Source organism: Candidatus Brocadia sapporoensis (genome assembly GCF_001753675.2).
Classification (GTDB): domain Bacteria; phylum Planctomycetota; class Brocadiia; order Brocadiales; family Brocadiaceae; genus Brocadia; species Brocadia sapporoensis.
In genome coordinates, this window is record NZ_MJUW02000114.1 from 1 (window position 1) to 57,671 (window position 57,671).

The 57,671-nt window shown below is 41.6% G+C and carries 52 protein-coding genes and 2 riboswitches (1 of these 54 running past the window's edge); of the genes, 21 read left to right on the forward strand and 31 right to left on the reverse strand.

What is annotated here, in order from left to right:
* Positions 1-261: 261 nt before the first annotated feature.
* The 10 genes from BIY37_RS11255 to BIY37_RS11295 all read left to right on the forward strand — a co-directional run bounded on the left by BIY37_RS11255 (position 262) and on the right by BIY37_RS11295 (position 10,998).
* Entirely contained in the window at positions 262-1,710 is a 1,449-nt protein-coding gene (locus BIY37_RS11255) for a sigma-54 dependent transcriptional regulator (RefSeq protein ID WP_070067946.1), read from the forward strand.
* 653 nt (positions 1,711-2,363) lie between these two features.
* The gene (locus BIY37_RS11260; RefSeq protein WP_143299261.1) at positions 2,364-2,606 is read left to right on the forward strand and encodes a hypothetical protein; all 243 of its coding nucleotides are present in this window, start codon (positions 2,364-2,366) and stop codon (positions 2,604-2,606) included.
* A riboswitch (cyclic di-GMP riboswitch) is annotated at positions 2,604-2,719 on the forward strand. (Overlaps the previous gene by 3 nt.)
* Positions 2,720-2,810: 91 nt before the next feature.
* Positions 2,811-3,932, forward strand: a complete 1,122-nt coding sequence (locus tag BIY37_RS11265; RefSeq protein ID WP_080325045.1) for a radical SAM/SPASM domain-containing protein — start codon at positions 2,811-2,813, stop codon at positions 3,930-3,932.
* Between the two features lie 237 nt (positions 3,933-4,169).
* Positions 4,170-4,595: a hypothetical protein gene (locus BIY37_RS11270; RefSeq protein WP_230402524.1), complete on the forward strand. Its 426-nt coding sequence runs from the start codon at positions 4,170-4,172 to the stop codon at positions 4,593-4,595.
* Positions 4,596-5,219: 624 nt separating this feature from the next.
* Positions 5,220-5,321: riboswitch (cyclic di-GMP riboswitch) on the forward strand.
* 145 nt (positions 5,322-5,466) lie between these two features.
* Positions 5,467-7,053: a DUF6345 domain-containing protein gene (locus BIY37_RS11275; RefSeq protein WP_070067950.1), complete on the forward strand. Its 1,587-nt coding sequence runs from the start codon at positions 5,467-5,469 to the stop codon at positions 7,051-7,053.
* 16 nt (positions 7,054-7,069) lie between these two features.
* Entirely contained in the window at positions 7,070-7,213 is a 144-nt protein-coding gene (locus tag BIY37_RS13570; RefSeq protein ID WP_179129383.1) for a hypothetical protein, read from the forward strand.
* Between the two features lie 296 nt (positions 7,214-7,509).
* Positions 7,510-7,836 (forward strand): hypothetical protein, encoded by a 327-nt coding sequence (locus tag BIY37_RS11280; protein ID WP_143299262.1) that lies wholly within the window; start codon positions 7,510-7,512, stop codon positions 7,834-7,836.
* 99 nt (positions 7,837-7,935) lie between these two features.
* Positions 7,936-8,991 carry a radical SAM/SPASM domain-containing protein gene (locus BIY37_RS11285; protein ID WP_070067952.1) on the forward strand — a complete coding sequence of 352 codons (1,056 nt, stop codon included), beginning with the start codon at positions 7,936-7,938 and terminating at the stop codon, positions 8,989-8,991.
* Positions 8,992-9,141: 150 nt separating this feature from the next.
* Positions 9,142-10,275, forward strand: coding sequence for a hypothetical protein (locus BIY37_RS11290; protein ID WP_070067953.1), 1,134 nt, complete (start codon positions 9,142-9,144; stop codon positions 10,273-10,275).
* Positions 10,276-10,407: 132 nt separating this feature from the next.
* Positions 10,408-10,998 carry a hypothetical protein gene (locus BIY37_RS11295; RefSeq protein WP_070067954.1) on the forward strand — a complete coding sequence of 197 codons (591 nt, stop codon included), beginning with the start codon at positions 10,408-10,410 and terminating at the stop codon, positions 10,996-10,998.
* A 200-nt stretch (positions 10,999-11,198) separates the two neighbouring features.
* Here the strand turns inward: BIY37_RS11295 and mnmG are convergent, their stop codons facing one another.
* Both mnmG and rny read right to left on the reverse strand, forming a co-directional pair.
* On the reverse strand, positions 11,199-13,064 hold the full coding sequence (gene mnmG, locus BIY37_RS11300; RefSeq protein WP_070067955.1) for a tRNA uridine-5-carboxymethylaminomethyl(34) synthesis enzyme MnmG: 1,866 nt from the start codon (positions 13,062-13,064) through the stop codon (positions 11,199-11,201).
* A 3-nt stretch (positions 13,065-13,067) separates the two neighbouring features.
* Complete coding sequence (rny, locus tag BIY37_RS11305) at positions 13,068-14,624, reverse strand: ribonuclease Y (RefSeq protein WP_070067956.1); 1,557 nt, start codon at positions 14,622-14,624, stop codon at positions 13,068-13,070.
* An 871-nt stretch (positions 14,625-15,495) separates the two neighbouring features.
* On the opposite strand from rny, the gene BIY37_RS11310 reads away from it, so the two are divergent.
* Both BIY37_RS11310 and holB read left to right on the forward strand, forming a co-directional pair.
* Positions 15,496-15,873 carry a lipoyl domain-containing protein gene (locus BIY37_RS11310; protein WP_070067957.1) on the forward strand — a complete coding sequence of 126 codons (378 nt, stop codon included), beginning with the start codon at positions 15,496-15,498 and terminating at the stop codon, positions 15,871-15,873.
* Positions 15,874-16,038: 165 nt separating this feature from the next.
* Complete coding sequence (gene holB, locus BIY37_RS11315) at positions 16,039-17,067, forward strand: DNA polymerase III subunit delta' (protein WP_070067958.1); 1,029 nt, start codon at positions 16,039-16,041, stop codon at positions 17,065-17,067.
* Between the two features lie 117 nt (positions 17,068-17,184).
* Here holB and BIY37_RS13575 read toward each other — a convergent pair whose 3' ends face one another.
* From BIY37_RS13575 to hisI, 9 genes are all read right to left on the reverse strand, one after another.
* Entirely contained in the window at positions 17,185-17,349 is a 165-nt protein-coding gene (locus tag BIY37_RS13575; protein WP_179129384.1) for a hypothetical protein, read from the reverse strand.
* Positions 17,346-17,636, reverse strand: coding sequence for a hypothetical protein (locus BIY37_RS11320; protein WP_070067959.1), 291 nt, complete (start codon positions 17,634-17,636; stop codon positions 17,346-17,348). Before BIY37_RS11320 ends, BIY37_RS13575 begins: the two co-directional genes overlap by 4 nt.
* Before the next feature lie 404 nt (positions 17,637-18,040).
* Positions 18,041-20,866: an isoleucine--tRNA ligase gene (ileS, locus tag BIY37_RS11325; RefSeq protein WP_070067960.1), complete on the reverse strand. Its 2,826-nt coding sequence runs from the start codon at positions 20,864-20,866 to the stop codon at positions 18,041-18,043.
* Positions 20,867-20,960: 94 nt separating this feature from the next.
* A complete protein-coding gene (locus tag BIY37_RS11330; protein WP_080325046.1) occupies positions 20,961-21,260 on the reverse strand; it encodes a DUF167 domain-containing protein in 300 nt (99 codons plus the stop codon).
* 89 nt (positions 21,261-21,349) lie between these two features.
* Positions 21,350-21,622 carry an acylphosphatase gene (locus tag BIY37_RS11335; protein ID WP_201789436.1) on the reverse strand — a complete coding sequence of 91 codons (273 nt, stop codon included), beginning with the start codon at positions 21,620-21,622 and terminating at the stop codon, positions 21,350-21,352.
* A 20-nt stretch (positions 21,623-21,642) separates the two neighbouring features.
* The gene (gene ccsB, locus BIY37_RS11340) at positions 21,643-22,488 is read right to left on the reverse strand and encodes a c-type cytochrome biogenesis protein CcsB (protein ID WP_070067962.1); all 846 of its coding nucleotides are present in this window, start codon (positions 22,486-22,488) and stop codon (positions 21,643-21,645) included.
* A 19-nt stretch (positions 22,489-22,507) separates the two neighbouring features.
* The gene (locus BIY37_RS11345; RefSeq protein ID WP_070067963.1) at positions 22,508-24,358 is read right to left on the reverse strand and encodes a cytochrome c biogenesis ResB family protein; all 1,851 of its coding nucleotides are present in this window, start codon (positions 24,356-24,358) and stop codon (positions 22,508-22,510) included.
* 254 nt (positions 24,359-24,612) lie between these two features.
* Entirely contained in the window at positions 24,613-25,386 is a 774-nt protein-coding gene (locus BIY37_RS11350) for an OmpA/MotB family protein (RefSeq protein WP_070067964.1), read from the reverse strand.
* Between the two features lie 154 nt (positions 25,387-25,540).
* Positions 25,541-25,924, reverse strand: coding sequence for a phosphoribosyl-AMP cyclohydrolase (gene hisI, locus BIY37_RS11355; RefSeq protein ID WP_070068000.1), 384 nt, complete (start codon positions 25,922-25,924; stop codon positions 25,541-25,543).
* Between the two features lie 379 nt (positions 25,925-26,303).
* Between hisI and BIY37_RS11360 the strand changes: the two genes are divergently transcribed.
* Positions 26,304-26,519 (forward strand): hypothetical protein, encoded by a 216-nt coding sequence (locus BIY37_RS11360; protein ID WP_070067965.1) that lies wholly within the window; start codon positions 26,304-26,306, stop codon positions 26,517-26,519.
* Between the two features lie 442 nt (positions 26,520-26,961).
* Here BIY37_RS11360 and BIY37_RS11370 read toward each other — a convergent pair whose 3' ends face one another.
* Positions 26,962-27,450 (reverse strand): CBS domain-containing protein, encoded by a 489-nt coding sequence (locus tag BIY37_RS11370; protein WP_070067967.1) that lies wholly within the window; start codon positions 27,448-27,450, stop codon positions 26,962-26,964.
* Positions 27,451-28,186: 736 nt separating this feature from the next.
* Here BIY37_RS11370 and BIY37_RS11375 point away from each other — a divergent pair.
* A complete protein-coding gene (locus BIY37_RS11375; protein ID WP_070067968.1) occupies positions 28,187-30,283 on the forward strand; it encodes a vWA domain-containing protein in 2,097 nt (698 codons plus the stop codon).
* Positions 30,284-30,515: 232 nt separating this feature from the next.
* Here BIY37_RS11375 and thiE read toward each other — a convergent pair whose 3' ends face one another.
* The 5 genes from thiE to BIY37_RS11400 all read right to left on the reverse strand — a co-directional run bounded on the left by thiE (position 30,516) and on the right by BIY37_RS11400 (position 35,385).
* Positions 30,516-31,169 (reverse strand): thiamine phosphate synthase, encoded by a 654-nt coding sequence (thiE, locus tag BIY37_RS11380; RefSeq protein WP_070067969.1) that lies wholly within the window; start codon positions 31,167-31,169, stop codon positions 30,516-30,518.
* A 33-nt stretch (positions 31,170-31,202) separates the two neighbouring features.
* Positions 31,203-32,657 (reverse strand): adenylosuccinate lyase, encoded by a 1,455-nt coding sequence (gene purB, locus BIY37_RS11385; RefSeq protein ID WP_070067970.1) that lies wholly within the window; start codon positions 32,655-32,657, stop codon positions 31,203-31,205.
* 308 nt (positions 32,658-32,965) lie between these two features.
* Entirely contained in the window at positions 32,966-34,585 is a 1,620-nt protein-coding gene (gene groL, locus BIY37_RS11390) for a chaperonin GroEL (RefSeq protein ID WP_070067971.1), read from the reverse strand.
* 17 nt (positions 34,586-34,602) lie between these two features.
* Entirely contained in the window at positions 34,603-34,890 is a 288-nt protein-coding gene (groES, locus tag BIY37_RS11395; RefSeq protein WP_070067972.1) for a co-chaperone GroES, read from the reverse strand.
* 99 nt (positions 34,891-34,989) lie between these two features.
* Complete coding sequence (locus BIY37_RS11400; protein WP_070067973.1) at positions 34,990-35,385, reverse strand: response regulator; 396 nt, start codon at positions 35,383-35,385, stop codon at positions 34,990-34,992.
* A 396-nt stretch (positions 35,386-35,781) separates the two neighbouring features.
* On the opposite strand from BIY37_RS11400, the gene BIY37_RS11405 reads away from it, so the two are divergent.
* The 4 genes from BIY37_RS11405 to BIY37_RS14085 all read left to right on the forward strand — a co-directional run bounded on the left by BIY37_RS11405 (position 35,782) and on the right by BIY37_RS14085 (position 38,337).
* Entirely contained in the window at positions 35,782-36,651 is an 870-nt protein-coding gene (locus BIY37_RS11405) for a UbiA-like polyprenyltransferase (RefSeq protein ID WP_070067974.1), read from the forward strand.
* A gap of 183 nt (positions 36,652-36,834) precedes the next feature.
* Complete coding sequence (locus BIY37_RS11410) at positions 36,835-37,044, forward strand: hypothetical protein (RefSeq protein WP_070067975.1); 210 nt, start codon at positions 36,835-36,837, stop codon at positions 37,042-37,044.
* Positions 37,045-37,895: 851 nt separating this feature from the next.
* On the forward strand, positions 37,896-38,210 hold the full coding sequence (locus BIY37_RS11420) for a hypothetical protein (protein WP_070067977.1): 315 nt from the start codon (positions 37,896-37,898) through the stop codon (positions 38,208-38,210).
* Positions 38,203-38,337 (forward strand): hypothetical protein, encoded by a 135-nt coding sequence (locus BIY37_RS14085; RefSeq protein WP_261340857.1) that lies wholly within the window; start codon positions 38,203-38,205, stop codon positions 38,335-38,337. Before BIY37_RS11420 ends, BIY37_RS14085 begins: the two co-directional genes overlap by 8 nt.
* Positions 38,338-38,844: 507 nt before the next feature.
* On the opposite strand, the gene BIY37_RS11425 is transcribed toward BIY37_RS14085, so the two are convergent.
* On the reverse strand, positions 38,845-39,069 hold the full coding sequence (locus BIY37_RS11425; RefSeq protein WP_070067978.1) for a DUF2905 domain-containing protein: 225 nt from the start codon (positions 39,067-39,069) through the stop codon (positions 38,845-38,847).
* A 1,040-nt stretch (positions 39,070-40,109) separates the two neighbouring features.
* Between BIY37_RS11425 and BIY37_RS11430 the strand changes: the two genes are divergently transcribed.
* Positions 40,110-40,814 carry a tetratricopeptide repeat protein gene (locus tag BIY37_RS11430; RefSeq protein WP_070067979.1) on the forward strand — a complete coding sequence of 235 codons (705 nt, stop codon included), beginning with the start codon at positions 40,110-40,112 and terminating at the stop codon, positions 40,812-40,814.
* A gap of 361 nt (positions 40,815-41,175) precedes the next feature.
* On the opposite strand, the gene yidD is transcribed toward BIY37_RS11430, so the two are convergent.
* From yidD to BIY37_RS11460, 5 genes are all read right to left on the reverse strand, one after another.
* Positions 41,176-41,385, reverse strand: a complete 210-nt coding sequence (yidD, locus tag BIY37_RS11440; RefSeq protein ID WP_070067981.1) for a membrane protein insertion efficiency factor YidD — start codon at positions 41,383-41,385, stop codon at positions 41,176-41,178.
* On the reverse strand, positions 41,366-41,737 hold the full coding sequence (rnpA, locus tag BIY37_RS11445) for a ribonuclease P protein component (protein WP_070067982.1): 372 nt from the start codon (positions 41,735-41,737) through the stop codon (positions 41,366-41,368). Before rnpA ends, yidD begins: the two co-directional genes overlap by 20 nt.
* Positions 41,738-41,951: 214 nt before the next feature.
* Complete coding sequence (locus BIY37_RS11450; RefSeq protein ID WP_070067983.1) at positions 41,952-42,827, reverse strand: SDR family oxidoreductase; 876 nt, start codon at positions 42,825-42,827, stop codon at positions 41,952-41,954.
* A 58-nt stretch (positions 42,828-42,885) separates the two neighbouring features.
* Positions 42,886-44,829 carry a ribosomal protection-like ABC-F family protein gene (abc-f, locus tag BIY37_RS11455; RefSeq protein ID WP_070067984.1) on the reverse strand — a complete coding sequence of 648 codons (1,944 nt, stop codon included), beginning with the start codon at positions 44,827-44,829 and terminating at the stop codon, positions 42,886-42,888.
* Positions 44,826-45,551, reverse strand: a complete 726-nt coding sequence (locus BIY37_RS11460) for a class I SAM-dependent methyltransferase (RefSeq protein WP_179129385.1) — start codon at positions 45,549-45,551, stop codon at positions 44,826-44,828. The genes abc-f and BIY37_RS11460 overlap by 4 nt, the downstream gene beginning before the upstream one ends.
* Positions 45,552-45,626: 75 nt before the next feature.
* On the opposite strand from BIY37_RS11460, the gene BIY37_RS11465 reads away from it, so the two are divergent.
* Together BIY37_RS11465 and BIY37_RS11470 are read left to right on the forward strand one after the other, a co-directional pair.
* The gene (locus BIY37_RS11465; protein WP_070068001.1) at positions 45,627-46,529 is read left to right on the forward strand and encodes a winged helix-turn-helix transcriptional regulator; all 903 of its coding nucleotides are present in this window, start codon (positions 45,627-45,629) and stop codon (positions 46,527-46,529) included.
* Between the two features lie 325 nt (positions 46,530-46,854).
* Entirely contained in the window at positions 46,855-47,460 is a 606-nt protein-coding gene (locus tag BIY37_RS11470) for a peptidoglycan recognition protein family protein (protein ID WP_179129386.1), read from the forward strand.
* A 112-nt stretch (positions 47,461-47,572) separates the two neighbouring features.
* On the opposite strand, the gene BIY37_RS13580 is transcribed toward BIY37_RS11470, so the two are convergent.
* The 8 genes from BIY37_RS13580 to BIY37_RS11505 all read right to left on the reverse strand — a co-directional run.
* The gene (locus BIY37_RS13580) at positions 47,573-47,746 is read right to left on the reverse strand and encodes a hypothetical protein (protein WP_179129387.1); all 174 of its coding nucleotides are present in this window, start codon (positions 47,744-47,746) and stop codon (positions 47,573-47,575) included.
* A gap of 21 nt (positions 47,747-47,767) precedes the next feature.
* On the reverse strand, positions 47,768-48,544 hold the full coding sequence (locus BIY37_RS11475) for a DUF3786 domain-containing protein (RefSeq protein WP_070067986.1): 777 nt from the start codon (positions 48,542-48,544) through the stop codon (positions 47,768-47,770).
* A 400-nt stretch (positions 48,545-48,944) separates the two neighbouring features.
* Positions 48,945-49,436 (reverse strand): rubrerythrin family protein, encoded by a 492-nt coding sequence (locus BIY37_RS11480; protein ID WP_070067987.1) that lies wholly within the window; start codon positions 49,434-49,436, stop codon positions 48,945-48,947.
* Positions 49,437-49,576: 140 nt separating this feature from the next.
* Positions 49,577-51,547 carry an excinuclease ABC subunit UvrB gene (uvrB, locus tag BIY37_RS11485; protein ID WP_070067988.1) on the reverse strand — a complete coding sequence of 657 codons (1,971 nt, stop codon included), beginning with the start codon at positions 51,545-51,547 and terminating at the stop codon, positions 49,577-49,579.
* 16 nt (positions 51,548-51,563) lie between these two features.
* Complete coding sequence (locus tag BIY37_RS11490; RefSeq protein WP_179129388.1) at positions 51,564-52,118, reverse strand: DNA-processing protein DprA; 555 nt, start codon at positions 52,116-52,118, stop codon at positions 51,564-51,566.
* Positions 52,099-52,869 (reverse strand): transposase, encoded by a 771-nt coding sequence (locus BIY37_RS11495; protein ID WP_070067989.1) that lies wholly within the window; start codon positions 52,867-52,869, stop codon positions 52,099-52,101. The genes BIY37_RS11490 and BIY37_RS11495 overlap by 20 nt, the downstream gene beginning before the upstream one ends.
* 164 nt (positions 52,870-53,033) lie before the next feature.
* Positions 53,034-56,504 carry an Eco57I restriction-modification methylase domain-containing protein gene (locus tag BIY37_RS11500; RefSeq protein WP_070067990.1) on the reverse strand — a complete coding sequence of 1,157 codons (3,471 nt, stop codon included), beginning with the start codon at positions 56,502-56,504 and terminating at the stop codon, positions 53,034-53,036.
* Between the two features lie 99 nt (positions 56,505-56,603).
* Positions 56,604-57,671, reverse strand: partial view of a helicase-related protein gene (locus BIY37_RS11505; protein WP_070067991.1) — the 3' end only. Its footprint extends 2,283 nt past the window's final position; the window shows 1,068 of its 3,351 coding nt (coding positions 2,284-3,351); its start codon lies off the right edge, out of view — the gene reads right to left on this strand; it ends in the stop codon at positions 56,604-56,606.

Genomic DNA, 57,671 nt, shown 5'->3' on the forward strand with positions numbered 1-57,671 from the left:
ATAACGATATGCTATAATCATGACATCCCTTCGGGATTACAGAATCAATATTTTGTTCACTCATAGGGTTTGTGAGCGAATGTACGCTGAATAGTTACTTTTTATTTGTTTAAAAAGAGGTAACAATTTAGCTTTTTAAAAATCTTAGTAATATGATATCTTGCGGCCTAAAGTAGGGGCAGGTTTGAAACCCGCCCCTACAACAAATACCATTTGTAAAGGATTTTCAAAAAACTAAATCAATTCAAAAAAGGGGGCTTTATGAAAGAGAGCAATCTATTGCTTCTTGATATTAACCCTGCATCCGGCCTTGGTAAAATGTTACAAGAAACTTTCAAATCATCCAACGGACTAAATATCCCGCTGAACTACGAATCTATGGAGATGGAGACATCCCATCTCGCTACCAGGAATATTGCTAAAATTGTCCCGACTTTCCGCCCAGACATAATTTTTCTCATTTCGGCTCATGCCGTACGTCATCATGTCTATACACTCTTGCAGTCTTTAAGAACCGTATTTACGAAGATACCGGTCATCCTGGTGATGGATGAGTGTCCGGCTGAGGAGGTCTTTGATTTGCTTAAGATCGGGGCAACCGATTTCATCACACCACCGTTCAAGTCCGCCGATATCCTTCCCCGTATCTGGCGATTGCTGGAACAAAATGCGCCGGCAGAGAGAATACACCAAACTCTTATGGAAAAAATCGGATTACAACAAATTATTGGGGAAAGTCCAGCCTTTCTTGCAGAGATAGAAAAAATCCCTCTGGTAGCGAAAAGTGATGCGACTGTCCTGATCACCGGAGAAACTGGCACGGGAAAGGAGGTATGCGCCAGGACGATCCATTATCTCAGCCCGCGAACGGATAAACCGTTCATCCCGGTCAATTGTGGCGCTATTCCCACAGAACTGCTCGAAAATGAACTCTTCGGCCACAAAACAGGTGCATTTACCAGCGCCACCTCTTCCCAACCGGGGTTAATCCAGGAGGCAGACGGTGGTACCCTCTTCCTGGATGAAATCGACTCTCTCTCTGCCACGGCACAGATCAAACTGCTGCGCTTCCTCCAGGAGAAGGAATATCGCCCGCTCGGTTCTTCGAAGGTATGCAAAGCAGATGTTCGGATCATTACCGCATCGAACATCAAACTGGAAGATGCGGTCATGACGGGAAGATTCCGCCGGGACGTTTACTACCGGTTAAACATTGTCCATCTCATACTGCCGCCTTTGCGTGAACGACGCAGCGACATACCGCTTCTCGCCAGGCATTTTCTGGATACGTATGCAGACGAGTATAACAAACAAGCAGCCGAATTATCCCCCGATGCCCTGCAGATACTCCTGCTTCTTGACTGGCCTGGTAATGTCAGAGAGCTGGAGCACGTGATCGAGCGGGCAGTTGTCCTCTCAAATCAAAGAATCATAGGGAAGGAAGACCTTGTCCTGCCGTCGCCAGAAACCGATATGCAGATTGAGTCTTTCCAGGAAGCGAAGAAGAGGGTTGTCGTACAATTTGAAACGGCATATATTCAAGACCTCTTGCTTGCCCATCACGGCAATGTCACTAAAGCGGCACAGGCTGCAAAAAAGAATCGCCGGGCATTCTGGCAACTTATGCGCAAACACCACATCAATCCGGAAAGCTACAAAACTATACCTCATAGCACCACCCCGCCCCAACCAAAGGAAAAGAGTCAATAACTTCATTACGAACACTTCAGTTTTTTGAAATATTTCAGCAAAAACAAGGTATTACATGCCGCTTCGGGGCAGATTTGAAACCTGCCTTCACAATACAATATTATTCATACAGAGAACATTTCAAAAACTAAAGAGTTACCTTCTTTATCGTACCCGCATTCATTTGTATCCATTCATGATCGATTACAATTGCAGAACGACGAGTTGCGTCGCTCTACAATTGCGGCATTGAAATTCCTGGCATAGACTTAGATTTTTCATAACACACAACCAGGACATTTATCTGCATCTACCAGGACATATTTATCCTATTATTAATCCTCTCTATCTCAAACGACTTACTATAAATCTGCTAAAATACCCTGGACAAAAAGAACATAGTTAATGCTTAATTTATAAAAAAATCCAAGATCTTGCCTGAACGTTACATACAGAAAAGAAGTCTCCATCTCCTTCATCTCTTTGCATTTGAAAACAATCTGTCTCTCTATGCAATGAATTTTGTGTACAAGGGCATTACGGTTGCTTCATATTAGATTAACCGTCATGTCAGAAGATGAAAGTGAGCCTTGTCATTGTGACCATGAGGAACACCATCTCAATGTTTAATAATGAAAAAGCATGAAAACTGTACAACGGGAAAGCCATACATTATGCAAGAGATATTAGCCTATCTGTCAGTACATCCCGATGCCCAGGACACGCTGGAAGGTATAGCGGAATGGTGGCTTCTGGCGCAAAGAATCAGACACAAGACACGTGAGGTCAAAAAATCTATCGCAAAACTGGTAGCGCAAGATCTCATTCTGAAGCATGAAGGCAAAGACAGGCACACGTATTATCGAATAAATCGGAGCAAGTATAATGAGATAAAAACGATAAAACAAAAATCATAACGATAAGGGTAAACCCTGAGTGATCAGGGGACGCAAAGTAACAGGGTCTTTTGTAGGGGCGTAGTGCCTACGTCCTTTACGGATATACGTTAGAAGACAGCCTTACTGCCGAAGATGTTTGGAAGTGAATATCTTTGCAGTAAGGCTTTTTTGTTTCCCTTTGAATAACATGTAATCATTTACGAACAGACAAGGGAATTTACCATGAAATATACACTATGCATCACACAGCAATGTAATATGCGATGCCAATATTGTTACATCGACAAAAAGGATACGGAGATGTCTTTATCCATCGCAAAAAAGATTGTTGATTTCATCTTCAAAAATACTCCTTCCAAAGAAAAGATTGATATCGGTTTTTTCGGTGGTGAACCACTTCTTGAATTTGAGCTTATTAAAAAGATTACCGAGACGATAGAAAACCATCCATCGTTTAATAAGAAATTGGTAGAGCTTACCGTGGTAACCAATGGGACAATTTTTTCTGATGAAATAGCTGATTTTTTGAATGAACACCATATAGGGTTCTGTTTAAGTTGCGATGGCCCTCCATTTGTACAGGATACGTTTAGGTGCCTCCAGGATGGCAAAGGAAGTTCATCCATTGTTACGAACACAATAAGACGTGCGAAAGAAACTCTTCTCTCGGTACTTGTTAATGCGGTATATCACCCTCAGACCTTTCGATATTTACCTCACGTGGTAGAATATCTTGCTTCCCTTGGACTAAAGCGGATTTATTTAAATCCTGATTTTTCAGCGCCCTGGTCGAAAAAAGAGGCGGAATTACTTTCTGAGATTTATGGTCAGATTTCAAAACAGTATATTGACTTTTATCTTCAGAAAAAACCACATTTTATCAGTTTAATTGACAGCAAGATTGCCGTTATTTTGGGCGAAGGATACAAACCACTTGACCGCTGCAAAATGGGAACTGGAGAGTTTGCCTTCACACCTTCAGGAAATATTTATCCCTGTGAGAGACTTATCGGCACAGACACGGGAAATGGACACTGTATTGGTAATATCGCTAGCGGATTAAATAGAGAGCAAATGTCATGTAAGACAGCCCCTGGAATGGAAATAAATACCGAATGCATATCTTGCAGCTTGAAGGATTACTGCATGAACTGGTGTGGCTGCTCCAATTACTTTTCATCTGGGTATTACAATAGGGTAAGCCCGTTCTTATGCTTATCAGAAAAAACTGCGATTTTAACTGCATTTCATACCTTCCGAACCCTTGAAGAGAAACTTGGATCAGCCTTTTTTAACAATTTAACAGAAATACATACTGGTGCCAACTGTACGATCGGAGGATAGAATTAAAATTTGCAATCATGCTTCGGCAAGAAGTATCAAACATCTGAAAGGGTTTATAAAGATGAATCCGCTAAATAAAATAAATCATTTTCTATTAAAAGGAAACAGCATGAAGAATGGCCGCCCTCCTCCAACGATTGGGAAGTGTTATATCTCTTCATCTATAAACAAATAAGAGTCAAGAGGCATCGCATAATTAATAAATTCTGTTTCTGTGTTATATAAACGATATATTTTATGGAGGGTAAAACAATGTATCTAATAAATCCTTTCTTAGTCGGCAACCCTGATTTAATAAGGCGATTTAAATGGGGGATACCAGCAGATTTTTGGCTTAAAAATATAGACTATACCGGCAAATTTATAACGGAAAATCAAATCCGTCCCGTACCTATTGAGGCACTAGCGACAGAAAATCCACAGGGTATATTTGCAGCTAGAGAACAAGAAAAAGCCCTCCTACCTCATTCTGAATGGTTTGGAGGAATTAAGATACCTCATTTGCATTTTAAAAGAGATATCTATCTTCTCAACGAAATTCAATGGAGAAGATTTTCAGAAAATATTATTAATGATTTTAGGAAAAAGTTGGATAACGTAAAAACTGTGGGTTTTGAACAAGTTATGGAAATGTCAAATGCAATAGATAGTATTGTTGTCTAGTACGATACTAGGGGTTAGGTATGTTCTCGCATCAACTTTTTAAGGATTCAAAAAGAGCCGAAAACCGCATCCTAAAAGATAAGCATTGGATTCATATGGGTAATCTGTGCAGATGGGGAATAAATAGATGAAAAAGAAGAGCATGAGGTAATAAGGTTCAGGCTTCATTGTGAGCGTTTGACGTGTATGTTCGACAGAGAGAACTCACGTTGATGGCTTGTCGAACGATTAAAGGTGTGTTTCGTACTGCTAAATTCCATACTCAGTCATAGCAAGGTTATACACTCTTTTTCAAATTGATTCCGTATCTCTACGTTCATGGACAACAGAGTCTGCTATTCATGAAAAAAATGGAAGCGTACAACGTGAAAAAGCCATACATTATATAGGAGATATTAGCCTGTCTATCTGAACATCCCGATGCCCAGGACACACTCGAGGGCATTGCGGAATGGTGGCTTCTGGCGCAAAAGATCAGACACAAGACACGTGAGGTCAAAAAATCTATCGCAGAACTGGTAGCGCAAGATCTCGTTCTGAAGCATGAAGGCAAAGACAGGCACACGTATTATCGAATAAATCGGAGTAAGCATGATGAGATAAAAGCAATGCAACAGAAAAACATAACGACAAAGGTAAACCCTGAGTGATCAGGGGACACAAAGTAACAGGGTCTTTTGTAGGAGCGTATGGCATAGATGTAAAAAAGATAGCCTTTTTGCTAAAAATGTTCTAAAAGGAACTTGTGTAAATATTTTTGCAGTAAATCTTTTGTTTTAGGAGGTAAAGATATGACCTAAAGAGCACATATTATACTCCCAAATGTCCGCATAATAAGTCCTCTGAAATATTATAGGGAGGGTTAAATTTTATGAAATTTGAAAAATTAGTGTTGCAAAATCCATGCTCGGCAGAAGAAGAGCTAAATAAGGCTGGAGTAAAGACCGTTGTTAGCGAATCGAATGATTTTTATGGTGCAAACAGTTTAGAAACATTTTCAAGCGCAAGCGGACTGACCTACACGCACGAAGATGCAGATGGATTTTTAGATTATCCAACATCGTTTGCAGGAAAATCTGCAAACTACTGGCGTAAGGATGCAGGAGTGAAAGTGTGGGCTTACGAAGAAACGTACGATAATTGGCAGGACACATACGGTATGGATGCAGTGATGGTATTTTATCATTCCGGCCATGGCAACATGGATAACAACGGCGTATTTCAAGCACCACTGGGCGGTAAATGGGATAACCGCGATTGGGCATTCTCGAATAACATGGCGTTCGCAAACGAAGAGTTGCGCTATCTCTTCTGGTCAACATGTTTTTCGCTGCGAGTATCCGGCCCGGATAATCCGGTGCGAACATGGTGGAATCCGAACAAAGGCGGACTCAGAATGATGTTCGGCTATGAAACCACCAGCGTTGACGATCCGAACTACGGCAAGTTTTTTTGGGATGAATGGAAGAAAGGGAAAACATTTGCCCGTGCATTTTTGGATGCGAGCTGGAGAATCAGCCATAATCAGGTTCCTGTGGTAATGGCAGCAGGAGCGAATGCAAGTGATGCAATCAATCGATTGAATAACGAGCGATTCTTTTCGCGAACGCCCGTTACCAAGGGTTGGTATCAGTGGCAATGGATTGGAACTCTACCGACGCGTTCGTTTGCGAGCGAAAGAAGTGTTCCAAAGCAACTCAGCGGCATTATACTGAACAACAAGTTTGCAAACGACGAGTTCATTGCAAAAATTGCAAGCAAGGTTGGTGTTACACAAAAAGATGCCGCAATCCTTCTTGATCCAAACGGCAATCGTATGTTGTCAACGAAAGAAGTTCATACGAATGTAAACAACCAAGGCGCATTGAATTTGTATTTCGGCAAAACTAATATACAGAATGCCTCTCTCCTCGATGAGAACAAAGCAATCAAGATCGCTCAAAATATCATTAGCGATCTCGGTTTGAACGAAGGAATCAAATTAACGTTAGGAAATATCCGGCATTGTTTTACTTCCGGTGGAACATTGAAGGGAAGTGGCACGATAGAAAAGCCATATGCGGTTGAAACAATTGTTCAGTTCCGCCAGAGTCATGAAGGAGTTAAAAGTATCAATTCAGACCACGGGCTTATAGCAGTTAGCATTGATAATGATGGACGCATTGTCAACCTTTACGATTCTACGAAATTGGTGCTAGGAGAAGTTGACAAGCGTGCACTGAATGCATCATCACCGCCTGATCCGAAAGGTTCCTCTGGTACAAATACTGAAGCACAGTTCAAGAAGAAGATTGATAGAATCCTTGCTGACAGCGAAAGTAAATCTTCCGTACTTCATGAAACGGTTGGCTACGATTTTTCCGGAAATCTTGGTACCCTTGTTCATCAGAAGGAAATTGAAGTGGACTTCGGACAGAATCTGAAGAAGCGTTACAAAGTAAGAGTGCCATTGGAGTGATAGAAAGTTTGCAGTTGTGGCTGGGTTATTAGTAATTTGGCAACGCAAGCTTTTGCACAACCAAAAAATGAATCAGAATCAAATTATTATGGGAAAGATTGAAAAGGATAAGATCATGAAGTCAGGGTCATTCGTTATCCACGTATCCAGCGACGGATAGTGTTTCTACACGGATGAAAGTCCCGTCGTGGTAAAAGCCAGGGCCGTGAACCAGGGGAGAATCTATGGTTGCTAGGGTGTGTCTTGAATATATTTATTCTTTATCTTGTCGACTTGATCTCTTCGGCAGAAATGACCGGTATTTATTTTTAAGATATGACAGTTCTCCCTTTCATTGAGAATAAATAAATCTATGTAAGGAGGTGATGCTTAAGACTATAAGAAATGTACCACCTATTTTAGCGGAGAGGATGATAACACCTTGATTTTAAACCAAAAAAAGAGGAGATGATGCTTATGGAAACACGAAGGGGTTCGATTGAGGCGATTAAAGAAATAGTCAGGCTTGGCAATAGAATTAGTGTCGATGAAATGGCAAAGATTTCCGACATGGCTTTAGCCCTAGATGGTTCAATTACCTCGGTAGATCCTGATGGAGACTGGTGTGGCACAGGGCGTATTCGTTTTAAGTGGCCTCCCAAGAAGAACGAAGAGTTCATAAAACTGCTCGATCATTTAGTAAGAAGCAGGATCAACCACGAGGTACTGATTAACGGTATCCCGGTACCAGATCACATAATAATTAATGTTTCTCGTCAAATCGGCCAGAGATTAGGCCGGTAGGCCTTGTCATGATCCTATGGACAACTATATCCTTTCCAAGTATATGGTTGTAAGTGGCTGTGATTCTGTGAGGTATCCTCAAATTGAACAGGAGGTATAATGAACACGAGCAATAGGACAGTGCCGGCCAGTTATGATTTATTGTCGCCTTTCCTTCTTGCGCCAGGTGGAACACGAATTATACAGATACAGCCTACACTTCGTTGCAATCTGCGCTGCGTACATTGCTATTCAGAGAGTGGTCCCGACCGGACTGAAGAACTATCTCTCGAAAGCTTGAAAAATTTCCTTGCGGATGCAGGCAGTCTTGGATATCGGTATGTTGGTGTTTCCGGGGGAGAGCCACTCTTATGGGAAGGACTAGAAGGTTTTCTTGATTTTGCGATGGAAAAGGGATTCTCCACTTCCATTACAACAAATGGTACTCTTCTTACTGCAAAGAAAGCCGTTAGACTTCACAAGAGAGTAGGCATTGTCGCTGTGAGTGTAGATGGGCCGCCTGAGGATCATGCGGAGATACGCAGATCAACAACTGCTTTTATTTCCATGAAGCACGGGCTTTCAGCGCTGCGTGATGCAGGTGTTCCTTTTACACTTGCCTTTACTCTGACCCGGTACAATGCTGATCGACTACGTTGGCTCTATGAGTTTGCTAATGAAGAAGGTGCAGTAGGAATACACGTCCATCCTTTGTCAGGCATTGGGAGTGCTGGTATTTTTCTCTCTGCCGCAATTCCTGATAATGTAGAATTTAAGGTCGCATCGTGGCTTCTCGCACTATTAGTATGTAATAACGGGTCCGGTGTGCCCGTTATTACGTTTGACGCAATTCCGCGTGCTGTTGTAGAGCAGAGTTGCTGGCCAATGCTCGTGGAAGATGTTGAACGGCTCCGCTCTGCACCATTCGCCGACCTTGTTCCTTCCCTTACAGTCGAGCCGGATGGCTGCATCGTTCCATTCACTTATGGTTTTCGTCGTAAGTGGTCTCTTGGATTCATCGGACAAAAACCCTTAGATCGGATGGTAGAAGCATGGCGTGCAACATGCGCGGCTCCTGTCGCCACAATCCTACGTTCTACTCTTGAACGGCTTGCAGCAGCAGATATCGAGTATTGTGATCTGTTCTGGGAGATGTTGGTATCGGCCAATGGCTAGTGGGGGAATGGGTTCAGATCGCATCTTGAATAATTCCCTTTCTTACCGATTTAACACTTCCAACAAGAAAAACAACTAAGAAAAAAGATTATTATATCAAATGAGAAAAATGTTAATCTGGAAGATTTAATTTTTGAAATGAGGCATTCCATGAAAATCAAGCATTGTGTTTATTTCCTGACATTTCTTTCGCTACTTTCTCTTGCTTGCGCTAAAATTGAGGTGGCCGAGATCAAATTTAATCATGACACAACAAGCTGGAGCAATGATGCCCTGAATATCCGTCAGAATTTTACTCAGATCATTAACGTACCGGAGTGGAGCGCTGTTAAAACAAATCCCAAGGATTCACCGGCTGCATTCGTTGGCGGCCGCAGTGTGAAAGTTATGGTAAAATTTAAAGGGAGTCGCGATGGTGTCTACAAGGTTTATACACAAGGCGGGCCTTTTCATTTAAAAAAGACCTCTGTCCAGATTCTCAATGGCGTTTCGAATCCGGCTTGGATTTCATTCGAGACCTCGAATATACCGGCAAGGGTTACCGTTGCCGATGTGACATGGTCCTGGAAACGTAAATTATGGTGGGTATTCACTCAACAATTCGATACCAGTTATCATCGCTTTTATACCGTTCTGGATGAGCCAAAAGAGCCGTGGAAACAGGCGCCTTTTCCTGACAGCCAGAATCCGTGGACTGAAGCACTCGACTATGCCTGCTCCTGGGCAGATGGAGAAGGGACGTTTGATGGAATCGCTGGTAAGGTTACTGAACATATCAACAATGGACCATACTCCTATGATCAAAATGGGGGAGCAACGCACTATGGATATTATAATCTGACCGCTTTTCTGGATCGACTCAACGGCGGCTGGGGTAATGGGTCGGTTGTCAATTGTTCAGATTGTGGAATGTCAGTAACAACATTTTCAAACTTGCTCGGCTGTCAACTGTGGTCATCAAAGATGGGATGGGGGTTTTCTCTAAACAAAATTATTGCCGTAGGATATTCCACATTTGCCTGTCCGGATTGGGGATGTGGATTCAATTATCATGAAGTTGCCTGGACAGGGAATGCCCTTGCCAGTGAACCGGTTTTTGATGCATGCCTCAAGGTTGATGGCGATGCGGATCCGGTAAATTCCCCTCATACTGCTTTATTACCAAAAAATATCATCTTTGACGATCCATCGAATATCGATTATCACGAAAGGCTTGTGCCACCGGCCTCGCTTCCTAATTGCCTGGCACGGCCATCAACAAAAACGAGACCGCCGGTATTTTAAGGGAGGGTACGCGTAATGAACTCGTGACATTTTCATAGCCATCACTGTGCGGTACAGAGAAATTCACTAACCATGGCGTTGTGAAAAGCTACCATTGTTTGACTTATTTTGTCCACTAAAGAGGAGATTATAATGCAATTAACCCATGTTAAACTGATTTCTGCGCTGATAATTTTGCTGCCACTGTTTTCATTTGTTTCACATGCGGAAGAATCAGAAGAAACCCAGCGGGATTATCTTAAAAAACAAGTTCAATATGACCGATGGAAAGATATTTTGAAAACAAAATCCGAATTTCGCTATGAAGAGTTTAAACTGGACAATACTACAGTAAGTCCCTGGCGTATTCAACGCATGCAAGAAATTGGAAAAGCTGACCGCGGAAAAACAATTCGATATGTCCTCTCAAAATCTGATATTGTCCGGGAGGCGCGGGAGATACTTCTGGTTTCTGTCACCTACTGTCCGACACGAGCTGACGCAGCAGAAGGACTTGTTGACCACTTGCTCGGAATACAACGTCCCGGTCTTAAGCTTGTCGAGGAAGACGCCATGATACTGGGTGATCTTGAGATCAACATTCCGGATAGTCCCGAGCCGGCTATTTTCTATATTAGAGGCAATATTTTGATCTCTGTTGAAAATGCAGGAGAAAAAGCGGCAACGGACATCAGGTTGCTGGCGAAAACTCTTGATGAATATCTCAAGAAAAAACAGAAGTAACTTTCCTGCACCGGAAGATTGAGTTTTATTAAATACTGTTAAAAAAAGAAAGAGGATATTTGGTATGGCGGAGGATCCCTTAATGACAACTGTAAGGCATCAAGGACATTTGCTATCATCAAATATCTTCAGGAAAAGTATATACGCTCAAGCATGTAATCTCGTTGGCTGAGATACATTTAACTCTTGAAATTTGTGTACTATTGGTGGGGCATTGCCTTTTCACTCTCCTCTGGATTAATACAATCGGTTATTTTTTTTCCTTTCCCTGCAAGATGGATCATAAGAATGGAAATATCGGCAGGAGAAACACCTGAAATACGCGATGCCTGCGCCAGTGAAACCGGGCGGATTTGCAAAAGTTTTTGGCGTGCCTCTTTTCTCAACTCAGAAATATTCTGGTAGTCAACCCAGGAAGGTATTTTACAGTCTTCCATTCTTTTAAACTTCTCTACTTGTATATGCTGGCGTTCTATGTATCCCTTGTATTTTATCTCGATTTCAACCTGTTCTTTGACTTCTTTTGACAGGTGTCTCCGGCAAAGTTCAGCGTCTATAGCAAACAGATGATCAAAGGTGCAATCCGGGCGACTCAATATTTTTGCCAAAGTGTCTGGCCCTATCAGTTTTTTATCCATATATGTCAGAACATCTGTAATGGTATCTTCTTTTTCCTGCAATTTGCTCCACTGCTGTTCTGAAATGAGTCCGTAACGGTATCCGTATTTCATCAATCTTCTATCGGCATTATCATGCCTTAAGAGAAGCCGGTATTCCGCACGGGAGGTAAACATCCGATAGGGTTCTTGTGTGCCTTTTGTCACAAGGTCGTCGATCAATACACCGATGTATGCCTCCGACCGGTCTAAGAGAAAAGGTTCTTTTTTTTGTATTTTCAATGCAGCATTGATACCTGCCATAATTCCCTGGGCAGCGGCTTCTTCATAACCAGAGGTTCCATTAATTTGTCCGGCATGGAAAAGGTTTTCTATAAGCTTGGTTTCCAAAGAAGGCTGGAGCTGGGTAGGAGGCACAAAGTCATATTCGATAGCATAACCGTACCTCACAATTTCTGTTGTTTCCAGGCCAGTAATAGAATGCACGATTGCCTCTTGAACATCGTGAGGCATACTGGTGGAAATCCCGTTGCAATAAATTTCAAGCGTGTTTAACCCTTCGGGTTCAAGAAATACCTGGTGCTGATCTTTTCCTGAAAAGCGTACAATTTTATCTTCCAGAGACGGACAGTATCGTGGACCTACAGACTGAATCTGTCCCGTATAGAGCGGCGCACGGGACAGGTTAGACATAACAATCTTATGGGTGTTGTGATTCGTATATGTAATATAACAGGGAACCTGGGATCGGTTTATCTTTTCCGTTGAAAAGGAAAAAGGTTGGGGATTTTCATCTCCGTATTGAGGCGTAAGTGCCTTATAATCAATCGTACGGCCATTGAGACGTGGAGGAGTGCCGGTCTTGAGACGACCTACCTCAAACCCGAGCCTTCGCAAGGAATCCGATAGCTTTTCTGATGTAAGTTCACCAATACGGCCACCAGAGGTGATGAACTTACCGATATGGATAAGACCTTTTAAAAATGTTCCTGTCGTGAGGATAACGGCCTTTGCCTTGTATTGTAAGCCGCTTTGTCCAATAATTCCAATTACTTTTTTCTTGTCGACGATGAAATTATCGGCAATTTCTTGTCTTAAAAAAAGATTAGGCTGGCTTTCCACTCTTTTTTTCATGGATACCTGATAGGCTTTTTTATCGGCTTGAGCACGGGGTGAATGGACGGCAGGCCCTTTCTTGGTATTGAGCATTCGAAACTGGATGCCAGTTTCATCCGTTACCTTTGCCATCTCTCCACCGAGGGCATCAATTTCACGAACCAATTGACCTTTTGCAAGGCCACCGATAGCAGGATTGCATGACATTTGAGCAACCGTATCCAGATTTATAGAGAACAATGCGGTGCTCATTCCCATACGCGCGGATGCGAGAGCTGCTTCGCAGCCCGCATGCCCGGCGCCGACCACGATTACATCAAACTCTGTATGCATATACTACTTTGCATGTTCAATGAAACGTGTTTCACGAATTACGGTAACAACGACCTCCCCCGGATATTCCAATTGTCCCTCAATTTCTCTGGCAATGTCGTAGCACATCTTAGCGGCAGCCTTGTCATTGGTTTTGTCCGGGCACACCATCACCCGTACTTCCCTCCCAGCCTGTATGGCATAGGCGCTTTCTACGCCGCTGAAAGAGGTTGCGATATTTTCCAGTTTTTCAAGACGTTTGATGTATTTTTCTAACGTCTCTCTTCTTGCACCAGGCCTACCGGCGGAAATGGCATCGGCTGCACTTACCAATACCGTATAAATTGATTCAACGGGTGTTTCCTCATGGTGGCCGGCAATCGCATTCACCACTTCAGGTCTTTCATCATAACGTTTTGCAAGATCTGCACCTGCAACGGCATGAGTGCCTTCCATTTCAGGGCCAATAGCCTTGCCTATATCATGTAAAAGTCCGCAACGTTTTGCCAGCGGAACATCTAGTTTTAATTCTCCTGCAATTATTCCCATAAGATTCGCAACTTCGATAGAATGCCGCAACTGATTTTGTCCATAACTCGTTCTGTACTTGAGCCTGCCAATAAGCTTTATTATTTCCGGGTGAATCGTATGAATTCCCAAATCAAAGCAGGTTTGTTTTCCCGTTTCATGAATAACTTGTTCAATTTCCTTTTCCGTCTCCTTCACAATTTCCTCAATATGCGCCGGATGGATTCGTCCGTCAACGATCAATTTTTCCATCGATTGACGAGCTATTTCACGACGAACACTGTCAAACCCTGAAAGGACGATTACGCCTGGTGTATCATCCACAATGACATCAATGCCCGTCGCCTTCTCAAATGCCCGGATGTTTCTCCCTTCTCGCCCGATGATACGACCTTTCATTTCATTGTTAGGGAGTTCGATCGAGCTTACAATATTTTCAGCGGTGTGAGTCGCAGCGCATCGTTGAATTGCCGTGCTTATTAACGATATGGCAGTCTGTTCAGCATTTTCTTTGGATTCAGTTATTTTTCTTGAAATTAATTCAGCGCATTTAACATCGAGTTCTTTTTCCAACCGGCTTAACAAGAGCTTCTCAGCGTCTTCTCTGGATAAGTTGGATATTTTCAGAAGAGCCTTATTCTCTTCCTCTATGATTTTTTCCAGTTCCAGTCTTTTTTCGTCTATTTTTTTTTCTTTTTGAGCAAAATTTGCAGAAAGAGTATCAATATATCGTTCCTTTTTTGTTAATAACTCCATCTTGCGTTCAAGGTTATCTTCTCTTTTGCTGAGCCTCTTTTCTTGTAACCGTAGCTCCATCTTGGTTTCTTGTGTTTCTTTTTCGAAGGCCTCTCTTCGCTGATACAGTTCGGCTTTTGCTGCCAAACCAGCCTCTTTTTTAATTTTTTCAGCATCCTTGACGGACTCCTCAATGAGATGCTTTATCTTCTTTTCGCTGGACGCTTGCTTTTTTCTGAATACCAGTATACACAGGAAGTATCCAATAGCGACGCATGCAGGAAGAAGGAGGTATGGAAGTATTTGAAATAGTTGCATCTTATGTTATAAGTCGATTTATCGGACTTATCCTCCAAAAATAATAAAAATCCTGGATCTATTAAGAGATAATAACAAAAAACGAAGGTCGGAAAAACTGTGTCTTTTGGAAGAAATGCCACCGGTGAGAAATGTCGATGAGTTGAATTATAGAATAGGAAAAGAATAACAGGTTCTTTATGGAAAAAACAAAAGCATGTCTTGAAATGTACCGTTAACACTTATAGTTTTGACACTTTTGCAAAATGATGCTGTGTTATGAAAAACATATCTTTTTGCCTTATTACTTAGATTAACCCAAGTGCACGCATTAAATATTTTTTTTAAGATCCTTATGATTATCACAAACGATAATCGGGCACATTAAACAACGCATCTGAAATCCAGCAAAAACTTGTTTTTGGTAAAACCATGCTTACTTTATAAAAAGTATCGACGTACTGCCTTTTATTCATATTCCCAGGTATTTCTTTTAAAGATTTAATATCATCGGTGACATTTTTTCTCAGATTGGGATTTCCCCGAAAATTTATTTAAAGTTTAAAACCATACTAAAATTATAATTCTAACAAGCCCTATGGAAGGACTTTAAATCTGATTAGAAATACAAAACGACAACAAAAATTTTTTAAATTTAAAAGCGAATTTTAAACTATCCTTTATACCAAGTCAAGCGATTTTATATCCATATTATTAAAAGAGTTAAGAAACTGCGAATCTTTCCTTTTTTAGTTATTTAATTTATTCCTTGAGGCTTGACAAGAAAAATATCGCTCAGTATAATGCTTTTCCTTCATTTTGCTTAAGTAATCTTAATAAAGGTTTAATATTTTTGTAACGTTATTATTTTGATAACGTAAGGAGTGGTTATATGAGAGTAGAAGTAGAATTACCCGAAGTAGAAGGAAATAACGGAGACGAAGCAACTGTTTCCTTTTGGTATGTCGAGGAGGATGAGGAAGTGGAAGAAGGTGAAGACCTTGTTGAGATGATTACAGAAAAAACCACGTTTAATGTTACTGCGCCTGTGTCAGGAAGATTGCTGGAAATTCTTGCGCAGGAAGGTGATGTAGTGAAGATAGGTGATATTATGGCGATCCTTGAGACCGAAGGAGAGGAAGACAGCGAAGAAGAAGAGGAGGTAGAGGAGGAAGAAGAAGAAGAAGAAGAAGAAGAAGAAGAAGAAGATGATGATGATGATGAAGATGAAGATGAAGATGACGAAGAGGAAGATGACGAGGACGATTAATATTTTTCTGTAAACGAATAATACCGTCCTTATGATTTTGCTCGCGTCATAGATACCGCAATTAAATCGTTCCTCTCTTCATCCGCTTGTGTACAAGTGAATGAAGGGAGGAAAAAATTTCCCAAGATCTATAGAACCATCTCTTGATACAGAGCCGAATGATACATGTCTTTTAAAAATATTTTTTGCCAGGACCGTATTGTAAACTTATTTCAGAAGGCTATAGTACATGATCATCTGGCACACGCATATATTTTTGCAGGCCAGGAAGGAATTGGCAAAACACTGTTTTCAAAAGAACTAGCGAAAACCATTTTTTGTCAACATGCTAGAGCAGATGCCTGTGATACCTGCAGTCATTGTCAAAGAATTACCAATGATAATTTTCCTGACCTCTTTTTCGTGCTTCCCGAAAAAAACAGCCGGACGATCAAAATAGAGCAATTAAGGCATCTCCAGGATGTCCTGCATGTTAAACCTTTGGAGTCAAAATACAAAATTGCAATTATTCAGTCTGCTGACAAAATGAACGAGGAGTCGTCAAATTGTTTATTGAAAACATTAGAAGAGCCTCCTTCGCATGCTATTATTATATTAATTGTAACCTCTTTAGAGTCCGTGAGAGAAACGGTTCGGTCGAGATGTCAAATTATAAGGTTTTTTCCTTTATCGATGATCGTAGTAAAAGACATCCTCGTAAACAGTTTCCATCTGGATGAGAAACAAGCAGAACAATTGGCATGTATATCCAATGGCAGCATAGAAAGAGCTGCACTCCTTTCCAGTACGCATGCTTTAGATAAAAAAAACTGGCTTGTCGACCGAATTTTAACATTAGGAATGAACGACAATCTGACCTTTTCAAAAGAATTACTTGATAAGTGGAATATCCAGGATTTGGAGATATTAGAGGAAAAACGATCGCAGGTAAAGGAACTTATTCTCTCATTTCTTTTGTATTATAGGGACTTACTTATCTGTAAGATACAGAGTGGAATGCCTGTTTATCATACGAATTGGAGAAACACGTTGACCTCTAAGTGCCAAGTATTGTCTGAAGAAGTTTTGTTTCGCATTATCCAGGTAATCAAAACATCCCTTGAACAACTTGACCATAATGCTAATATTGCCTTATTATTGGAAAACATGATAACAAAAATACTTCGTCTTCAATTTGGTGACAGAACGGTGTAACAAAAAATATGTTTAATACAATCCACATTCTCCAGATTTCTGTTTTGAATCGATCATCTATCCGCAACAACGAAACAAATTTTTGGTAGAGTAGAAAAAAAGAGGCCTGGATGTCTTTTATGGCAACGGACTCTGTCTGGGCATCGTGTTTGGCGCACGGCTTCTTGGTATTGCAACCGGCGCCTTTTTAGAGGCAATACTGATGGGGGTAATCCTCTTACCCCCGCCCGATATTTTCGGTACTTGTCTGATTCTGACCACGCTCACTGCGGGGAGCCTCATACTGATTGCTTCCTCAGTCCTTTAGGGAGACAGACAGATGTTTTTACTTTCCATTTCTCGTAATGACATTTGCTTGTGTATAGGTCTTTATACAACGTTATACTAGTTGCCGTCTTAAAGTTGACCTTTACATTACCGGTTCTCTTCGTGGCAATAATCACAAATAGAGTTTTACCGTTTGTATCTGTATCTTGGCTTAATGCTATAACGGATATACGCTTCTTACCGGGCAGGGCCTTTGTTGTTACCGTTTCACCCGCAAACGGGTAATCTTCTCCATCCGCCACCTCATCGCTTTCCTCTTACTCTAGCCTCAAGGTTTTCGACGATACATCTATACATTCAGCTTCACATACAGGGTAGATGTTCATGCAGGCGTTGTCGTAACATGGCAGGGGCTTCTCTGGTCGTTACAAGGCGGTACTTTCTGCGCTACTATTCTATAATAGCAGGCTTTTCGAGGATAATACGCTTCTACCGATGATTACTATCGTGATCTCGTTTTTGTTTATGTTCTGTGTTGAAGACATACCCTTACAAAAACTACTCGTTGCTCCATATGGAGGCCGTGCTATTATTGAAAATTCGGAAAAATGATACGACCTTCCCGTTTAAAGTCACCGAGATTGCTGTTGCCTCCATTCTTTTATAAAAAATGAGGAATGACGTTCGGTTTACGAAATAAGAGATATCAACAAAGCTGTTGAAGTGCGGTAACACACCGGGTACATATGGAAGGATGTTCCTTAATCGTCCCCACGCTTTCCCTAAAATTCCAACACCTTTCGCATTTTTTGTGTTGTGACACACGACCTTCTATCCAGAGGTTTGTGATTAACTCGCCTTTGACTGCTTTGGAAGTAACATTTTTGCCTAATTTTACTTCTGATACAATGAATATCATCGGAAAGTCTTTTTCATAGTTTTTTAGGAATTGCCAGAGTTCTTCGTTTTCGGTATAAAGATCGACGGAAGCCTCTAATGAGTTCCCGATCAATTTGGCTGCACGCATCTTTTCCAGTACCTTTGCCACATCGGTCCTTATATTGATCAGCCTTTCCCATCTTTCCTGGAGAGTATTGTCAGTCCAGATGGGAATTTCCTTGGGAAATGTTGTCAAATGAATACTGGAGACGTCTTCATCTTTATGGATAATTGCCGCCCATACTTCTTCTGCAGTATGGGCAATAATTGGCGCAGATAATTTGACGAGATTCAACAGGATGGAATACATTACCGTTTGTGCTGCACGCCGTTCCTCCGAATTCTTTGCAAAGGTATAGGAACGGTCTTTCAAGATATCCAGATAGAATGCGCTCATTTCTACCGTACAAAAATTGTAGATATTATGAAAAACACGATGAAACTGTAAAGACTCGTATGCAGACCTCACGCTCTTAATCAGTTCCTGTGTCATATGCAATGCCCATCGATCTATTTCCGGTAATCCTTCATAGGCTATGGTATTTACCTTCGGATCGAAGTCATAAAGGTTACTCAGTAAATATCTGAAGGTATTACGAATGCGTCTGTAGGCATCCGAGCATCTGACAATTAAATTACGCGATACGTTCATATCATTTTGATAATCGAGAGAAGAAGTCCATAACCTGAGCACATCAGCGCCAAATTCCTTTACAGCGTCTTCAACCGAGATAAAATTTCCACGGGATTTGGACATCTTTTTCCCCTGTTCATCGACGACAAATCCATGGGTTAAAACGGACTTGAAAGGCGCTTTATCCCATGCACCAACCGATGGGAGCAAGGAAAGCTGAAACCATCCACGATGTTGATCCGTTCCTTCCAAATAGAGATCGGCCGGATACGATAATTCGTTGCGTTTGTGTAAAACGGCATGATGGCTCGATCCGGATTCAAACCAGACATCGAAGATGTCCATTTCTTTTTGAAACTGATTGCCGCCACAATGAGAGCATTTCGTATCCGGTGGTAAAAAAAAGGATACGTCTTTATAAAACCAGATGTCGGCCCCTTCCTTCTCAAATTTATCTCTCACATAATTTATTGTGTTTATATTGATATGCGCCTGACGGCAATGCACACAATGGAAGGCGGGAATTGGTACACCCCATGAACGTTGCCTGGAGATACACCAGTCTGGGCGTTCTGAAACCATCTTTGCCATTCTGCTTTCGCCCCACGAGGGTATCCATTTCGTTCGTTTTATCTCCTCCAGTACCCGCTGACGAAGGTTGTCGTAATCAAGGCTGACAAACCACTGTTCCGTTGCCCGGAAAATAACCGGATCATCACATCGCCAGCAATGAGGATAGGAGTGTACAATTTCTTTTTTGTCAAGCAATGCTCCTACCGCCTCCAGTTTTTTTACGATCAGGTCGTTTCCATCTTTCAGGATATTAAGACCGGTAAACTCACCTGCCTCCGCGGTAAAATTACCCCTCTCGTCGACAGGGCTCAACATGGGGAGATGATACTTAATGCCGGTAAGATAATCTTCCTGGCCATGTCCGGGCGCCGTGTGAACACAACCAGTTCCGTCCGATAAGGTAACATAATCTGCAAGCACAATAGGTCCCGTTCTGTCCATAAAAGGATGCCGGTATCTTCTTCCTTCCAACAAACGCCCCTGCACCTTGCCAAGATATTGATAATCCGTAATCCCCACCGATGACATGACTGCTTCTATTCTCTTGTGGGCAAGAATCGTCACTTCTTTTTTTTGTGTTTTTGGATTGTGGTAACGGATCGCCGCATACTCATGCTCAGGATGTACGGCGATAGCAACGTTTGCCGGAAGCGTCCAGGGGGTCGTCGTCCATATCATGATACAAGAGCCATCGCTACCGGCATCTTTGAATAGATTGCTGATGGGGTCCGTAAGTTTAAAATTTACGTAAATTGAAGGGCTCTTCGTTTCTTCACGGTAATCAAGTTCTGCCTCGGCAAGGGTTGTTTGGCCGAGTTCGTTGGGACACCAGTGAACGGGTTTTTTGCTCCGGTAAATGTATCCTTTTTCTACCAGTCTCCCAAATACCTCAATAATACCTGCTTCATACTGAGGGTCAAAGGTAAGGTATGGGTATTCCCAATCTCCCATGATACCAAGGGCCTGGAACTGCGCCTTTTGTAGTTTTACAAATTTTTCTGCGTATTTTTTACATTTTTTTCGGATTTCCGGTTTAGTCAAATTTTTTCTTTCTTCACCAACCTCCTGCATAACACGATGTTCAATGGGTAAACCATGGCAGTCCCATCCAGGGACATACGGTACATTGTAACCCTGCATCGTGTGATAACGCACGATAAAGTCTTTTAGTATTTTATTTAAACCGGTACCAATGTGCAATTCACCCGTTGGGTAGGGAGGGCCGTCGTGTAAGATATATTTTTCTTTGTCAGCTCGCGTCTTTCGTAGCCGTTCATAAAGTTGTTCTTTTTCCCATTTCTTCCGGATTTCAGGCTCTTTTTTGAGCAAGTCAGCCTTCATGGGAAATTGAGTGGTGGGGAGGTTGAGCGTTTTTTTATATTCCATGATAACGATTGTTTATCCAAGTATCATTGGCGGTGGTTTTGATTCCCAAACAAATTGTTCATATAAGGTATTTTATTCATTTGCTGTATTGCTGCTACCAGTAAGTCTGTAGCAGGGATTTTAAATCATTAGCAGTAAGTCCTTCGATCAATAACCTTTTGTCTTGCGAGGATTTGCCAGAAATAATATGTATGGAAGATTCGTGAATCTGGAAGATTTCTGCTAACAATTTAATTACAGCCTTATTTGCTTTGCCTTTTTCAGGTGCTGCAGTAACGGCCAATTTTAAACGGCCCCCATACTCGCCTAAGACACAATTTTTACCTGAACCTGGCCGTGTTCGGATGGATAGAATAACACCTGAGTTTGTTGTGACAAGATCAAGCATGCCCATACGGGAACTTCACAGTGTTTAGTCGGAGACTTCGTCATGAGTTTAATCAAACGCCCGGTCAAACGATGAAAGAAATGCCCGAGCAATTATCAATAAACTACCGAAAATCCATCGAAATCACCTGAGTGTTCTTCCCAACATACTTCAATATGCAGAACAAAAGCTCCTGACGGTCCTTTCTTGCACCAACTTACGATTTCGTCAACAATCTTCTTGTTGCCTTCAAAGACCGCTTCCACACTACCGTCTGCGCAGTTTTTAACCCATCCGGTAACACCAAAAGCCAGAGCTTTTTCTTTGGTAGATGCACGAAAACACACACCCTGAACTTTGCCCCGGACATAAACATGTGCCCGAGTCATAGACATAAGCGCTTGTAAATCTATTTAGAACCGTAAATATGCTCGCTGTCAGCTGCAGATGGCAGATAGTTTAAGCCTACGAAGGTAAAGTTCACGATCGCAAAAGCAAAGAGTAGCCAGCATGCTAAAATAACAGAGGCCTTAGACTTATTAATATTCATTTTTGGTAAAACAAGGGGGGTGTGAAGATAAACTAAATATGCAAACCAAGTGATCAAAGACCATGTTTCTTTGGGATCCCATGACCAATAATCACCCCATGCTTTTTTTGCCCAAACTGCGCCCGTGACCATACCAAGGGTAAGAAAGGGAAATCCAAAAGCAACTATTTTATAGCTCAGTTTGTCAAAGTTTCTTGGTAATATTTCTCTTTCGTTTTCTACCTCTTTATTTTCTTTTTTAGCAAACGCTTTAACAATTAAAAAAATGATGCTGGTAACAAATGAAATACCAAAGGATGCGTAACCGATCATATAGGTAATAACGTGCACAAGCATCCAGTTGCTCTTTAATGCCGGCATAATCGGCCTTATAGTGTCATCCTGGAGCGTTGCGTAAAGCAATATTAACATCGCAAGCACAGATGCCAATGCGCCAACTACCCTGAAATTATAAATAAACTCAAAGATAAGATAGACAAAAGCTGTGCAGCATGCATAAAAAATTAACGATTCATATAAATTGGAAAAGGGTGGATGTCCTGCTTCTATGGAGCGCTTGGTTACCATGACAAGATTCAAGCAAAACGCTAGGATCAACAGTCCTACAGACACCCATTTTGTGTACATAGATCTCCAGATTTCCCGAGCGATATAAGCAATCGATGCGATGACATATACAATTACCGTAATATTGATTATGCTCATTTTTTCAGACCTCCACCTCTTATTTTTGTTTTTTTCGTAGGAACGGTTTTATATAAAATATGAATATTACTCCAAAACATAATGACCCAAAACCAGAATATACTATTGAAATTCCGGGGTCTTTCACGATCTGCAAACCAGAAAAATTTCCTGCTTCCGGGTCGTAACTTGATTGATAAATAACATACCCTTTGTAGGTTAAGGGATCATTTACTCTGATAGTCTTTTCCGCAACAGTTTGTCCATTTTCTATAATTCTTAACCTGCTGGTAAAATGTTTAATCGACTCTCCCATGGATTCATAGACAAGTGCTAAATTATTATCGGTATACCAAGTTGCGTATTGATTATTGGAGAACAGCCAATCATCAACCTTCCCACTGGGTCCCTCTGCTTCAACAAAAATCGCCGGCACGCCTACCGTATCCGATTTTTTAATCACCTCTTTTCTGAAATTAAAGGATGGGAAATATTTGGATACCACGATCTGATGATTCGAATCTGCAATGGTATATTTTTTTTCTAATTCCCAAGGAATGGTACTGGTGATATGATTGTTCTTTATAGAGACCATCACCTGTTTTCCCTCTGATGATTGAAAAAGCCGTACGATATTTTTGGCCATGTGTCCGCTTGCGATTCCGTCACAAGTCAATTTCAGGTTCTTATACTTCGACGGATGCATTTTGTCCCAATCAGGAAACTTTTCAAATACCCAGCGGGTTTCTGAACCTTCCGGACCATTGATTTCCACCTGAACGGCAGGATTATCAGTCAGTTGTTCTTCGAGCGGCCTTCTGTCTCCGTAGTTAAGCACATATTGTAACATCCTCAGAGAATAATTAGTTCCCTCAAGTTTAAAGGTTTTGTTTAATTCCATAGGATAGTCTTGTGATAGTCCTTGTTCTGATATCAGAACAGATATCTTTGGGTGAGCAGTTTCGATAGAGTTAATAGCTTTTTCCAACTCTTCCTGCGAAGACACCCAGATATATTCCACTCGCAGATTTTGTTTTTTATCCTCATAAAAGTTACGATCGTGAGCGAGCAACCATCCCTCAGCAATAACTTTGTCTGGGCCAAACAGTTTTACAAAGATGGCCGGATTATCCGCTGAGTCTGAAGTATTTATCGGTTCCTGATGTAATTCTGCATCGGGAATATAATCCTTGATCGTTACGGTGTAGTTCGAACCAGGGATACGTTGTCTTTTTCCTACCTTTACCTCTAAATTTTTCTGACGATTTCTACTTTTAATGTAGGATACCAGTTGAAATTTTGGCTCATTTTTTTCTAATATGAAATCATCCAAAGCGATAGAAAATGGCAAATCTTTCTTGACATAATCTAATTTTCCTTGCCGGTTAATCATTTGTGTCAGAAAATAATTTACCGATTTTCCTTCATAAACATTTACGCCGCCCTTTACACCAAACTGAAACTTTACCACGCCACCGATTAATATCAAAATGAGACTGAGATGGGTAAGAATAAAGCCTGTTTGCATGAAAGTATTTTTCCATCTTTTGATCGTGCAGCAAATGAGATTTGCGCATAACAGTATCAAAAGGAATGTGAACCAATAAGAGTAAAAGACGTTGTTTAATTCAGTTATTTTGAAAAAAGCCGCTAATGCATAGCCATATTTTGCAGTATATTCGTCCATGGTTTTTTCTTGCAAGATCACTGTTCCCAGGATACACGCAACAACCAGAAGCAGAATGATTACCACTGCCAGTTTAACCGAACAGAAGAAATCCCAAACCCTATTCGAATCTCTTCGTGCTGGCTGATGAATAGAAATTCGATTTTGATTTTTTTGGCTGTCTTTTGTTTCTGTAGTCATACGAAGTTGATTTTTATTTTTCATAATTTTCGATACGCAAAATGGCCTCTAAATTACCTTGCTGTAATATTACAGGTTTTGAAGTATTTAGTGCCGCGACACAGTTTTTTATCTATGAAGTGGCAGAGTCTTTTGCCCGGGGTTGTTTTGAAACTTGGTTTGCGAATTGTGGATAACGCAGGTTTGATGATTCTGGTTATTTCAATTACTACAATTTTTCAACCAACGCTTCTTCCGGTAGCTAAAAGCTGCCGGAAGAGACTATTTCCTTCAAACAACTATTTTCCTTCACCTTCTTCTATTTCTTCGGATATATCTGTTTCCGTAGATTCTGTTTTTGATGGCACTGGCACCGATTGCCCTGTGAATTCAGATGTTCTTTCCGTGAGTATTGAAGATTCTTTAGGCGGCAATGAAGCGACGGAGGTTAATATTAAAAATTCTACCCTTCTGTTTTCTTTCTTTCCAGCAGTTGTGCTGTTAGATGCAATTGGACGATTCGGACCAAAGCCGGCGACATAAATTCTTTTTTCGTTGATGGTTTCACTTTTTGTTAAAAAATGAAATACACTTAATGCCCGCGCTGCAGACAAATGATGATTGGAATCCCAAAGGTGTCTGGTCCTTATAATGGGGTCTGAATCGGTATGACCGTCAATTCTAATGGAGATATGAGGATTTTCTTTGAGAAAGACTGCCACCTTCTTTAAAGCGGTCTCACCATGGGGCTTTATTGCCGCCATCCCGGAATCAAAGAGTATTTTTTCAGGAAAAAGAAGTACCGGCCCTTCTATCGTATCTCTGACCGTAGCACCTTCGCCAATCGACTGTGCCAATTTTCTGAGTTTTTCCATCTCAGCTTCGTTTGCCTTTAACTTGTCTGATGCGGAAGAAAGCTGTCCCTTAAGCCTTGTAATTTCTTCGGATTGATCTCTTATGGTGATTGCCTGTCTTCTGTTTAAATTTCTCAACTCGTTCATCTCAGCACAACCGGACATTCCGACAAAGGCTATCAAAAGGAAAAGCTTCACGTATTTCCCGTTTTTTAACATTTTTTTCCCTCCTGCGGGTAAGGCAGAATAAAGTTCTATACCGTCAAAAAACAATCTGAATATTCACAATATTGAATATATAACATTTGATATGCTTGTTTTCAAGCGTTTTTTCAATGAATTTCATTTTCTCCGGTCCTCCGTCAAGTCCACATTAACGATAAACTTTATCGGGATCGAATACCTTCTTCTCGGCAATTTGAATGATGTCTGTTCCTGGAATATATTCCCGATAGAAGCACGTTTTATACCCTGCATGACACGCAGCAACGTGCTGTTCTACAGCAAAAACAAGGGAATTTCCTTCACAATCGAAAAAAACCCTTTTTACCATCTGAATGTGGCCCGAAGTCTCACCCTTAATCATCAAACGGTTCTGAGAACGACGAAACACGTGAACCTTGCCCGTTTCAATGGTTTTCTCGACGGCGTCTTTATTCATGTAACAAAGAGTCAGGACCTTACCGTCAAAGTTATCGACAATGACCGATGGAATAAGCCCCTTCTCATTGAAGTGTAATTTGTCCAACAGCTGCATACAACCTCCCTTCTTTCTGAAAGCTATTCCATAAAAAATCATCAATAGAAACTGTTTTTATACCTTTTTACTCAGACCATAACGATACAACGATGGGTCATCACTCTTAAAACACGTACGTCATGTTATATACTCTTTCCAGGGCGTTATTATAACAAAACCACTGAGGAACTTTCAACGTTTGATCGAATGATATTTAAAAGACATTGCTATCTCCTTTTTTCAAAAAAAATAGACATTATTACTTGTTTTCGGGAGAAGGTATCAGGGATGATTAAGACAAACACAAGACAGCTATCAGAAAAAGAGTCCCGGCCAATGATACCCTTGGATTTAAGCAAGATCTGCAAGGAAGGCGTTTTCCCGGGAATATTATGGAGTGCCGGATCAAGGGGAATATGCAGCCGATATGATGTTCAGGGGACGGCAACGTCTGATTGATATTTATCCCGAGATGACAGAGCATGCCCTGATAAGTTTCAATGCCTCATACGTGATGACCTTTTTGGAAAAAAAGCTCACGGGTAACTTTCAAGACGAAATCTTTATGAATACAAAAAGAGACCGCAAGGAGTATGCATTAAACACTATGTGAAAAAATATTCCCTGAAATTGTACGACAAAGAAAACTCGAATAGCTCGCCCAACTTATCCAAGATGGGCAGAACCAGTATTCCGGGTTTAATCCATTATTTCCAAGGGCAACCAAAGTGTATGAGGTTGTTTTAGACGGCTCTCGTATAATTAATGATTTTAGAAACAGGGATTTGAAAAACTCTTTCTACGGCCATGTCAAAACCGAAGCAAAAGCAAAGAAACTCATCTCCAAAAAACCAGAGTAATAAAAAACTCAGGGCTCATAAACTGATTGCGAAAATACCGCACACAAGCAAATACAAAGTCATCAAAAAAGAATATCGAATTTCAGGAGTCTCCCTCAAACTCAAAAAGAAAGAAATCCACTGCTTCTGAAAAATGTTACCTAAAGAACTTTTCAAAAAAAAGTTTTTACAGGGTAACACTATAGTAGTCACTCATTAACTTAACTCTTCATTACTTTTAAACTCTATGTTCTTAAACTCCGTGAAGAACTCGATTTTTTCTCTTTCGCTGTTGATTCTGACAAATTCTGGACTCAGTACACCATAGACACACCTAATGATATCACACCTGGATATAATGCCTACGGGAATACCGTCTCTAACAACGGGAACCCTAATAATATTATGTTTTGTCATAATACGAATGATATCTTCAACAGAAGTATCTTCTGCTACGAATATGGGCTTTGCAGACATGATCTCTTCAGCTGTTACTTTTTCTAAAGATTTGCCACGATCCATAACTTTTAAAAGATCAAACTCGCTGACAACTCCAATAATCTTATTATTATCATCCACAACTGGCATTCCACTATACTTGCCGGTTAATAACTTTTCTGCAAGAGATCTGCCTAATGCTTCTTTTCTTGCCACAGTAACATTCTTATTCATAATGTCTTTGGCTACAATATCATTTTTTGCCATGATGCGTTTCTCCTTTCAAATTAAACTAAATATTAATCGTCTTTTGGCAGTGACATTCTGGTATGTAAAGGATTTTAATAAATTTGACCTGAAAATAATCGAATAGTATAGGCGTCTGTAAATTTTATGTCAAGATTTAAATAATAGATTTAAACAAAATCGGTACCAGCTTCGCTCTTCATCAAAAGAAAACGGAATGTGATGACGCATATTGGCCTATATTCGTATCACAGTAAAACACACTGGAGATATCAGAATAAGCCCAAGTGTATTAAGGAAAGGCCGTGTCTGAGATTTGCCAGGTTTAAGCAAGGACGGCTGTCCAAACAACCTGATTGTAAATGGAGACATTGATTATCAAAGACACTTTAAACTGCCTTAGTCGTTTGTTATTGTTATAAGCTGTTAATTTATAATAGACTTAAGCATTGCCATTTCCATACCAAACGTAATTTCCATCATCTTGAAAAATATATTGACGGTAATTTCCTCTTTGGTTAATATAGCCGATATAATTTGAAACAATTACCCTTTCAGTGCTGTGCGTAATCGACCATATGGCTCACTTTGAGGCATTTATCAGGCAAATCAGCGTGTGTTTCTATTTTGTTAATTTCTTTTTTCCCCGTTTTATCGGGAAAAAGTTTTTTGTTGTGATTATTAGCGGTGTTAGGATGTTGATATTTTTCCAAAAGGAGTGCTTTGAATATTATGGTAAAAAGGCAGGAGATTAAAAATGTCTTTTGAAAACGAAAAAAAGATAGTGCCTGAAGATATAAGAAAAAGAAAGAGAAAGAAGGTAATGTTTGTAATACTTCCTCTTGTCTTGCTCTTGATAATAGTTCTCATTTTAATATTGCGTAGAAATGTCTCACCGACGCTTGACATGTCTCCGATTGGTTTGGATTTTGGAGAAAGAAAAAACGAAATGGTGTTTACTGTAAAAAACGCAGCAAAGGCTAAAGGTTTCTTTCAGCGTGGTGTCACTCCGTTAGAATTTACAATTGATACCAGACAGGCACCCAGATGGCTGGCTGTCTACCCAACGTCCGGTATTGTCGAAAAAGAACCGAAAACAATAACAGTAAAGATTGATAGACGTTTTCTACCTCCAGAAAGTGTAATAGAAGAATTACGTTTTTTTTCAAATGGAGGAGACCGAGTTGTTCGGATATTAGCACAAAAAGAGAAGAATAAAATAATCGTTACATCTCCGACAGCAAATTCCACTTTTTCAATTGGTGACGAAGTATCGGCAGAATGGTCGGCAACCTCTGGTGTGAGTAATATCGTCAATATTTTGTTATGTTTAAGGGGCGAAAACATTGGAATATTAGCACACAATTATAATTACAGAAAAGACAGTGAGGGTAAAGGCCTTTTTCTTTGGAAGGCCCGTGATTTAAGGGAAGATAGCGGTTATTCAATCAGGATAGAGGATGCCGAAGACCCTAAAATCTTTGATGAAGTTGGGCCAATAAAGATTTTTCAGTCCCATACAGCAATTAAAGTACTCAACCAGACGAAAGATCATCAATTCCCAAGCACGGTTCAATTTATATTTTCTTTACGGAATCAAAACAATCATGCGGTTCTATTTCCTGCCGAAAAAGTCGACTGGAAAAATATAAAAATATGGGAAAACGACAACGAAATTGACTATTTGGAAAGCCATGCGCTTCTTTATACACAAGACGATTTTCAATTACAAGTAATGCTTGTTTTAGATTTTTCAGCGTCAATGTATGAGACAAATGAGGATATTAACAAGATGCTCGTAAGTGTGAAAGATTTAATTAATAGCCTGGAAGAAACACATCAAATAGGGGTAGTAGAGTTCCATCGGCCTGATGTACCGCCAATGGTTCTTCAGACATTTACCTCTTATAAAAATGCAGCAAAAGATGCCCTTGACAATTTCAGTACGAGTAAAACCTATCGTGATTTTTCAAGTTGCTGGGATGCCGTTCTGAAAGGATTGCAACAATTTCCGGAAAAACCTGATCCGGACATCTTTAAAACAATGGTATTTTTATCGGATGGATTCGATAACAGCAGTTTCCATACACCGAATGACATCATCACGATGGCAAAAGATAGGGATGTCCACATTTTTGTAGTTGGAATTGGTGATCTTCGCGAGGAAAATGTATTGAAAAATATTGCTTTTGAAACCGGTGGCACCTATGTACATTCCGAAAATTTAAATGTTCTACAGGAAAGATTTAAACAGACAATTACCGATGTAAAGGGTCAATATAAAATAAAGTATATCTCTCCAAAAAAGCCTGAAGATGGGCGTTTCAAGGTAAAGGGCGAAATTACCTATAATGACGTTACCGGCACTCCTTTGTTGGAAGACGAAATAGACCCTTCGTTGATTTACAGTAAGACAAATGTGGGGGTTATTCGTTTTACAGCCCCTTCTATCATTAAATACAACAGGGCAGAAATATTCATGTGGTGCGAACACATCCCCAGATACATCAACGATTTTCATTTCTGGGTCGGCATCAATAAGCCGTATCAGGTGACGCTCACTTCTTCTAATGGCGGTGGGTTATGTCAGGGCTGGACATTAAGCAATCTCGGCAACGGCTGGTATCGGTTGACCTCTCCTGATCCCAAAGATCCTCGCAAGTACCTTGAATTTGGCGCCTTTGGAACTCTTTGTAAAATTGTTGTTACCGATATTAATGAGGAGGAATTGGTAATCCCATTTAAACTGGATAACTCAATTTACGATCGAGGACAGGCATTTTATGGTGGGGGCGACACGTCTCAAACGGGGATGTGGTCAACAAACATTTATGTCGGAAATATTACCCGATAATACCCTTTTTTGAAAAGCATCCGGGCCGGTTTTACGCTCATTTAGAGATTTCCTGCCAGATTGCACCAGATCTTTGACTGAGACGATTTTCTTTTGCTCAATTTTTTTTTGTGCCCTCCCCTGAAGCGTGGGAAACAATGAAAGGCACCTTAAAAACCACAAGAAACAGCATATCAAGAGAGGTACTATCTCCCGAAAAGTTCGAAAAAAGGGAGTCTTCGTTAGTCGTTATTTATGAATTAATAAACTGCTTAAAGGGTACAATTTTTTCATATAAACATCTGGTTGCTTCTTCGGGATTGTCATCATGCATAATGCTCGAAATGACAGCGATACCGTCTGCTCCATCACACAAAACACTTTCTATGTTGTTTTTATGAATACCGCCCAGCGCAATAATCGGTATCTTAACCTCATTTTTTAGCTTTCGAATCGTTTCAGTACCTAAGGGTAAAAGAAGCCCTTTTTTTGAGGGTGTATTAAATATTGGACCGAAGGTAATATAATCTGCTCCATAATCCCGGGCTTGTAGTGCCTCCTGACGGCTATGGGTAGATATACCAATCAGTTTTTCAGAACCAATCAATCTCTTCACTACGGTAAAAGGAAGTGATTGCCAGCCCAAATGCACACCATCTGCCTCTACCGCGAGAGCAATGTCGATGCGGTCGTTAATAATGAAATTTGCATGAAATTCCAAAGTTACCTTTCTTAGTTCACGTGCCAAGCAATACAACTCATGGGTAGGAATCCCCTTTTCCCTTAATTGTATTGTTTTAGCGCCGCCCTTCAGCGCAAGTTTTATGGTATGAAGAAATGATTGTTTACAGAGGTTCCTATCCGTAATCAGCATGAGGGAAAGATTATTGATTTGTTGTCCGTTCATCGTACACGCGGAGGTCGGTCTCCCAACAGTTCATTATACGTGCAGGGCGGGGATTAATTTTTTATCAAGGAGATGACTATATCTTTTCAAAAGTGGGTTTATTGACTGTTTCATAAAATCATCTACCTGTTGTGGTGCTCTGCCAACTAAGTTCTTTGGTTCGGTAATTTCTTTCAATTTTTGTTTTATCTGAGAAAAAAAAGGGTCATGTTCAATTCGCGTTAAAAGATCGTTTTTATTTCCTTCTTCCTTCATCGAGCGAACGGATTCCATGGCATGGAGACGAATTCTTTCGTGTAGTTCTTGTCGGTCCCCTCCTGCATTCACGGCTTCCATGAGGATATTTTCCGTTATCATGAAGGGCAACTCATCGGTAAGATGGCGATTGATAACTGAAGGATAAACGCTTAATCCCGCAGCGACGTTGAGGACAATATTTAATATACCATCGACGGCGAGAAAGGCTTCAGGGACAGCAATTCTTTTGTTGGCAGAATCATCAAGCGTGCGTTCAAACCATTGTGAGGCAGCAGTAAATGCGGGATTCAAACAATTACAAAGCACATACCGTGCAAGAGCTGCTATACGTTCACAACGCATGGGATTTCTTTTATAAGCCATGGCCGAAGAACCGATCTGTTCTTCCTCAAATGGCTCTTCAACCTCTTTCATATGTTGAAGCAGCCGCATATCATTGGAAAACTTTTGGGAAGATTGTGCAATTCCTGCAAGACTAAACGCTATCTGACTGTCGATTTTCCGACTGTAGGTTTGTCCTGTTACAGGGTAATGATTCTCAAATCCCATTTTTCGGGTGACCAGTTCCTCCAGCTTTTTCACCTTTTCGGCGTCATTCTGAAAAAGAGATAGAAAGCTTGCCTGTGTACCGGTTGTCCCCTTTACACCATGGAACCACAGCCCCTTGATTCGCATGTCCACTTCTTCTATATCCAGAAGATAATCCTGTATCCATAGACACATCCGTTTTCCTAATGTCGTTGGCTGAGCCGGCTGAAAATGAGTAAAACTCAAGGTTGCAAGGTCTTTATATCTGACTGCCTGAGTTGAAAGTATGTTTATGATATTAATGAGTTTTGTAAAAATAATGCGCAGTCCCTCTTTCATCTGAATGAGATCTGTATTGTCCTGCACATAAGCACTGGTAGCGCCGAGGTGGATAATTGGCCGAGCCTTTGGGCACTGCTCACCATAGGCATGAATATGAGACATAACGTCATGTCTGAGTTTTTTCTCATATGCCCTGGCAACATCAAAGTTGATCGTATCCTGAAATTGGCGCATCTCTTCAATTTGATCATGGGTAATCGTTCGCAAACCCAGTTCCCGCTGTGCCTCTGCAAGTGCAATCCAAAGTCGTCTCCAGGTGCTGAATTTATATTGATCCGAAAAGACAGAGCACATTTCTTTGCTAGCGTACCGCTCGGAAAGGGGAGATTGATAGGTGTTATATCGATTGTTCGACAACATAAAGATTTTTCAACAAAAAACGTAACATATATTTGAGGTTTTTAACAAAAATTGTAGCGCCGGCCCCATGTGGTCAGTAATTGAGCGGAGGATAATCCTCCTGTGCTACGCGTTCAGTAACGCTCGTGTTAGGGTATTTTAATCGTAAAAGGATAAAAATCAATCTTAAATAAAAAAGGCGGTGCCTGTTCATAGGCACCGCCTTTTACGAAAATTCCAAGTTTGTAACGCACAGCACCGCAGATTACCAGGAATTTGTGACATGTCATGTTGTCCCGCTCGTCTGCAGAAATCCGTGTCCGTAAGAATCAATGCTTATGTCCGCACGGAACCGCTCCTGCCGCTTCTTTTTCCTCAGGTATTTCTCCAATTACAGCATTCGTCGTGAGAAGCAGGGCAGCAATGCTTGCGCCGTTTTGTAACGCTACTTTTACAACCTTTGCAGCATCGACAATGCCCGCCTCTACCATATCCGTGTACTTTTCACTAAAGGCATCATAGCCATAATTGCCGTTGCCTTCTTTTACTTTTTGCAGAATTACGGCGCCTTCCAGACCGGCATTCTCAGTAATCAGTTGAATTGGTCTTTCTACAGCTACTCTGACAATATTTACGCCAATTTTCTCATCACCCTTGGCAGAAAGGGTGTCTAATGCTTTCGATGCACGGATCAAAGCAACCCCTCCACCCGGCAGGATGCCTTCATCAACTGCCGCCCGCGTGGCTTGCACTGCATCCTCAACGCGGTATTTTTTTTCCTTCATTTCTGCTTCCGTAGCAGCCCCGACGTTAATTCGCGCAATTCCACCGGAAAGTTTTGCAAGACGTTCCTGTAACTTCTCACGATCGTAGTCGGATGTGGTTGTGCCTATTTCTGCTTTGATCTGAGAAATCCTTCCCTGAACTTCATTCTTATCGCCAGCGCCCTCTATGATAGTCGTTGTATCCTTATCGATAGCCACTTTTTTTGCTCTGCCAAGATCCGTAAGCTGGACGCTGGAGAGTTGAATTCCCAAATCTTCAAACAGGGCCTTAGCGCCCGTTAAGGCAGCAATATCTCCCAGCATTGCCTTTCTTCTGTCGCCAAAACCAGGCGCCTTTATTGCCGCACATTGCAGGGTTCCACGGAGTTTATTGACAACGAGCGTACTGAGCGCCTCTCCTTCCACATCCTCAGCAATAATAATTAATGCCTTGCCTGATTTAGCAATCTTTTCTAAAAGAGGAACAAGGTCTTTAATTGCAGATAATTTTTTTTCATAAATCAAAATATAAGGGTTTTCAAATACAGCTTCCATGGTTTCAGGTGAAGTCACAAAATAGGGAGACAGATACCCCTTATCGAACTGCATCCCTTCTACTACATCCACCGTTGTTTGAAGACTTTTCCCTTCTTCCACGGTGATAACCCCGTCCTTACCCACTTTCTCCATGGCATCCGCTATTTGGCTGCCTATTTCTTCATCATTGTTACCGGCTATCGTGGCAATTTGCGCAATCTCTTTTTTGCCGGATATTTTAATGCTCATTCTGGTTAACTCTTTTGTCAACGCAGCCACAGCCTTTTCGATGCCGTGTTTAATATCGACCGGATTAGCCCCCGCCGTAATATTCTTAAGACCTTCCTCAAAGATTGCCTCGGCTAAAAGTGTTGCCGTAGAAGTACCGTCGCCGACCATATCATTCGTCTTGGATGCGGCCTCTTTAACCATTTTTGCACCCATATCTTCATAGGGGTCTTCGAGCTCTATTTCTTTTGCAACCGTAACACCGTCGTTCACCACGGAAGGAGAACCAAAGCTCTTTTCAATAATCACATTTCTCCCTTTTGGCCCTAAAGTAACCTTAACGGCCTGAGCCAACTTCTTAATTCCTCTTTTTATAGACTCACTGGCGTCGTACCCATAGATAATCTTTTTTGCAGCCATCACTACCTCCTCAAATATTATTCAATTACAGCCAAAATGTCATCCTCAGACATTAGTAGATACTCCTCGCCATCGATCTTCACTTCTGTACCGCCGTAAGAACTAAAAAGAACCCTTTCTCCTTTTTTAACCTGAAACTTTGCCCGCTCTCCATTCTTCAATAACTTCCCATTCCCAACGGCAATAATCTTCCCTTCTCTGGGTTTTTCTTTAGCTGAGTCAGGCAACACAATACCTCCCGCAGTTTTTCCTTCGGCCTCAATTCTTTTTATCAATAGCTTCTCGCCTAATGGCAATACATTCATACCTCACGTCGCTCCTTTCTTTAGAATATTATCCACAAAATCTTTTTAACACCGCATACACGTATTCATAATTCTGGTGAACAGCATAAGCCTTATATACTATTTCCAGTAATACTTTGCGATAACCTGCTCGACAGATTCCCGTAATATATTAATGTTTATTGGCTTCGGTATCAGGGTATAGGCATTTGCACTAATAAGGTCAATTTGCAGTTCTTTTGTTATTTCGCCAGACATAAAGATACAGGGAATAGTGAGCCTGATCTCCTTTTTAATAATCTTGAATGTTTCTAAACCACTATAATCAGGAAGGTGCACATCGAAAATCATGAGATGTACCTCTTCGTTTCTAGCTATCTTTATAGCTTCCCGCCCGCAACTGGCAAGATGCGTAGTGTAACCCTTCGGCTCAAAAACGTCTTTTATGCTGTCGCGGCAAGATTCATCGTCATCTGTTATCAGAAGCGAATAGTGCCCATTTAGCAAAGCCATCATAATAAATCCTCATCAATAAAAAATATTATTTTTTCAGAAATTTAGCAAATGATATACCAACTAAATCTTCACGGCAACTTCAAAGGAATATAATGATTGTCAATCAGACAATGAGATAATTTATTATAGTAAAAAAAAGACATAACATTTTGTAACACAATCATTTAATAAATCGTAAAGATCCTCAGATAAATTATTCTACAAATTTTTCTTTTGTTTATCAACACGATTTTGACGTTGTCATTTTGACATTTTTTTGGAGTGTAAGTTTTTGTCGCTGTCACTCTGGCAGGCATCTTTGCAGTGCGCGTTTCCGACTGCATCCTTGATTAATAAACGGCCAGCTACTATAATCTTTCCATTTAATGACGAACAGAATGAAACACAAAAATTGATATGAATTTTTCAAACCCGTGGAAAAAGATTGTCTCAATACTCGATTTAATTAAATTCAGCCATACCCTGTTTTCATTTCCTTTTGCTGTGATGAGCGCATTTCTCGCCGCAGGCGGATTCCCCGGCCTGAAACAATTGTTGTTAATCCTGGCGGCGTTGATAACCGCACGCAGTGCGGCGATGTCTTTTAACCGGTTGGTTGATACCGCCTATGACATGCACAACCCGCGAACAGCATATCGTGTGGAGCTGCAAAAGAAAATCGGCAGGAGGTATCTGTGGGTATTTACCATCCTATGTATCGTTCTCTTTGTTTTTTGTGCATGGATGCTCAATCAATTGGCTTTTTTTATGTCCCCACTGGCCGCCCTTATCATCTTTGGATATTCATACACAAAACGCTTTACCCATTTCTCTCATTTTATCCTTGGTCTTGCATTAGGGCTGTCACCCATCGGTGCATGGGTAGGAATTCAGGGGACGCTGACCGCTACGCCTTTCTTGCTGGCCTTTGCCGTAGTCTTGTGGACAGCAGGGTTCGATATTATCTATGCTTGCCAGGACCTAGAGCATGATGTGAAATCGGGATTATATTCCATCCCCAAAAAGCTAGGCATCAGGGGAGCACTAATACTCTCTGCCGTATTGCATCTTTTCATGGTAGGGGTGCTGCTGGCAGTATCTCATTATACCGGTTTGGGTATTGTTTATACGATTGGGGTAAGTATTGTTGCCGCTTTGCTCTTGTATGAACATTCCCTCGTAAAGCCTAAAGACTTATCAAGAATCAACACGGCTTTTTTTACTGTGAATGGAATTATCAGCGTTGGCCTGATGGGAATAACCTTAATAGATATCTTTGTGAGGTGAGTTTGAATATGGAATCTCAAATCTCCGAAGAGCAGTTGAAGCCAGAACGGCATCTTGCTAAAGTATGCGGCGAACGTGGCTCACACGAATAAGCGTGTAAATGCGTTATAAGCCGGCTCGATCATACTGCCCTCATTTCCCGCCTCAATTTGTACATGCCAACACCCTTGCCCAAAAATATCGGTGCACCAATACCCTGAGCCAGAAACCGATCTATCTGCTTACTGCCGTTATCGTAATGACCATGTAGGAGGCCGCTATTTTAAGGGTGTAGAAAACAGCTACATTGGTACAAAAGATGGAGATGGAGAGCTGGGCGATGCCTGGGTAAACATCTCACGGTTCTGGAATCTGGCACCCAGCGACAGGACAGGCGCTCACCTTTGTACCTGAAAGCGACGGGCAAGGATGCCATTGATCCATACGAACAAACTGATAAGGAGTCCCTCGATCCATCCAAACAAAATACTCAGACAGAACCCATCTATCTCTTGGTCAAAAAGCCGAAAAAACTGTTTTCGGATACCCCGGGTCAGGTAAGTCCTTCCTCGCGGAGGAGATTGCAGACTCATTGAGCTTTGATGCGAGCAAATTTCACAACGAAACGTTCAATATTTCACAGGTTGACAAACCGTCAAGGATTGTCGAGCCTTCAAGCAGATCCAGCCATAAATCTCCAGGACAAAATTCCCTTTATCCGCTGGGATGGGTTTGACACCGTTTTTCAGGGCGTTCCAGCCGGATAGCCGATCCATTTCCTTATGCCAATGCAGGGCGCTGTGTTTTTTGATGGTACAATCAAACGCACTTTAACCTGCATCCCTCAGAGAATGTAGTTTTTGACACCAATAGGTCTCAAAATACATAGTGCAGCAAAGCCGCAATAAAATCCCCTCTATCAAGAGGAATGAGGGGATAAAAACTTACGGAAAAAGAAAGATTTTACGCTGTGATACTATAATGCGGTTGTTTCATAAAACTGTTTTTTGCTTTTCAGCATCAAAATCGAATAGATTAAAGATTTCCTTGAATAACACTGGAACATGTTATCAAAAGGCATATTTTGGGCGTAGCACTTCCCTGTTGGTTAGCAATCACAACCGAAGGGAACCCCTTTCTAAAACCCAACAGAGCAAAGGAAGGGACTTTTACAACCGTCTAAACGCAGCATCACCACCCCATGTCGGGACATCAGTGAAAGTTCTTTTACGTCAACTGATCTTGCAAAGCTTGTAAGGGTAGTGATGATCCGTACGCTTCTGACTAAACAGCCAAAGATAGGGTTTATTGCTCTGGATCTGCTTGCATATCTGCTCCATCTCCCCCTTCAATATGGTATACGCAGCCTTGAGTGGATTATCACGGCCAGCGAATGGATGTGGGCCGAAGTGTATAAGACAATCCACCTGCCTTCTTACGAAGTCATACGGCTTCATGTCAAACCATCCGGAGCGAATAATAATGAGTTTTATCAACCTTCCTGCAAACAGATCAATTGCGGTAAACTGTCAACCGAACCGCCCATCGAGCTTACATGGAAGAGAGAAAAAAATGAATGAATGTTTACGACACATGGGGTTGTATATGAATAAAGAACCATCCGCCATGGCAAACAGAAACGGTTGTTTCATAGGAATGTGTCATAATGACAAGCAAGGAGATTGTCTTACCGTATGTAAAGTTTAGATTTCAGATTTTGGATTTCTGTAGTGTATGCGTCCCGCTTTCATATCCGTGGTACGTCAATCGTCCCAGGTTAACAGGATGATCGCACTTTTTCGTTCTCGATATTTATGACGTTCACAAGATTATGTTGCTTAATCGCACTCTGAAATCCCGACTTGCACAACAAAGACATTCCTTACTATTACCCTTGGTTTTTTTGTATCGTTCGGTAAAGATAAACAAGGCATAACTACGAAAGCCAATAAATAAGTTGTAAAGTCCGATAGGTGTGGTTGAGATACAAAATCCAGTCACTAATGAAAATATTGGGTGGATTGGGCTTGCTCTGATTAATCCAACCATGTCTGTTATTCCTTTACATCTGTCTGGTTTTAAGGAATAGACAAGTAACAAGGAAGATAACATCGCCTCCATCAGCAAGTGGTGGGGAAGGCGCTTCATGGCTTTTGGGAAAAATCCCGGACACCTTAATGGCCATTAACCGTAATGTTCGGCTCTTTCTTGTTTTTATCTTCTGCGCAATAGCCACATAACCAATGAGAAGATGATACTGATGATAATACATGTTGTGATGGGAAAGTAAAAGCTAAAGTTTTTCCTTTGAATGGCAATGTCACCGGGCAGCCTTCCCAGAAAGGGGATCTTCCCTCCCAGCACAAACAGCCCTCCTACAATAATCATAAGAATGCCCAGACCTATAAAAATCTTGCCGAATGCGCTCAATTCACCCATAACATGTACCTTCCGTTTCTCAATCCGCCCAAATAGGATATTGGATCCATAGTATAGTACTTTATCAAAATCTAACACAAACAAATGTCATTGCTAGGAGTGGTGAAACAAAACAATCCGTTGTTATAAAAGACTTAAGATTGCTTCGCTTTCGCTCGCAATGACGATAACATATGCTGACATCTTTAACATAAATATGAACAAAATTAACCTGTCAGGATTTAAAACTCTGATAGGGTTGCCTCCAGCAAGGCAAAGGCATTGCTCTGCGTCAATTTGTTTTTGCATTTCCTAAAAAGTCGGATTTTATAACACAAAACCCAACTATTTTTTTATATAAACAAACGTAATAGCAATTTCAGCGTTATCCAGTCAGAAATTTGCATGTCTTGTTTTATTGCTTTCGAGATATCATTTCCGCATGTTATCATGGGGAATCCAGGAAGTTCAGGATTCACTGGATACCCGATAAAAGCGTTCGGATAGGACAAAAACCGTATTGCAATCTGCACAAAACAAATTGCGTGGCACTGGTGGTTTATCCCCAGCACAGGCCAACCACAAGGGACTTCATTGTGAGCTCAGCCGAATGATCGGCACTGCCTTTTTCAAAAATCTACTCATGATTTAACCAAACGTATTCCTTGTATGCAAATTTAATCTGCAGGAGAACACGGATCTGTGCCTCAATGACCATGGGTAGTTATTGTAAACATTGACGTCTGGCAAGGTTTTAGCCGTTTGGCTGAAATAACAAAAAAGACTTGCTAAACGCACACAGAATTCAATTGAAGTGAAGAAACCTTCATATTACAATGCACCAGCATTCAATTCTGCATAACTTTAATATGAAGGAATTTCAATCCTTTGAGCCTTCTCTGGAAAGAGGGAATATAGGGATGGGTAAAATGCTGAAACATACTCCCGGCCCATAGGTAGCCTGATTAATTTTCTTATAGCCAACGACAATAGAAAGTTATCATTCCTGCGAAGAAAGTGATACGGAAGCTAAATATAAAGATCACCGAGGACCAAATTTCATGTCTATTTTAAACTTTCGCTGTATTTTTCTATTACCCTTTATCATCGTGTGCATGAGTGGAGGTTGTGGTATACAAGACCCCGATTTCTACAATCGCCAAGGTGTTTCTTTGGACAGTCAGGGCAGAATAAACGATGCCCTTAAAGAGTATAAAAAGGCATTGAAACTAGACCCCTTTAACCGGGAAGCGTACAATAATCTTGCTGTATCTTACCATAAAAAGGGATTGTTTGTTGAGGCGATTGAAGAGTATAAAAAGGTATTGGAACTCTATCCGTATGACCCGCAGGCGTTGTATAACCTTGGTACCATCTATGCAAGAAACAACGTACAGGATGCGGCGATTTTTGTCTGGGAAAAGGCTGTTGAATTAAAACCTGATTTTTCTGATGCACACTACGTTTTAGGATTAGCCTATACACAGAAAAAAAAGTATGCTGAAGCTATACAAGAATATAAAAAGGTACTCGATAAAAAACCAGACGACGCAATTACTCATAACAACCTGGGCGTTGTTTATACCGAAACAGGGCACCTGGACGAAGCCATTAACGAACTCAAAAAATCCATTTCCATGAATCCATCCATAGCAATGACCTACAAAAATCTTGAGATAGCATATAGGAAAAAGGGATTGGAAGCAGACGCTAATAACGCAATTAAACAATACGAGGAATTAGCTAAAAAGAATCAAGCGAAATAACTTAGAGTTAACGACAAAAGAAAGTTGTCATTCCTGCAAAAGCAGGAATCCAGTATTTTACGCTAGTGTTCTGGATTTCCACTTGCAAGAGAATGATAAGGCGACATTACTATAGTAAACGTAACAAATAAGTATATATGCAAGCACCCTTGCCAGGGCTGCAGCCCGAAGCAATCTCCAGTGCCTGGATTGCCCCGAGGAGTTTATACAGAGCAATGCGAATGCGTCCGCAATGGCAATGTTCTTTTGCGTTCACCGTAGCCAAAATCCCATCCTTTAACGGAAAAGTACACAGCCTATCAGGATATGAACGTGACTTGTTAAAGAACGGCAACATGCAATTGTCTCTGTTATGGGTGCTTTACTTTACCGGGTCATATCCGGAACTCCCAAAGGGATGACACCGCAATACACGCCATATACCAAGGCATATGCCCCATAAGATACCCTTCTTTTGTATCGCATCAATCATATATTGGGAACAGGTGGGCTCATAACGGCAGGAAGGATGCAAGAAGGGTGAGATAATAAACTGATATGCATGAATAAGTTTAATGATGATAAACTTCATGGGCACAGACTTCATTAATTTTAATAAGTAATTTCTTAAATCCGTCTTCAATATCAGACCGTTTCAGATCGGAAGAAAAGGGCTGACGCGGAATGGCAATTATGTCAACGTGCACTGCAAGTAAGTGTTTATTTAGCCGGTAAACCTCTCTCAGCAATCGTTTGGCACGATTCCGCCGCACGGCATTTCCTACCTTCTTGCTTACCACCAGCCCCAGCCGGGAATGCGGAAGGCTATTTACTACTACGTAGAGGACAACCTTCGCATCTTTGAATACCTTCCCTTCCTGAAAAACTCTTTCAAATTCCCTCTTTAAAGTCAACCGTTCCGCTTTCGTAAATCGATACTTCATAAGGCAAATTCACGCATTCAAAAAGGGGAGTAAGAAAAATTTCACAGCGTTATTTCTAGCTTTTCAAGCAAATACTGTCTCAAGATAAACGCAATCCAACAGCCCCGTCAATGAGGGTTTGACGGTAGGGTTTTTCATGTTGCTATACTATCTTTTTAGACATGTGTACCTTAGCAGAAGAACAAGATGAAGTCAATGGGTTCATGGGCAAGATTTAAGTACACCCCACGACCTTTTTAATTTCATCAGACAATGGCAACGGTCTGAAGCCCAATGAAATAGCGCTCGTGCTATCTAGTGAAACGTCCGGCGGTCTTGGCGCCGCCAAGATCAAATCCTTTTGTTTGGAGGGTATCAACCTGGCTTCAGAAATGTTCAAAGTATTCGCCAGTAGCTCGCCAAACTCATACCGGGAGATACGTTTGTTGCCGCCTATGTGGAGTAATCCATGCACTTTTTCAAGGGACAGAAAAATTCCGGATACAGCAGCGATTACGCTTACCGGGGTTCTGAATTCATCAACAAAAAGCTGCAATTCCCTTCCCGTTTTTATCGCTTCTATCATGGGCTGAATGAAGCTTTTGGCACCTGGTCCGGGAATGCCAAACATCAAAGACAATCGGCAAATAGCAATCATGGGATGGCGTTTCATCATGCCCTCCTCAGCCAGTACCTTTTGTTCTCCATAAAAATTGACGGGACAAACCGGATCTTCCTCACGATAAGGGGCGCTCAAACCATCGAAAACCAGATCCGTTGAGGTAAAAACACAGGGAATTCCATAATCTGCACAAAGACCCGCAATATTAACAGATGCATCTACATTGACCTTCTGTGATTCAGCCGGGTTGATTTGGCAAAAATTCGGATCCGTTTTCGCCGCAGTATGGATTACGGCGTCGGGACGTATCTGCCGGAATATCTTCTTCACTGCTTTAAAATCAATTAGATCGGCTTTCACGACAGGCATACCTGCAATGTCTCCTGAATGGGAAAAAGTCGTCCCGGTGACATCCCATGTTCGTTTCGCTGCCTGACAAACATTCCATCCCAAAAATCCGCGAGCACCCGTAACGAGCAATTTCTTCATAAAAGCGCCTCATTAGATGTCTGCAAAGGTCGTTGGATTCCTGTATCCGTTGAAGCATTTATTCACTTACGGACTCCAACTCCACGTGCATTTCCTCCCATCGGTTATAGAGGGCGCTCAATTCCTGGGTAATCGCCTTATATTGTTTATTGACCTCCACAGATTTCGCTTTGTCGTCATAAAGCGACGGATCTGAAAAGATACGGTCTATTTCCTTTTTTTGAGTTTCCAGGAAGGCAATTTTTTCTTCTATGGTTTGGACATCTTTGGCGAGTTTTCTTCTTCTGGCATTTTGCTCCTTCTTAAGTAAATACTGTTGCTTTTGTGAATTGGTTTCTTCAGACTTACGATGCAAGACTTCCGTTGCCCTGCCTTCCGCAGTTTCCCCAAGTAAATCAGACACCTTTTTTTCGAGAAAGTCCCGCATACTACCCAAATGGGTGAGGATCTTCTGGTTTCTTAATTCGTAAACTTTTGTGACAAGACCATCAAGGAAATCCCTGTCATGGGATACAATCAACAGGCTTCCTGCATAATCCAGCAGTGCATCCTTGAGTATCTTCTTAGTCGCGATGTCGATATGATTTGTTGGCTCATCCATGATGAGAAAATTGGTAGGCTTGAGAAGCATCTTGGCAAGAGATAGCCGGGATTTTTCACCGCCGCTCAGAACATTGACACTCTTAAAGATGTCGTCACCGGAAAAAAGGAAAGCACCCAGGATATGGCGAATATGGGGAATCATGGAAAGTGGGGCAACCGTCTCGATTTCCTGTAATACGGTATTTTGCGTATTCAATTTCTCTGCATGTTCCTGGGCAAAATAATCAAAAGATACATTATACCCCATCCTGATCGTTCCGGCGTATGGTTGCTCAATACCAGCTATGATGCGGAGTAAAGTGGATTTTCCAGACCCATTCTGCCCGACAAGGGCGACCTTTTCTCCCCGTTCAAGGGAAAGGCAAATACCCTGGAATATCGACCCTCCATCATATTTGTGTGAAACATCTTTTACACCCAATACCGAGATGCCGCTTTGTTTTGAAGGAGGAAACCGGAATTTGATCTGCTCTATCGTGTTTTCAGGCAGTTCTTCCTTCTCCATTTTTTCAAGCATAAGGATGCGGCTCTGTACCTGTGATGCCTTGGTGTTCTTCGCCCGGAAACGTTCAATAAACCGTTCCACCTCTTTGATCTTTTTCTGCTGATTGACGTAACGCGCTGTCTGTAATTCCATCCGATTCTTTTTTTCAATCTCATACAAGGAATAATTTCCATAGTATTCATGGATTTTCCCCTTCTCCAATTCCCAGATCTTGGTAACGTTTCGATCAAGGAATGCGCGGTCGTGTGATATGATAATCAGACCTCCTTTAAATCCCCTGAGATATTCTTCCAGCCAGAGGATTGAATCGATATCCAGATGATTGGTTGGTTCGTCCAGGAGGAGTACATTGGGTTCCTGCAGTAACAACCGGGAAAGGGCAACCCGCATCTGCCATCCGCCGCTGAAAGTACCAATGTCTCTTGTAAAATCTGATTCCTTAAACCCCATTCCTTTTAAAACCTTGCCCGTTTCCGCTTCAATCTTTGCGCTGTTGACAACCTCGAGCTGATGCTGCAGATGTGCGTAATTATCCAGGAGCATCTGATGGTCCTCACCTCGTATGACAGGATCTTCCAATTGGGTGTGGATGGTATCAATCTGATGCTTCAGGTGGAGAATGTCCTCAAAGGCAGAACTGGTTTCTTCAAATACCGTCTTTTTCCTGAAGACGAACCCTTCCTGGGGAAGGTAGCCAGTATTTGCATCTTTTGAACAAACAAGATCGCCTCCATCCGGCTCAATGAATCTGCCAATGAGTTTGAAGAGGGTAGATTTTCCGGCACCGTTGGGTCCGATCAAACCGATCCGATCGTTTCTTCTGATGTGAAGAGAAACGTTGTCAACAATGGCTTTTGATCCGAAGGTAAGGCTAATGTTATTCAGACGAATCATTTTATCCCGCCATACACCGCTTCCTGATATTCCTTCCAGAAACACTCGGCAGTGCGGAATCCGGCCTCTGCAATAATTTGAAGCTCGTCCATCAGGCATAACGGGTTATCACCGGACTCTTTCTCTTTATCAGACAATGCTGAGGAAATTTCGTCCAGGGACTTCTCTTCGTGCCTGATTTCACGCGTTCTCTCTTGTATACCCTGATAGTACAAACGCCGGAATCTGGCCTCAAGTACAGCGTCGGCCGTTTTTAAAACATCACAATTTATAAACCAGCCATGCGGTCTTAAAATTGACTGAACGTAGTTGAGGAGCGTAAGCTTCTCCTCCCGATATAAATGGTGAAGAGCAAAAGAAGATACCACGGCGTCGACAGAGGAATGGGCGTCCATTGTTTTCGGTAAATCCTGAAATGTGGAGACATGGAATGTGACGTGTTCAAGGCGATTGTTAAGCCTTGCTTTGGCCTTTTCGATCATGAGCGCTGCCGCATCAACAGCAATAATCTCCGCGCGGGGAAACATTTCGATGATCTTGTGAGAAAGGTAGCCGGTACCGGCGCCCAAGTCTAAGACACGCAAATGTTCCGTTCTGTTAAAGGGCAAGACCTCACACACGACGGATGCCATTTTAACACGGTTTGGATGCCAGATGTCCATATCGGCATCGTAAGAAGCTACAATATTGGAGTTATTAAAGGCGTAGACCGTTTCTCTCAAGGCATTTTTCTCCATAACGGCAATCATGAAAAAATAATAGCAGATTATATTTTGTGCAATTATAATAAAAATATTATGAAAAGTAAATCTACAAGAGACTTAAGAAAAGGCAAAAAGAGAAATCCCGCTTCTAAACTGGTGTGTCCCGGGAAGCGACTGACACAGGCGGCGGTGCGAAGGTTTCAAGAAAGGATTTACCTGCATTATCAGGCACATGGCCGTAAACTTCCCTGGAGAACAACGCAAGACCCGTATCGGATCCTGGTTTCGGAAATTATGCTCCAGCAAACCCAGGTACAAACGGTTATGGGGAAGTATGAACCGTTTATCAGTACATTTCCTGATTTTCCAAGCCTCGCCAGGGCATCACTACGCATGGTTCTTCAGAAATGGCAGGGGCTGGGTTACAACCGGCGGGCAATAGCTTTGATGCAGATTGCTCAAAGGGTTACGGATGAGTTTTACGGGAAGCTTCCCTCGTCGGTGGAAACGTTAAAGACTTTTCCCGGAATCGGCGCGGCAACTGCCGCTTCAATTGCTGCATTTGCCTTTCATAAACCGACCGTTTTTATTGAAACGAATATACGCAGAGTATTTATCCATAGCTTTTTCCACGATAGAACAAATATCAGAGACGCTGAAATCCTTCCTCTGGTAGAACAGACCCTGCATACTTCTCATCCCCGTGAATGGTATTATGCCCTTATGGATTATGGAGTAATGTTGAAGCAAAACCACGAAAATCCAAACAGGAGAAGCGCTCATTATCAAAAGCAACCTCCCTTTCAAGGCTCCAACCGGCAGATTCGGGGAATGATTCTGAAAGCGCTCACTACCAAATCATGTCTTTCCGAGCAAGAAATTGCACAAAAGCTTCACCTGAGTCGGGAAAAGATAAAATACAATCTTGTTCAATTAGAAAAAGAGGGGTTTATTAAAAGAAAGAGGAGAAAAATTACCTTAGCAGAGAATTTATAAATCTTAAATCCGGCGCATCTCGTTCCTGATCATTGCCTCTGGCTCATCAGTTCAGAAATGTTTGAAATCTCAACAAGCCGCATAAAAAAACTACGCTGAATATCTTTTTCCCATTACCTTTGGAAGAAAAGAAGTGTTACGTCAGTAATGTATAAATACAGGCGCTTATTTACTCTATAACCTGTGAAATGCCTTGACTCAATGGAAGGACAAGCTTAACAGGTATGTTGTTTGCTTAATTCCGTTACAAATTTTCTCTTCAAAAAGAGATTAAGCATTACAACGTCTTCTGGATTTATTTCAGGTATTATCTATGCGTCTTCGGTTGAAAATCGGTATTTGCCTGTCTTTTTTTATCCTCGGACCCTTGGGTTGTTATGTGCCGCCGGCTTCCAAACCCATGCCTGCCACGAGGCCTGTTGAAAGCGCCATGATTCCTGTGAAACCTCAGAAAAGGGAAGAGTCTTATATCATAAGTCAACTTGATCATTATTTTGTACGGGACTGGAGATACATTGTTATTCACCACAGCGCCTCAGCATCTGGCAGCGCCGCTGATTTTGATAAATATCACAGAAAGAAAAGAAGATGGGAGAATGGCCTGGGCTATCATTTTGTGATCGGCAATGGAAATGGAACCTCTGACGGAAAAATCGAGATAGGAAACCGATGGAAAAACCAAATAGACGGCGCCCACGCCGGTGTGGAAGAATACAACCACTATGGCATAGGAATTTGCCTGGTGGGAAATTTTAATGAATCGCGTCCAACATCAGCTCAGATGGCATCCCTTTCGACCTTAGTTGAGTATTTGAAAAACAGATGCCGGATCCCCGCTGAAAATGTGATCATGCACCGACACTTCAGGCAAACTGAATGTCCGGGAAGAAACTTTCCTTATTACAAATTGCTTGCAAATACTTATTTCTAAGGTATCGACGGAATATCGTACACCCAGCACACAACAGTCAAAATGCGGCAGAGCAGCAAATACACCTTTTGGGTTTCAGATCTAGGCGCAGACACCTCCCCTTTGTGAATAGTCATTGCTTTTCCTTGGCCTTCAAAAAGGCATTCATTTCTGCTTGGATACGGGGCGTATCAATTTCTTTGGCCTTATTATAGCATAGGATGCAGATGTCTCCCCTAGTGGTAGTCATCTTTTTCCATTCATCCTTTTCTCCGAGATAAAGACCACACTTCCAGCAGTTAGCCATAGGAATTTCCTCTGTTATTTTTTATAACTGAACAAATCTTTCCACAAATCTTTCCACAAGATAGGCAAGGTATTCTATGTCGATGTAAGCTTCCGCACTGCTATCTAAAAAAAGCTTGCAACTTGCCGAAAACTCTTCATCCGCATCCCAAAAGCACAGATACAAGGGTATCTGTGGCAAGAGGTCAAAGCGGAAGACATAATCTGCTTTCATTTTTCCCCGGGTTTCTATGCCACCTAACTCTTTGCAGCACGCCTTCAGACGATTCATATTTTTATTAAATGTTGCCGCAACTTTTTCTTCTGCATTCCGTTGAAATGCCTTTACATGCGAGGCAGTATGAGGAAAATATCCCAGGGTCACCCACTCTCCCGTTAAGGGCTTGTTTCCTTTTCTCCGGATATAGTCATAGATGATAATCTTTGCCCACGAATCGCGGCAATAGGCATCATTTTCAAACAGGCCATCTTTTCGCATTTCGTATGGCTTGCTCAACATGGTGAGTTTTATCATTTCCCCACCTTTACAGATATCAAAATGACCTCCCGTGGCAATGGCTGCTTCTTTGAAATTCGTCCGTTTGGCCTCGGCTTCTAGTTCAATACTCACCCGCTCATAATTATCCTCCATGGTCACGGCAGGTGTTTGAATTGCCAGTTCCCTGGTTTCTTCTGTCACATAAGGGCAATCATTCATCCTGAGTAGGGCATTTTGTACTTTCAGTGCAAAGGCCATGCAGGTAGGGAGTCCACATTTGCCACAATTTGTCCTGGGTAGCTTTTTGTATATTTCAAGCATCAAATTTCAATCTTATCGTTTTTCTCTGAAGGCGCATTCCCGATTTATTGTATTGTCGCGTAAAATCTTTCTTTTTTCGCAAGGTCTTTATATCCCTCAGTTGCATCCCTCTTGATAGGAGGAATCTGGTTGCGGCTTCGCTGCGCTATGAATATCGGCTGGGTAGGATAGGTATTGCCCACGGCAAGGTACGCCTCGCTGCTACTATTTTATACGAGGTACTCCTTCATATCGTTCGTGCATAATTTTACAAGATATCGGGAATGCACCTGTTTATGTTATCTGCAAAAGGCACGAACAAACGGAGTTTGTCCGTGCCACCCCAAAAACCGCTTAACATAACACGCATACGGCATTCCCTCTCGTAAGGGAGGGTCGCTGTTTGTGCGTGAGGAAATGCTTAACTAATCTTTGTAAATCTGGACTTTGGCGCCCCGCAGATGGGACAGGTATCTGGCGCTTCTCTCTCTACCGTATTTCCGCAGACCTGGCAGACATAATACTCCACATCTTCATTTTTTCCCAGATGCTGCAATGCCTTTTGATAAAGATCCGCATGGATCTTCTCTACTTTATTGGCAATTTCAAAGCTCCGCAGGGCTTCTTTGTTTCCCTCCTTTTTAGCTTCCTCAATCATCTGGGGGTACATCTTGGTGAACTCATACGTTTCTCCTGCAATGGCCTCCTGAATATTTTCTTTTGTTGTCTTAATACCGCCCATAACCCTTAAATGGTTGTGGGCATGTACCGTTTCAGCCTCCGCCGCAGCACGGAAGAGTTTTGCCACCTGCTTAAAGCCCTCTTCTTCTGCCTTTTTGCCAAAGGCAAGATATTTCCTGTTGGCCTGCGATTCACCTGCAAAGGCATTCTGTAAGTTATCTTTTGTCGACATCCCTTCATTTCTCCTTTCTTTTTATCAGCAATAAAATGATACCGGTAAAATAATTATCTGAAAATGACAATCAAACAATAGTATAATACATACTCTTTAATGTCAATGATCTCGTTTGTTGGGATTCCGGATTTTAGCATTTAATCACTATTTCGTCGGATTCGTTGAATCTTATCCCGAAGCTCAGCCGCACGTTCAAACTCCAATGCCTCCGCTGCCCTGAGCATCTCCTCCTCCAGTTCGTTTACAAACTCCTGAGTAATGTATTCTTCCTCGCTTTCTGCAACGGTTTCGTACACGAGCTTATGCGATGAAATCTCATCATTGATGCCCTTTTTGATCTCTTTTTGTATGGTTTTCGGGGTAATATTATGTTTTTTATTGTAAGCCAGTTGAAGTTCCCGTCGCCTGTTGGTTTCATCCATAGCACGTTTCATGGAATTTGTTATCTCATCGGCATATAAGATAACCTCGGCATTTACGTTCCTTGCCGTTCGGCCGATAGTCTGTATCAGGGAGGTTTCGGAACGCAGAAATCCTTCTTTGTCGGCATCAAGAATTGCTACGAGAGAAACTTCCGGTAAATCCAGTCCTTCCCTGAGGAGATTAACACCCACCAGCACATCAAATTTTCCTATCCTCAAATCACGCAATATGGTTACCCTTTCTATCGCGTCTATTTCCGAGTGGAGGTACATGCCTTTGAGTCCTTCTTCCTGGATATATTCGCTCAGGTCTTCGGCAAGACGTTTCGTCAACGTCGTTACCAGCACCCGTTCCCTCCTCTGTGCCCGCTTCTTAATTTGTTTCAGGAGGTCCCCTACCTGAGTTTTGGCAGGTTTCACATAGATTATCGGATCGACAAGACCGGTTGGACGAATAATCTGTTCGGCCACCCTGCCCTTGCTTTTCTCTAGCTCATAGTGGCCAGGCGTTGCCGAAACAAGCATGATCTGATGGATCCTCTTTTCCCATTCATCAAACCGCAAGGGGCGATTATCGAGTGCTGAAGGCAGGCGGAAACCATAGTTGACAAGCGTCTCCTTGCGCGCACGGTCGCCATGGTACATACCGGCAATCTGCGGGACAGAGACATGGGACTCATCAACAATAAGGAAAAATTCTTTGGGAAAGTAATCGAACAGGGTGTATGGCGTTTCGCCGGGCGCACGGGCACTGAGGTGTCTCGAATAATTTTCAATACCGTGACAATACCCCACCTCCAGAAGCATTTCCATGTCGTAGCGTGTTCGGGCCTCCAGACGTTGAGCCTCGAGTAGCTTTTCTTTTGAACGAAGTTCTTTCAACCGGTCATTCAATTCGTCTTCGATAGACCTGACTACCCCTTTGATCTTTCCCTCCGGCATAACGAAGTGTTTTGCCGGATAAACAGATATTTCCTTTACCTCCTGCACCGTATTCCCCGTTGTAGGATTAATTATGGAAATCCTGTCGACTTCGTCACCAAAAAATTCTATGCGATAAGCAAACTCCTCGTAGGCGGGAAATACCTCCACAACGTCTCCCCGCACCCGTAACGTGCCGCGAATGAACTGTATGTCGTTTCGTTCATACTGGATATCAATGAGACTCCTCAGGAGTTTGTTTCTTTCTATTGAATCACCCTTGCCCAGATGTACATACATTTCCTGATACTCTTCAGGCGAGCCCAATCCATAGATGCAGGAAACACTGGCGACAATGATAACATCCTTCCGTGACATGAGATTACTGGTGGCAGCCAGGCGCAGACGGTCAATCTCCTGATTGATCGTTGCTTCCTTTTCGATGTAGATATCCCGTTGTGGGATATATGCCTCGGGTTGATAATAGTCGTAATAACTGACAAAATATCCTACAGCATTTTCCGGAAAGAAGCTCTTGAATTCACTATAAAGCTGGGCTGCCAGGGTTTTATTATGGGTCATGACCAACGTAGGCTTTTCCAGGGCAGCAATCACGTTTGCCATGGTAAAGGTCTTTCCGGAACCAGTAACTCCCAACAAGGTTTGATACATGGTACCTTTTTGATAACCTTCTACGAGTTGATGTATTGCCTTTGGCTGGTCGCCCTGTGGTGTAAAAGGAGATACTAACTTAAATATAGACATTTTTTACCTCGACAACTTAGACAATTTTAAACGACAAAATCTCTTTGCCTGTAACTGAAATATCCGCAAGAAGCCTTTCTATGTTTCCTCCGATTGCGGCATAGGCAACAAATATTTTATCCGCCAGTTCTGCCATGAGCCGGTTCCTCCGGTTCGCTGTTTCTACGGTAACCCGCTTAACGTTCTCGTCAAATGGGGAAATGAGCAGGAGTCTGTTTTTGTTTAAGGCTTCTTGCAATTCTGGTTCGAGTCGTTTTTTAAACCCCCTTGCCAGTACAAGTATTATAGGCTGGTTTCCTTTTAAAAGGTAGTGCAAAACGTCTTTCTCTATTTTGGAATGAAAACCTGATACAACACAGACGCCTTTTTCCCTTTGTTCAATTGCCCAGTCATATGATTTGAGGATGATATCAGCAGGACACTTGCGGGAACATAGGAAGGCGATCTTGTATTGTTTGAGTATTTGTTTGTTCCCAATATAATGCAGGGGCGATGCATTTTTTGTAACAAAATCCTGGCACAATTCATTCGGTGAAAAAAATGCTTCGCCCCTACGGTTCGTTGTCGACATAATCCTGTCCCGTGCGGTATTTGATATCGTAGCGAATGCCTGTCCTGAGCTTAGCCGAAGAGATGAAATCTAATTCCTCATTCGTAAAATTGCATCTCTTTTTTGTTTCGTATTTCAATTCTTCTTCAGATACATTGCACCTGTCAGGATTATCCATATCATATGGCCACATAAGCGGATTATATGTGATATACCGGCGAATGGCATTTAAGGCATATTCGTTTCTGACAATGTGTTCATAATAATTGCGCTGCCAAAGCGTAGTGCCCGGGGATTTGTTCAATTGGTTGATTTTTCGTGTGGAAACAGATTTGAAATTCTGCATAATTGCCCCCAGCGAACCGGAGGATGTTCCATGAGGTGATTGCGTTATTGGGTGTAGGGGCGAAGCATTTTCCGTGACGAGACCTGGGCACGATTTCATGGGCGAGGAAAATGCTTCGCCCCTACGGTCGATATTGGCATCGGTGATGATGATAATCCCATGGATATGATTTGGCATAACAACGCATGCATCCAATCGAATGTGTGCAAAATGTTTCGGTATGTTATTCCAGCACGCATGAATCATAGTGCCAAATTTGTTCAATTGCATGATTTCGTCAGAAATTTCCCCAAAGAGGCATTTCCCTTTTTCTGTACACATGGTCACAAAATAAGCGCCTGGCCTGGTATAATCGTATCCCTTCAGCCGTATTGAACGGCGATGGTGTTTTTCAGGATCGTAATTTGTGTTTTTATTTTGTTGCATGGGTGTTTTATTACGTGTTTTTTTGATTACATGGGTTGTTGATTATCAATTGCCGATTGTTGATTGTAGGGGCGAAGCATTTTTTTGTTACAAGATTCTGGCACTATTCATTCGATGAAAAAAATGCTTCGCCCCTACGGTTTACGGTTTAACGTTTCTACATTTCATGGTTCATTGCCGTCATAATCCCGTCCCATGCGGTACTTGATGTCGTAGTTGATGATGAAGTCTAATTCCTCATCGGTGAAACCGTAATGCTGGGCTAATACCTTGTCGATTTCGTCTATGATGGGTTTGGATAATTTAGGATAAAACTCATCATATACAACTTTTCCAGTTGCTTTATACATACATTCCTTGCGTTGTTTATGTTGTTTCAAATCTTTCATAAGTCTTTCAGAAAGGACAGATAATTGTTCCTTTGTTTCTTTTGACATTTGAGCCAGTCCAATAGGAAAGTTTTCAATTTCCCTGAGGTTTAAATGACGGCAATCTGAAAGTATGATAAACCACCAATAAAAAAGGGAACTATTGAGTATTGCTACAACAACGGAAGCATCAATATTGTTTGATGCATGCAATTCTTTAACCTGTGTTGAAATCTGCTCACCATCCCTTTCGTTCCAGAAATATGGCGCAAAGTCCATTGCGCGAATCCAATATTGAGGAGCATTATGAAAATAAACATGATGTTGTGAGAATTCTTTTATGTAATAAACTACCTTTTCTAATTTATTTATTCGCTCTCGAATCAAATTAGCTGTAACATTACCTATTTTTGGAATCGAACCATCCATGATATATTTTGAGATTTCAGAAAAATTTAATAATTCAAAGAGCAGTGGACGTACATCGGAATACCAACGATTATAATTTGTTGAATAAATATTTTTTACTTTGAATTTGCCTTTTTTAGATAGCACAATGGTAGCCCGAATATGCTCTAATCCATCAAACAATTTAGCTGGTCGGTCGTCAAAGGTAGCAAACCAAACAGAATCATTGCTATTTGCGATTTTATTTTGTAGTGGTTTCATTCGGTCTGTACAGACTATTGGCAATTGCACAATCATTCCGCATCGTCCACCATTAGTAATTAAGTTTAATGAGCTTTCTATTACATACGCATACAAATTCCCGCAGTTTTCTGTTTGATAACCCTGAATTGTATATGTCTTTTTTACCTTTGAATACTCCACATACGGCGGATTACCAATAATCACATCAAACCCACCTTTGTCGTGTATGATCTCATAAAACTCTGCAAACCAGTGGAAGGGCTGGTGGGCGGCCTTCCATTTTTCAAAGTCCTTCGGCTTTCTCTCAACATCGATAGAATAGATTTGAGCAAGGTAGACATTCAACTTTTCATTTAACTTTTTCAGTCGTTCTTCTAAATCCTTTTTGGCGCCGCTCATCGCAGGACTGTCAATAAGTATCTGAGAATCTTTAAAGTGCTCATATGCCATCTTTATCATTTCTGCCTGTTCTTTTATTTCTTCTATCTCCTTTTTATAAAATGTGAGTTTGAATACCTTTTCTACATCTTCAAGCCTTGCAAAGCCCACAAGCGTATTGCCCGCCCGGATATTAAAATCAATATCAGGCAGTGGTTCCAGTCCCTGGTTTGGTTTTTTATAATCCACGTCTACCGTCGCCACCAGTTTCAGGAATAACCGCAGCTTGGCAATTTCCACCGCCTCATGCATGATGTCCACGCCGTAGATATTCTTCAAGATGATGTTCTTATAAATGAAATATTGAAGGTTGGGGTGTTCGGGTGATTTAACAAACTTTAAGGTGTCTTCAAAGAATTTGTATTTAGACACACCCCTTTGTCCCCTCTCGAGAGGGGAATTTTTGGACATACCCCTTTCATGAGGGGCATTGTTGGCATCTGCAACAAATGCCTCCATGCGCTGGATGCAGGCTTCGTAGAGTGATTCAAGGATGTTGATTGCGGCAAACAGGAATGCACCCGAACCGCAGGTGGGGTCGAGTATGGATATGTTTAATAGTGCCTTATAAAAATGTCTGATAAATTCGGGATCATCGCTGTTTTCAATGACGTCCTGGGCAAACTGCCGGATGTTGAGGTTATACGTAATAAAATCGTTTATCCCGTGTATTTCGCCGTTTTCAATCTTTGTTTTAATCTCTGCATAACGTCTCCTTCTTTCAACCACCTCGCGCCATATTTCCGTGGGTAGTCCATATTCGGGCGGGGCGGGTTTATTCCATAGTGTTCGTTTCGACACGTCATTCAATCCTTCGGCAATTTCAGGCGACAATGGTAATTGTTGTGGTAATGGTAGGGGCGAAGCATTCTCCGGTGTACTCAATCGTTTTGAATAATCGACATCTTGTGTTGTTGATAAATATTGTGTGGGTTGTGCGGGAGAATGCTTCGCCCCTACGGTGTCAACGATGCCGTGTTTGACAGCATCATACATGTATTTGTCAGGATCTGATTGTAACAATTTCCAGATTTCACCATCAGGGTTGAATGCCTTTGGATAATGTCTCTTTACCTCATCGAACAGATAGGGGATGATGCAGTTTTTACTGATGTAGTCCGTGATGTCCTCTTTTGTGTAATAAGCCCCCATGGACGCACGATCGTTAATGTATTTCTCAAATATATAGCCAATAACGTCGGGGTTTATGTCCCTCCCTGTGGCGGCAATACGTGTGTCCAGGTGCCATTCGTACTGATCAAAGAAGCTGAATACCTGCTCAAATGCCTCATCTGCTATCTCGATGTTGGCGTAGTTTTGCTCTATATGGTGGACATCGAACAAGCCGCCGTTGAGATACGGCACGATGCCGATTTCCTTGACAAGTTCCTGGGGTCTTTCATGAGAACCAAGTCCTTTATGGAAGAGGACGAGCAGGAAATTTCTATAAAATGAGTAAAACTTGTCCTTGCCTTTCTTCTCCTGTGTGGCTTTCAGTCTGTTTTTCAAATAGTCTTTGTCATTATCCAGAAATCCCTTTTTCTGGATAAAATAGATGAACATCAGGCGGTTCAGCATGAGGGATGCATACCAATCCTTATCCACATTTTCGCTAATGCCTTTTATGAAATTCAAAAATGAGGTGTGTTCTTTTTTGAACTGGTCGAAAAACCGTTTCGTAACCCTTTCTGCGTTAGTATTGAACTGCTCTTGTATGAGGGATTTGACATCCATGATACTGATCTTTTCCTCGTCATCGATGGAGAAGAAAAGCCCTTTGAGTTTCTGGAACAATAGTTCTGGTTCCTGATGTGTATAGTAGTTCGTCTCCCTTAGCGCTGTCGGCTTTCCTTGTTCACGCACTGCCAGTTGCCAGCATAGATGGCCTTGAGGCTGGTCACAAAAGATAATGAGGTGTTCAAAGTAGAGTTTGGTTATAACGCCGTCTATCTTCTTTCTGATGTGATAATCGGGTATTCTGCCATTATTTTCTGGTGAGCAGGCAAAGACGACAAATCCCTTTTTTTCAGCCACAGCATCCAGGGTGTACGATTTATTTTCGACGACTACCTGTTCTTTTTTCCTAACATTATCCCATCCCAATTCATTAAAGAGTTCTTTGAATTGAAAGGCGTTTATGAGCTGTTTAAAGCGTGTTTTGTTTATGGTTGCGGCCATTTTGATTTTTATAATTATTGTATTGTACGGTGTAGGGGCGAAGCATTTTCCGTGACAAGATATGGGCGCAATTTGTGTGGTAAGGAAAATGCTTCGCCCCTACTTTGTTTTGTTTTTAATTAACCCTAAAGAACAAATGATTTGGGGTTCTTTACAGGTCTTTTCATCTTCCTTTGTATTACACAATTTGTCTTCATCCCGTAATGATACAACTAAATTTGCCAGGTCTTCATCCGAAATACCAGCTTTTAGCTGCCTGTTTAATGTTTCCCGGGCAAATTCTTTTAAGGGGAATTTGTATAAATCATCTATCGCCCTTTTCAGCGCTTCATTTACAAACAGGGTGCCTTTGTATTCCTCATAGTAGCGGTTCAAGCGCATGTACGTCCTGTAACGCGCTCCAGATTTTTTACCTAGCTGACCGCCAATAGTGCTTTCAACGTGCTTTATATGTTCAATACCCTTTTCCACCAGTTTGTGATGATTATCCATTTTATATAATGCGGGGGTATTGGGGGTACATTCCGCTGCCTTAAGAATTTCAAGTTGAGACTGTGAAATGATTTCCCCCTTTCTATCCACCCATACTAAGACATCATTATCATCCGCCGTCCGTGTGTACACGACAACGCCTTCATCCTTTTTCATGTATTCTTGTTTTAGTGATTTCGTGGCATAAATTACATGAGGCAGATCAGGGATTGTCTTTTTCAGGGTTGGGTCGGCATCAGTGGCATTTTTCCATATCTGATAAGCATAGGACGCCAAATCAACCTCTGTGTCATCTTCTTCATCAAGAATGCCCTGTTTTTCGTTGTAAAAGTCATGAATTTTAACAGGGTCGCCGTCAAAAAATACCTCGTCAGAACCAACAACCTCGGCGTTTTCTTCTATCCTTTTTCTCAGCCTGCCTCTCAATTTTATAATTTTTTCTATGCCTTCTTCAGGTAAAAATGAATAGCAAAGAATTTTATCCGACTTCTGTCCAATTCTGTCTATCCTTCCTGCCCTTTGAATAAGCCGGATAATAGCCCAAGGCAGGTCATAATTCACAAGAATATGACAATCCTGCAGGTTTTGTCCTTCGCTTAAGACATCGGTTGTTATTAAAACCCTTATTTCATTAGAGGTATTTATAATTTCTTTTTTATCGTTGCTTACCGGGCT

Excerpts from the sequence above, each read along its gene's own strand:
- BIY37_RS11255 (WP_070067946.1), top strand. The coding sequence starts at position 262 with ATGAAAGAGAGCAATCTATTGCTTCTTGATATTAACCCTGCATCCGGC.
- BIY37_RS11260 (WP_143299261.1), top strand. The coding sequence starts at position 2,364 with ATGCAAGAGATATTAGCCTATCTGTCAGTACATCCCGATGCCCAGGAC.
- BIY37_RS11265 (WP_080325045.1), top strand. The coding sequence starts at position 2,811 with ATGAAATATACACTATGCATCACACAGCAATGTAATATGCGATGCCAA.
- BIY37_RS11270 (WP_230402524.1), top strand. The coding sequence starts at position 4,170 with ATGGAGGGTAAAACAATGTATCTAATAAATCCTTTCTTAGTCGGCAAC.
- BIY37_RS11275 (WP_070067950.1), top strand. The coding sequence starts at position 5,467 with ATGAAATTTGAAAAATTAGTGTTGCAAAATCCATGCTCGGCAGAAGAA.
- BIY37_RS11280 (WP_143299262.1), top strand. The coding sequence starts at position 7,510 with ATGGAAACACGAAGGGGTTCGATTGAGGCGATTAAAGAAATAGTCAGG.
- BIY37_RS11285 (WP_070067952.1), top strand. The coding sequence starts at position 7,936 with ATGAACACGAGCAATAGGACAGTGCCGGCCAGTTATGATTTATTGTCG.
- BIY37_RS11290 (WP_070067953.1), top strand. The coding sequence starts at position 9,142 with ATGAAAATCAAGCATTGTGTTTATTTCCTGACATTTCTTTCGCTACTT.
- BIY37_RS11295 (WP_070067954.1), top strand. The coding sequence starts at position 10,408 with ATGCAATTAACCCATGTTAAACTGATTTCTGCGCTGATAATTTTGCTG.
- mnmG (WP_070067955.1), bottom strand. The coding sequence starts at position 13,064 with ATGCATACAGAGTTTGATGTAATCGTGGTCGGCGCCGGGCATGCGGGC.
- rny (WP_070067956.1), bottom strand. The coding sequence starts at position 14,624 with ATGCAACTATTTCAAATACTTCCATACCTCCTTCTTCCTGCATGCGTC.
- BIY37_RS11310 (WP_070067957.1), top strand. The coding sequence starts at position 15,496 with ATGAGAGTAGAAGTAGAATTACCCGAAGTAGAAGGAAATAACGGAGAC.
- holB (WP_070067958.1), top strand. The coding sequence starts at position 16,039 with ATGTCTTTTAAAAATATTTTTTGCCAGGACCGTATTGTAAACTTATTT.
- BIY37_RS13575 (WP_179129384.1), bottom strand. The coding sequence starts at position 17,349 with ATGAGGCTCCCCGCAGTGAGCGTGGTCAGAATCAGACAAGTACCGAAA.
- ileS (WP_070067960.1), bottom strand. The coding sequence starts at position 20,866 with ATGGAATATAAAAAAACGCTCAACCTCCCCACCACTCAATTTCCCATG.
- BIY37_RS11330 (WP_080325046.1), bottom strand. The coding sequence starts at position 21,260 with ATGGGCATGCTTGATCTTGTCACAACAAACTCAGGTGTTATTCTATCC.
- BIY37_RS11335 (WP_201789436.1), bottom strand. The coding sequence starts at position 21,622 with ATGACTCGGGCACATGTTTATGTCCGGGGCAAAGTTCAGGGTGTGTGT.
- ccsB (WP_070067962.1), bottom strand. The coding sequence starts at position 22,488 with ATGAGCATAATCAATATTACGGTAATTGTATATGTCATCGCATCGATT.
- BIY37_RS11345 (WP_070067963.1), bottom strand. The coding sequence starts at position 24,358 with ATGAAAAATAAAAATCAACTTCGTATGACTACAGAAACAAAAGACAGC.
- BIY37_RS11350 (WP_070067964.1), bottom strand. The coding sequence starts at position 25,386 with ATGTTAAAAAACGGGAAATACGTGAAGCTTTTCCTTTTGATAGCCTTT.
- hisI (WP_070068000.1), bottom strand. The coding sequence starts at position 25,924 with ATGCAGCTGTTGGACAAATTACACTTCAATGAGAAGGGGCTTATTCCA.
- BIY37_RS11370 (WP_070067967.1), bottom strand. The coding sequence starts at position 27,450 with ATGGCAAAAAATGATATTGTAGCCAAAGACATTATGAATAAGAATGTT.
- BIY37_RS11375 (WP_070067968.1), top strand. The coding sequence starts at position 28,187 with ATGTCTTTTGAAAACGAAAAAAAGATAGTGCCTGAAGATATAAGAAAA.
- thiE (WP_070067969.1), bottom strand. The coding sequence starts at position 31,169 with ATGAACGGACAACAAATCAATAATCTTTCCCTCATGCTGATTACGGAT.
- purB (WP_070067970.1), bottom strand. The coding sequence starts at position 32,657 with ATGTTGTCGAACAATCGATATAACACCTATCAATCTCCCCTTTCCGAG.
- groL (WP_070067971.1), bottom strand. The coding sequence starts at position 34,585 with ATGGCTGCAAAAAAGATTATCTATGGGTACGACGCCAGTGAGTCTATA.
- groES (WP_070067972.1), bottom strand. The coding sequence starts at position 34,890 with ATGAATGTATTGCCATTAGGCGAGAAGCTATTGATAAAAAGAATTGAG.
- BIY37_RS11400 (WP_070067973.1), bottom strand. The coding sequence starts at position 35,385 with ATGATGGCTTTGCTAAATGGGCACTATTCGCTTCTGATAACAGATGAC.
- BIY37_RS11405 (WP_070067974.1), top strand. The coding sequence starts at position 35,782 with ATGAATTTTTCAAACCCGTGGAAAAAGATTGTCTCAATACTCGATTTA.
- BIY37_RS11420 (WP_070067977.1), top strand. The coding sequence starts at position 37,896 with ATGATCCGTACGCTTCTGACTAAACAGCCAAAGATAGGGTTTATTGCT.
- BIY37_RS14085 (WP_261340857.1), top strand. The coding sequence starts at position 38,203 with ATGAATGAATGTTTACGACACATGGGGTTGTATATGAATAAAGAACCA.
- BIY37_RS11425 (WP_070067978.1), bottom strand. The coding sequence starts at position 39,069 with ATGGGTGAATTGAGCGCATTCGGCAAGATTTTTATAGGTCTGGGCATT.
- BIY37_RS11430 (WP_070067979.1), top strand. The coding sequence starts at position 40,110 with ATGTCTATTTTAAACTTTCGCTGTATTTTTCTATTACCCTTTATCATC.
- yidD (WP_070067981.1), bottom strand. The coding sequence starts at position 41,385 with ATGAAGTTTATCATCATTAAACTTATTCATGCATATCAGTTTATTATC.
- rnpA (WP_070067982.1), bottom strand. The coding sequence starts at position 41,737 with ATGAAGTATCGATTTACGAAAGCGGAACGGTTGACTTTAAAGAGGGAA.
- BIY37_RS11450 (WP_070067983.1), bottom strand. The coding sequence starts at position 42,827 with ATGAAGAAATTGCTCGTTACGGGTGCTCGCGGATTTTTGGGATGGAAT.
- abc-f (WP_070067984.1), bottom strand. The coding sequence starts at position 44,829 with ATGATTCGTCTGAATAACATTAGCCTTACCTTCGGATCAAAAGCCATT.
- BIY37_RS11465 (WP_070068001.1), top strand. The coding sequence starts at position 45,627 with ATGAAAAGTAAATCTACAAGAGACTTAAGAAAAGGCAAAAAGAGAAAT.
- BIY37_RS13580 (WP_179129387.1), bottom strand. The coding sequence starts at position 47,746 with ATGGCTAACTGCTGGAAGTGTGGTCTTTATCTCGGAGAAAAGGATGAA.
- BIY37_RS11475 (WP_070067986.1), bottom strand. The coding sequence starts at position 48,544 with ATGCTTGAAATATACAAAAAGCTACCCAGGACAAATTGTGGCAAATGT.
- BIY37_RS11480 (WP_070067987.1), bottom strand. The coding sequence starts at position 49,436 with ATGTCGACAAAAGATAACTTACAGAATGCCTTTGCAGGTGAATCGCAG.
- uvrB (WP_070067988.1), bottom strand. The coding sequence starts at position 51,547 with ATGTCTATATTTAAGTTAGTATCTCCTTTTACACCACAGGGCGACCAG.
- BIY37_RS11490 (WP_179129388.1), bottom strand. The coding sequence starts at position 52,118 with ATGTCGACAACGAACCGTAGGGGCGAAGCATTTTTTTCACCGAATGAA.
- BIY37_RS11495 (WP_070067989.1), bottom strand. The coding sequence starts at position 52,869 with ATGCAACAAAATAAAAACACAAATTACGATCCTGAAAAACACCATCGC.
- BIY37_RS11500 (WP_070067990.1), bottom strand. The coding sequence starts at position 56,504 with ATGGCCGCAACCATAAACAAAACACGCTTTAAACAGCTCATAAACGCC.